The following is a 46,886-nucleotide window of genomic DNA, read 5'->3' on the forward strand; positions in this document are numbered from 1 at the left end:
ATGGCGGTGGGTCAGGCGATGAGGATGCCGGGTGTGCCGGCCTCATCGCTAGCAAGCTAGCTCCCACAGGATTGGCGGTGGTCTGCCAGTTCTGCGATGGCTCCCACAGGTTTTGCGGTGGTCTGCCAGTTCCGCGAACACCGCCGAACTGTGCAGGAGCTTGCCTGCAAGCGATGGCGGCGCGTCAGGCGATGAAGATGGTGGCTGTACCGGCCTCATCGCCAGCAGGCTGGCTCCCACAGGTTTGCGGTGGTCTGCCAATTCTGCGAACACCATCGAACCCTGTGGGAGCTGGCTTGCCAGCGATGGCGGTGGGTCAGGCGATGAGGATGCCGGGTGTGCCGGCCTCATCGCTAGCAAGCTAGCTCCCACAGGATTGGCGGTGGTCTGCCAGTTCTGCGATGACTCCCACAGGTTTTGCGGTGGTCGGCCAGTTCCGCGAACACCGCCGAACTGTGTAGGAGCTTGCCTGCAAGCGATGGCGGTGGGTCAGGCGATGAGGATGCCGGGTGTGCCGGCCTCATCGCCGGCAAGCCGGCTCCCACAGTGAATGGCGCAAGGCCGACTGTCGGTGAATGCCCCATGGGTCCCGGTTTGCGGTGGGCACCCGCTTTCGGGCAATCCCCCAACCGTGGGCTATAAACCTATAGGGACGTATCGGGAAGTCGCCGCCATGAACATGCAGTCACCATCGCTTCCGACCGAGGAGGGCAGCCTTCGCCTGAGCTCGCGCAAGCAGCCGTTCAACCTGTTGCGCTGGTTTTCGCTGATCAGCATGGCCGTGATCGGCACGGTGGCCGTGGCGCTGGGGGCGGTGTCGACGCGTTTCGTGATCGATGAAAGCGTACAGCGCGATGCGCTGCTGACCGCGCAGTTCATCCAGGCCATCGCCTCGGCGGAAGTGCGGCATGTCTCGATCCCCAACATCCGCACCATGGGCGATCTGCTCGACTCGCGCCATGACAACGATTTTCCCGATGTCGATCCCGCCGCCCGGGCCAATGCCCGCGACGAATTCCTCGACCACGTCGCGCACTTGCCGGACGTGATCCTGGCCAACATCTACGCCCCCGACCGGCAGGTGATCTGGTCGACCAACCCGGCCCTGATCGGCACGCGCATCCATGCCGACGAAGACCTGGACCGGGCGTTCGACGAGAAGATCCCGGTGTCCGCCAGCTACCACGACGTGGACAAGGGCCGCGAAGAGCAGAAGTTCGTCGTGCCGCCGGAGTACATCTTCATCGAGAACTACATCCCGCTGTTCGATGCCGAGGGCGAGCATGTGACGGCGATGGTGGAAATCTACAAGGAACCCAAGGACCTGATCAGCCGCATGGAGCGCGGGCTGGTGCTGATCTGGCTGGCCACCGCGCTCGGCGGCGGTCTGATCTACCTGGGGCTGTTCTGGATCGTGCGGCGGGCGGCGATCCTGCTGGCGGCGCAGCAAAAGCAACTGATCGCCAACGAAACCTTCGTCGCGCTGGGGGAGATGTCCTCGGCAGTGGCCCACAGCCTGCGCAACCCGTTGGCGACCATCCGTTCCAGCGCCGAGCTGGCGCTGGAATTCGATGCGGGGCCTGCGCACAAGAACATCAAGGACATCATCGGCCAGGTCGACCGCATGTCCAAATGGGTGCGCGAGCTGCTGCAATCGCTGCGCCCGCTCAACGATGACCCGGAGCCGGTGAACCTGGTGGCGGCGCTGCACGATAGCCTCATGGCGTTCGAGCAGCAGATCGCCAAGGCCGGTGTCCATGTGGTGTTCCACCCGCAGGAGACGCCGATGGTGCTCAGCCAACCGGTGCAGCTGACGCAGATCCTCAACAGCCTGTTGGCCAATGCTCTGGAGGCGATGGACAAGGGCGGCACGCTGACCGTCAGCCTGGAGACCGGCGACGGCCGCAGGGTGACGGTGATGCTCAGCGACACCGGCAAGGGCATGAACGAGGAGCAGCGCAGCATGGCGTTCCGGCCGTTCTTCACCACCAAGCAGGGCGGTCTCGGCGTGGGCCTGGTGCTGGTGAAACGGATCATGGAGCGTTTCGGCGGCGGCGTGACCCTGGACAGCCGCGAGGGCGAGGGTACCACTGTCTGTCTGGCGTTCCAGCTCATCCAATGACCGCAAAAAACAATCTGAACTTTCCCCATCACTGGGTGTCAGGCCCCGGTCACCGGGGAGTGGGGAATTCAACGGCGTCTCTAACTCGTTGTTTAAAAAGGCATTAATACTTTGGCGAGGTAATTGCAAAACACCATCACCCCTTCCTTTTGACGAGGCGGCTGGTGATGGACAGAACAACGCGTTACCCCTGCAAGCCATTTCTGCTGACGCCGCTGAGCGTCTTTCTGGCATTGACCCTCGGCACCATGGCCGTCCGGGCCAGCCCCATCGACGACGAAAGCCAGCCGGAGACCTCCGACCCTTCCGCCTACTACGACGAGCCGGCGGACGAGCCGACGGCGCTGAACGCCATCCTGACCATGCCCGAGGCCAACGTCGATTCCTTCGACCTGCCCAACGGCGTCAAAGGCACGCGCGACTCGACCCGCACCGAGAACATCTTGCCGCCGCGGGTGCAGACCAGTTTCAACTACCCCACCAACGGCAAGCCGAGCCCGCTGTACGGCGCCCAGCCGTTCACCCAGCAGTTGACCCTGTTCGAAGAGTTCGGCCCGGAAAAACTCGACCCGACCACCCCTGCCGGGCCGTTGGGCTTTCCGCCGGCGGCCATTGGACCTGCGCCGGCGCAGGATCCGAACAGCGTCGCCCGCAGCGCACCGCCCGGCACCGCGCTGGATGCGTTCTTGCGTCAGCCCGGGCTGACGCCGTTCCCCAGCCAGTTCGCCAACGTGGTGGACCGCAATCCGTGGCAGGCGCAGATCGAACTGTTCCTCAACCGCCACATCGGCTCCTCCGCCGAGGGCCGTCCGCCGGGAAAAGGCTGGGCCCATCAGCGCTGGAACGAGTTCTACCCGCAGGTGGCCTACAAGACCGTGCAGACCGGCGCGCGCCTGAACGGCGGGCTGCGTGACGGCCGGCAGATGCACGGCTACGCGGTCGGCGAATTCGGGCCGGGCGGGCTGTACCACAACGTGGCCGGCGTGCCGGCGACCGACGGCACCGCCAAGGGCGTCGACGCGCGGTTCCACCCGGCCATGCCGGCGCAGAACCACAACTCGGTGTGGACCTTCGACGGCACCTTGCCGCCCAAACTGCTGATGGTGCGCTACGGCCAGCCGGTGCTGATGCGTCACTACAACGGCCTGCCGATCGACCCGTCGGCCAACCGCGGCTTCGGCCTGCACACCATCACCACCCACGAACACAACGGCCACGCCCCGGCGGAGAGCGACGGCTACGCCAACGCGTTCTTCTTCCCCGGCCAGTTCTACGACTACCGCTGGCCGATCCAGCTCGCCGGCTACGACAGCATCAACACCAAGGCCCAGGATCCGCGCGCCGCGTTCCCCTGCGCCCCGGGCGAAACCCTGTGGGTCAACGACATGACGCCAGGCCTCAAGACCTGCGACCACGGCACCATCAAGATCCGCGGCGACTACCGGGAAACCATGAGCACCCACTGGTTCCACGACCACATGCTCGATTTCACCGCGCAGAACGTCTACAAGGGCAACGCGGCGATGATGAACTACTACAGCGCCATCGACCGGGGCAACGAGTCGGTGAACGACGGCGTCAACCTGCGCCTGCCCAGCGGCAGCGCCTTGCCGTGGGGCAACCGCGACTACGACATCAACCTGGTGTTCGCCGACAAGGCCTGGGACCAGGAAGGCCAGCTGTGGTTCAACCCGTTCAACACCGACGGCTTCATCGGCGATCAGGTGCTGGTCAACTGGCAATGGCGGCCGTTCCTCGACGTGCGGGCGCGCAGCTACCGGTTCCGGATCCTCAACGGTTCGGTGTCGCGCTACTTCAAGCTGGCCATCGTGCGTGAGGTCAAAGGCTCCGGCGGCGAGTTCCAGGGGCCGAAGAACTCGGGCGTGTCCTACAGCCGCGTGCCGTTCCACATGATCGCCAACGACGGCAACATCATGGAGCACAGCGTGCCGTTCGACGGCTCCATGGACCTGGACGCCGACGGCGACAAGCAGAACCACAACGCGATCCTGCCGACCCAGGGCATCGCCGAACGGTTCGACATCATCGTCAACTTCGCGAAGAACGGCATCAAGCCCGGCGACAAGCTGTTCGTGGTCAACCTGCAGGCCCAGGACGACGGCAAGGGGCCCAAAGAGGTCATCTCGCTGGCCGACGTGCTGTCGGAGAAATACCTGGCGGTGATCAAGCAGACCAGCAAGGGCCCGCAGTGGGACCGGGGCGACCCGGCGGTGGGCAAGGTTCTGCAGCTCAACGTCAAGTCCTACAGCGGCCAGGACCTGGCCATGGATCCGGCGGCCTATGAACCGGCCAAGCCTGGCAAGGCCGAAGGGCTGACGATGATCCCGCTGAAGATCCACCGCGACAACGCCGCCGACAAGGCCCTGCTGGCCAAGGCCCTGCACCGCACCTTCACCTTCGGCCGCTCCGACGGCACCGACGAGGCGCCGTGGACGATCAAGACCGACGGCGGCTTCGGCTTCCACATGGATCCGCGTCGTCTCAATGCGTCGACCAAACTGGCCAGCGGCCCGACCGATGCCGGCGTCAGCGGCATCGGCACCCTGGAAGTGTGGAACATCAAGGCCGGCGGCAAGGGCTGGAGCCATCCGGTGCACGTGCACTTCGAGGAGGGGATCATCCTCAGCCGTGGCGGCAAGGCTCCGCCTGAGTGGGAAAAATGGGCGCGCAAGGACGTCTACCGCATCGGCTCCGAAGCCGACGGGCTGGACAGTGTGGAGATGGCGATCAACTTCCGCGAGTTCGCCGGCACCTACATGGAGCACTGCCACAACACCCAGCACGAAGACAACTCGATGCTGCTGCGCTGGGACCTCGAGAAACCGGGGCAACTGCAGCTGATGCCGACGCCGCTGCCGAGCTGGGACGGGGTGCGCTACGTCAACTCCGCCGCGCTGCCGACCTTCCGCAGCGGTGACGGCTTCGGCCCGCAAGTGGTGGTCAAGCCATGAACCGGGAGGGAGCGACGATGAAACGGTCGACACTGCGCTCCCAGGCCTGGGGCATGCATCGGGTGCTGGCCCTGGTGGCCTGCCTGCTCGGCGCGCAGGCGCTGGTGGCGCACCAGGCGCACACCGGAGCCGGCACCGCGCCGCCGGCCCCGGCCAGCGAAGCCGCCACCCCGTGGGGCGGCGACTATTTCCCCAACACCCTGCTGACCGACCAGGACGGTCGGCAGGTGCGTTTTTTCGACGACCTGATCAAAGGCAAGGTGGTGGTGATCAACTTCATCTTTACCTCGTGCAGCGATTCCTGCCCGCTGGAGACCGCACGCCTGCGCCAGGTGCAGAAACTGCTGGGGGACCGGGTCGGGCAGGACATCTTCTTCTACTCGATCAGCATCGACCCGCTGAGCGACACGCCGGCAGTGCTCAAGGCGTACGCCCAGCGGTTCAAGGTGGGGCCGGGCTGGCAATTCCTCACCGGCGAATTCGAAGACGTGACCGACCTGCGCAAAAAATTGGGGTTGTTCATCGAAGGCGTCGACAATGGCCGCAACAAGGACCACAACCTGAGCCTGATCGTCGGCAACCAGAGCACCGGACGCTGGATGAAGGCCTCGCCGTTCGAGAACCCGTGGATCCTCGCCGATCAACTGGCCAACACCTTGCACAACTGGAAAGAGCCCAGCACCGAGCAAAGCTACGCCGAAGCCCCGCAAATCCGTCCGCCGAGCAACGGCGAGGAGCTGTTCCGCACCCGCTGCGCCTCGTGCCACAGCCTCGGCCCGCTGGACGGCCAGGGCATCGGCATGCGCAGCATCGGCCCGGATCTGATCGGCGTGACCCGCCAGCGCGACGCCGCGTGGCTCAACCGCTGGATCCGCGAACCGGACCGCATGCTGGCGGAAAAGGATCCGATCGCGGTGCAACTGTTCGAACAGTACGAACGCATACCGATGCCCAACCTGCGCCTGGACGAGGCGTCGGCGCAATCGGTCATCGAGTTCCTGCGCGACGAGACCGAGCGTCAGCATCCTTCTGCGCAACCGCTGGCCGACGGCGCCGCGGCGCCGATTGGCACGGGCCCCGCCAGCGAAACGGTGAGCCGGATGCAATAGCGGCCAAATAGCATCAACGGATCGTGTACCGCAGCCATTGCCACCTACACTCAGTCGTGACGGCGGCTGTAACCGGCCTGATACAACACCACCAGGGCATCCCCATGCAGCGACTGGAAGAACAGACAACATCGGCGCCGAAGGAAACGGCCGCCGCCGGCAGGTTCTGGGGCGGACAGTTCAATCTGCTGCGCTGGTTCTCGCTGGCCAGTTTTTTCATCATCGCGGCGGTGGCGCTGGGCCTGGGCTATGTCTCCACGCGGTTCGTGGTCACCGAAAGCGTGGAGCGCGATGCGCTGCTCACCGCGCAGTTCGTCCAGGCCATCGGCGACGCCGAAATGCGCCACGCCGGCATCAGCGCGCAACGCACCATGGGCGAGATGCTCGACCCGCGCCAGGACGAGAACTATCCGGATGTCGACCCGGTGGCCCACGTCGCCGCCCGGGCGGAGTTCCTCGACCACGTCGAACACCTGCCGGACGGCCTGCTGGCCACGGTCTACGCCTTGGACCGCACGGTGATCTGGTCGACCAACCCGGACCTGATCGGGGTGAAGTTCGAGGATGACGACGAACTGGACGAGTCCTTCGAGATGCAGGTGCCGGTGTCGTCCAGCTACCACAAGATCGACGACGAGAAGCCCGAGCAGAAGCTGTCCCGGGAACCCAAGTACCTGTTCATCGAGAATTACATCCCGATGTTCAACGCCGACAAAAGCAAGGTCGTGGCCATGGTCGAGATCTACAAGGAGCCGGCGGACCTGGTGGAGCGCATCGACCGCGGCTTCGCCTCGATCTGGGTCGCGACCCTGTTGGGCGGGACGGCGATCTACCTGGGGCTGTTCTGGATCGTGCGCCGGGCCGCAGCCCTGCTGCAGACCCAGCAACAGCAGTTGATCAGCAACGAGACCTTTGTCGCCCTGGGCGAGATGTCCTCGGCGGTGGCCCACAGCCTGCGCAATCCGCTGGCGACCATCCGCTCCAGCGCCGAACTCGCTCAGGAGGTCGCCAGCCAAGGGGCGCAGCGCAACATCGGCGACATCATCAGCCAGGTCGACCGCATGTCGCGCTGGGTGCGCGAATTGCTGGTGTCGCTGCGGCCGATGCACGACGACGGCGAGGCGGTGGACCTGCTGCCGGCGGTCGAGGACACCCTCGGCGCGTTCGAGGCGCTGATCCGGCGCAACGGGGTCGAGGTGCGGTTCACGCCCGACGGCTGCCCGCCGGTCGTCAGCCAAAGGGTGCTGCTGACGCAAATTCTCAATAGCCTGTTCGCCAATGCCCTGGAGGCGATGCCCAAGGGCGGCGTGCTGAGCATCGACATCGACGCGCCCCAGGCCGACTGCGTGCGCATGACCCTGGCCGACACCGGCAAAGGCATGAGCACCCAGCAGCAGTTGCTGGTGTTCAAGCCGTTTTTCACCACCAAGCAGGGCGGCCTCGGGGTCGGCCTGGCGCTAGTCAAGCGAATCATGGAGCGTTTTCAGGGCTCGGTCGTCCTGACCAGCAAAGAGCAGGAGGGAACCCGCGTCAGTCTCAACTTCAAAGTGGCATCGGGAGGGGAATATGGAACACAGCATTCTGCTGGTCGAGGATGACGAACTGTTGGCCGAGAATATTCAGACCTACCTGGAGCGCAAGGACTTCGAGGTGACGGTCTGCCATTCGGCCGAAGACGCGTTGGAGCACTTGGGCAGCTTCATGCCGGACGTCGTGCTGACCGACAATTCGCTGCCGGGCATGAGCGGTCACGATCTGATCCAGAAGCTGCGCATCAGCGCGCCGGATCTGAAAGTGATCATGATGACCGGCTACGGCAACGTCGAAGATGCGGTGGTGGCGATGAAGGAGGGCGCCTTTCATTACGTCACCAAACCGGTCGCGTTGCCGGAGCTCAAACTGTTGCTGGACAAGGCCCTGGCCACCGAACGGATGGAGCGCACGCTGTCGTTCTACCAGGAGCGCGAGGCGCAGAAGTCCGGGGTGCAGGCGCTGATCGGCGAATCGGCGCCGATGCACCACCTCAAGCACACCCTCGGCCAGTTGCTCGAAGCCGAGCGGCGCATGACCGGCGGCGACCTGCCGCCGGTGCTGGTGGAAGGCGAGACCGGCACCGGCAAGGAACTGGTGGCCCGCGCGCTGCATTTCGACGGCTCGCGCAGCAAGGGCCCGTTCATTGAGTTCAACTGTGCGTCGATTCCCTCCAACCTGGTGGAATCGGAGCTGTTCGGCCACGAGAAGGGCGCGTTCACCGACGCCAAGGACCGCCGGGTCGGGCTGGTGGAAGCGGCGGACGGCGGCACGCTGTTTCTCGACGAGATCGGCGAAATGGATCTGGTGCTCCAGGCCAAGCTGCTCAAGTTGTTGGAGGATCGCACGATCCGTCGGGTCGGCTCGGTCAAGGAGCGCAAGGTCAACCTGCGGGTGATCAGCGCCACCAACTGCAACCTTGAGCAGATGGTGCAGCAGGGCAAGTTCCGCCGGGACCTGTTCTTCCGCCTGCGGATCATTTCGATCAAGGTGCCGCGCCTGTATGCCCGGGGCGACGATGTCCTGCTGCTGGCCCGGCACTTCCTTGCCAGCCACGGCAAGCGCTACGGCAAGCCGAACCTGCATTTCAGCCAGCAGGCCGAAGAACTGCTGCTCGGCTACACCTGGCCCGGCAACGTGCGCGAGCTGCGCAACATGCTGGAGCAGACCGTGCTGCTGGCGCCGGCCGACACCATCGCCGCCCACCAGTTGAACGTGTGCATGAGCCTGGTGGACGAGCCGGCGCTGCACCAGCACGAGATGCCGCACTTCGAGCCGCGCCCGGCGAGCAACACCGAATCGATGAACCTGCCGGAGGTCGAACGCGACATGGTGCGCAAGATGCTCGACAAGACCGACTGGAACGTCACCAAATCCGCCCGCCTGCTGGGCCTGAGCCGCGACATGCTGCGCTACCGCATCGAAAAGCTGGGCCTGGCCCGGCCTGACAAGCGTCAGTGGTGAACGCAGGATCCGCGTCGCCGCCATCGCCAGCAGGCTGGCTCCCACAGGTATCCCGGGTGTTTGCAGGATCTAGGCACACCGCTAAAACCTGTGGGAGCTGGCTTGCCAGCGATGAGGCCGGCACATCCGGCATCTCTGCTGCCTGCCCCACCGCCATCGCCAGCAGGCTGGCTCCCACAGGGGATCCCCGGTGCCCGCAAGATTCCTGTACACCACCAAAACCTGTGGGAGCTGGCTTGCCAGCGATGAGGCCGGCACATCCGGCATCTCTGCTGCCTGACCCACCGCCATCGCCAGCAGGCTGGCTCCCACAGGTATCCCGGGTGTTCGCAAGATTCATGTACACCACCAAAACCTGTAGGAGCTTGCCTGCAAGCGATGAGGCCGGCACATCCGGCAGCTCTGCTGCCTGACCCTCCGCCCTCCAAGGAGGCCATCACTGTGTCTGAGGGCTGAGGCACTCCAGCAGGCAAGTGGGATCCAGCACCTCGTCGTTGACGTAGATGCCGCGCTCGGCATCGTAGGTGCGCACGAACACCCGCACCGTGGCGTCGGCCACCGTCGGCAATTGCGAGTCGTGGAACACGTGGCGGTCCGGGATGACGATGAAGTCCTGCGGCGACGTGTCGTCGAAGGTCCGCGGCGGCGCAGCCGACAGCGACGGCGGCGCGGGGTGGGCGAAGGGCTGGTCCGCCCCGTAGTAATTGAAGTTGCTGTCCAGCGCCTGGGCCTGAGCGGCGGCGAGCAGACAGCCCGGCAACAGCGACCAAGTGAGCGTTCGCATGGCGGCACCTGTGGAAACGGTTTTCCCCAAGGCTGTTAACTATAGCCGCGCCGCCGGTTACATGTTCCCAACAACTGGCGCCGTCAGGCTGACCTAGACTCGGGCCGCTCAATCACGAGCACCACCCGGAGAGCGCCATGGAAGTGCCGAACCCTCAAGACGCCGTCGCCAGCAACCGTCAGGCCTGGAACGATTCTGCCCGCCACCACCGCGACACGCCCGATTGGCAAGCCCTGCTGGCCGACGTCGCCCAAGCGGACTTCTCCTGCCTGGACGACACCCTGCGCGGCCTGCTGGAACAGGTCGGCGTCGACGGCAAGGACGTGGTGCAGCTGGGCTGCAACAACGGCCGGGAGAGCCTGTCGCTGTTCGCGCTGGGCACGCGGCGGGTCACGGGGATCGACCAGTCGACGGCGTTCCTCGAACAGGCCCGTGAGCTGAACGCGCGTTCACCGCACGACGCGCAATTCATCGAGGCCGACATCCACCGTCTGCCGGCCGAGCTGGACGGCCGCTTCGACGTGGCGCTGATCACCATCGGCGTCCTCAACTGGATGCCCGACATCGGCGCGTTCTTGCGTCATGTCGCCCGGGTGCTCAAGCCCGGCGCACGCCTGGTGATCTACGAAACCCATCCGTTCCTGGAAATGCTCGACCCCGAGGCCGAAGATCCGTACCGCCTCGCCGCGTCCTACTTCCGTGAAGAGCCGTTCGTGCAGGAAGAACCGATCGTCTACGCCGGCAAGGTCGAACAGAAGGCCGCGCCGTCCTACTGGTTCGTGCACACCCTGGGCGCGATCTTCAGCGGCGCCATCGGCGCAGGGCTGAACATCGCGCACTTCAAGGAATACCCGCACTCCAACCGCGAAGAACTGTACGACCGCTACGAAGGGCAGACGGCGCAGGTGCCGATGTGCTTCACCTTGGTGGCGGAAAAGCGCTGAATGTCCCGGCTCCTTCTTCGGATCGCCGCCCGGGGCAAGCCCGCTTCCACAAGATCTTGTGGGAGTCAGCCTGCTGGCGATGGCGTCAGTCAAGGCGCTGCGGGGCAAGATCAAGACAGTAGCCCCTTCGTGAGTCGAGGTGCCCGCAAAATGTGCGGTCACCCTAACCCCAGCCGATATTCAGTGAGTGGTGTGATCGATCACATGCCCCGGCTGGGCGCACAGATCAATGCCAAGGGCATGAATGACCCTGAGCACCGTATCGAATCGAGGTTTTGCGCCAGGCGCGAAAGCTCTGTGCAGGCTTTCACGGCCCATTCCCGAATCCCTGGCGACTTGGGTCATGCCCCGCGCCTTGACCACATGACCGATGGCGCGAAGAAACTCTTCGTTGTCACCGTCAGCCAGCACCTGTGAAAGGTATTCGCTGATGGCCTCGTCACTGTTCAACAGTGATGCCATATCAAAAACCGTCAAAGCCTGACTCACGGTCAAACCTCCTTTGCCATTCTCTTGGCACGCTTGATGTCCGCGCCTTGCGATGATTTGTCTCCTCCTGCCAGCAGAATGATGCAGATGCGATCTCGAAGGGTGAAATACACCCGATAGCCGGAGCCGACATCTACACGCATTTCGGACACGCCGTCTCCTACTGACTTGATGTCGCCTAGATTACCTGCTGAGGCGCGATCAATGCGACGGGCAACAGCAATCTTGGCCCGGAGATCCCGGATTGAGGCGTGCCATGTCGCAAAAGTCGGTGTTTGCTTGATGAGATAGGTCATGGCCTGACTGTATCCAGATGGATACGGTCAGGCAGTCAGCCCATTCGCCACAATGCGTTGAGCATTCATCAATTCATGTAGGCAGTGCTTCTTTGAGTCGTAGGAGGCCTCGGTCAAGCCCGCGCCGCCGTCACCACCGGCCGGCCCGGCTTGCGCAGGGGCTCCAGCCTCGACCCTTGGTAGCGGGTCTCGCGGAACAGGCGCCAGCGGCCGAACAGGCCGTAGACGTGGGTCACGCGGCCCTGTTCGTGGTAACCCATGCGGATGTGCAGCTTGAGCGCCGGGATGTTGTGGGTCTCGCAGACGTCCACCACCTTGTGGCAGCCCTGGGCGGCCATGGCTTCCCAGAGGGCGACCTGGACGTCCACCGACAGGCTGCTGCCGAAGTACGCCCGGGTCATTTCGCCGCCGAACTCGAAGAACTCGCCGGGTTTGACCGGAAATTCGCAGCCGTAGTAGTGGCGGTCGTGGTAGTCGCGCACGCTGCCCCAGATGAACGCCACCGCGTGGCCGTCGGCGTCGAGGTACATGTGCCCGGTATGGCCCTCGGCGGCCAGTTCGGCCATGGTCTGCACGCGGTCGCCGAAATGCTTGGCGAACGCCGTGGCGTTCTCCGGCGTGATGTCCACCCGGCGCAGGCCTTCGTAGGGGCGCAGCTTGTGCGGCGGCACCGGGCTGACCAGGTCGCGCTCCATCCACAGCAGTTCCCAGTGGAAGAACACATAGCGTTTCCACAGGGTGGTGAATGTGCGGCCCAGGCCCTTTTGTCTGATGCGCTCACGCAGCTTTTCGATGACGCTCATGTTGCCCTCCGTGGCCTAGGCCCGGTGCGGTGGATGACGCTTTTTGTGGGTATAGATCACGCCTGCAAAGTCATTGCGAAGTGCCATCTTCGAATGTATTGCAAGGTATGTAAGTCATTCAGGCACAGCGGTGCCGCGCAGCAGTTCCTTGTTCAGGTCGGCGTAGGAAATCCGTGGAACCCCCGTCAGACGACGCTCTAGAACGTGGCTCAGGGACTCGCCCGGTTGCAGGTAGGCGTCGCCGAAGTCGCCGGTCAGCTGCGTCGGGTGGGCGACGATCTCCAGCACGCCGTCGGTCGGCGCGGGCGCCTCGCGCAGATCCACTGGCGTGCAGACGTAGTCCGCCGTGGCGCCGGCCAGGTTTTGCAGGCGACGGTTGAGCAGGCCCTTGAACAGGCGTTTGGGCAGGTTGAGGTTCTGCCCCAGGTTGCGCGCCAGGCGCACCGGCACGCCTTGGCGGGCAGCGAAGCGGGCGACGATCTCGCCGATCGGCCAGATGTTGTGCACGTGCTGGTGGGAGTCCAGATGGCTGGGACGCAGGCCGTGATCGACGCAGCGCTGCCATTGCGCCTGCAATTCCTGCTGCACCGCCTCGCGGTCCTCACGGCCCAGCCACAGGCTGTGGCGCGGCAGGTTGAGGTCGAACACGCCGTGGCTGTCGCAGAAGGTGCGGCGGGCCAGGATGGCCTGGCTCAGGGGCCGTCCGTAGGTCAGGTTGAAGTGCAGGCCGACCCTGCCTTCGAGCAACGGATGGCGGGCCAGGGCGCAGGCCGCCTCGAAGGCCGGCATGTTGGCCATGGCGGTGGCGGAGCTGATGACCCCGGCCTTGAAGGCGCCGAAGATCACCGAGTTTTCGTTCGGGCTGAGGCCGAAATCGTCAGCGTTGACTATGACTTGGCGTGGCATGTTCGCCCTCCGTGGTCGTTGGGGTGGTGTGCGGCGCAGGCTTGGCGTCAGGCGTCGCCCGCTGCGCCCGCCATCGCTGCAGCGCCGGCTTGAGCCGCTGCCAGAGCCGCAGCGCCAGGCCCAGCAGCAGGCCACTGGGGCGCCAGGAGTAGAAGCTCCAGCGCCAGTGCTCCAGTTGCCCGGTCATGCGTTCGTGCAGTTGGTGGCTGGAGTTCTCCAGGCTCACCCGTGAAGCGTCGATCCAGTGCCAGTGCTCGTCCAGTCCCCAGCGGATCCATTCCTCCAGCAGCACCCGGCCGCTGCCGAGGTCCGCGTGCTGCGGCAGGAAGGCGAGGTTGTAGTCATAGAGCCGGCCCTGTTCGAGCAGGCCCAGGCGGTAGCTGAGGCAGCGCCCGTCCAGTTCCAGCGTCACCACCCGCACCCGGCCTTGGGCGGCGAGGGCGGTGAAGGCGCTGTGCATCCAGCGGCGGCTGCGCTCGGTGGCGAAGATGCCGACGCCTTCGTCGCCTTTCCAGCTCACCGCTTCGACTTCGCCGATGGCCTGCAGCAGCGGGCCCATGCTGTCGGCGTCGGGCACGATGCGCCGCACCACCGCGCCGCAGGCGGCGATCCGTTTGCGCGCCCGGCGCAGCTTGTAGCGCGGATCACCGGAGACTTCCTGGCGGTCGGCGTCGCTGATCAGGTGCACCGGCACCCGGCAGCTCAGCCGCCGCTCGCCGGTAGAGCTGACAGCCATCCAGTGGGTGAGGGCGCTCGGCTCGCCCACCGGCTCCGTGAGTTCGTTGAGTTGCAGCAGCGCGTGGGGCATCCGCCGGCGGATCAGCGCCAGCGCCCGGCGCATGCCGGCGGCGTCCAGTTGCGAAAGCAGCGCGAGGCGGTCGGCCAGCGGATGCCCCAGGTGATGCACGACCCGGAAGGGCCAGCCGCCGAACCGTTCGCGCCCGGCCACCAGGGGCAGGCACAGGCGCAATTCGTCCGCTTCCCAGCCCAGCAGAATGTGCAGGCGTTCGTCCTCGCCCAGCGCCTGTTCGGCCGCGCACAGCCAAGCCAGGCTGTTGAACGGCGTGTGGTCCGTCACCCGCAGGCGCAGCGCTTCGTATTGCGCGGCCGGGAAGTCGGGTGCGCACAGCGAGGTGCGCCATTCGAATTGCGCCATAGGGTCAGGTCGCCGGTGCGGTGACAGGTGGACGGGAAGGCTTGCGCAGCGCATCCAGGCGCGAGCCGCTGTAGCGGGTTTCGCGGTAGAAGCGCCAGCGGCCGAACAGGCCGTAGACGTTCATGATCCGGCCCTGCTCGGTGTAGCCCATGCGCAGGTGCAGCTTGAGCGCCGGGATGTTGTGGAACTCGCAGACGTCCACCACTTTGTCGCAGCCCTGGGCGGCCATGGCTTTCCACAGCTCCAGCTGCAGATCCACCGACAGTTCGGTGCCCCAGTAGGCGCGGGTCAGTTCGCCGCCGAACTCGAAGAACTCGCCGGGTTTGACCGGGAATTCGCAGCCGTAGTAATGGCGGTCGTAGTAGTTGTGCGCGCAGCCCCAGATGAACGCCACGGCATCGCCCTGGTCGTCCAGGTGCATGTGCCCGGTGTGGCCTTCGGCGGCCAGTTCCGCCATGGTGCCGACACGGTCGCCGAAGTAGCGGGCGAAGGCACCGGTGTTGGTCGGGGTGATCTTCACCACCCTCAGCGCCGGGTAGGGCTTGAGGCTGTGGGGCGGCACCGGGCTGACCAGGTCGCGCTCCATCCACAGCAGTTCCCAGTGGAAGAACACGTAGCGCTTCCACAGGGTCTTGAAGGTGGCCTTGAGGCCTTTCTGGTGGATCCGCTCGCTGAGTTTTTTCAGGGCATTCATGGTGTTCACTCCTGATGACGGTGCAGGGCGCGGCCGAAGGCCTGCGCGGCAGAACATCACAAGGGCGGTCATGAGGCGCTCCAGCGCAGGGCGAACAGGGTCTGTCCCGGCAGGTCGAAGCGCACGCGGCCGTCCTGGCAGCGAAAGGGTGCGTCGCGGCTGCGGTTGTCGGCGCCGAAGTAGCGCAGGGCGCCGTTGTTCAGCGGGCACTTGGCGCCGCCCAGGTCCACCCGTTGCAGGCGCGTGCCTTTGTTCACGCCCAGCAGCGAGCGTTGGTCGTCGCCGGCCATCGCCAGCGCATCGACCTCGAAGGCGTCGTTGTCCAGCCACAGCACCTGGTGCAGCCAGTGCTGGCGGATGAACTGCTGGGCCAGGCCCACCGGCTTGAGTTCGAAACGGTCATCGCCCAGCACCCGGATCATGCCTTTGGGGTACTGCGGCTCGTCGGCGGCCTGGAACCAGTTGAGCATCGTCAGCAGGCCGTCCTGGGAGGCGTTGATCACCACCGACGCCCACCACAGCGAAGCGTAGTGGGTGTCCTGGTCGTAGGGGCTCAGGCTGGAGCCGCTGGACAGGTTGGTCTGGTCCAGCAGCAGCGCCTTGCGCGGCGCGCCGTGGGCGTCCAGCCCCACCAGTTGCGCGGCCCGCTGCACGCTGTCGCGGTAGGTGCGGGTGGCGAGCAGGTCGCGGACCATCCATTCGTGCCAGGCCAGGGCATCGACCTGGGCGGCGGATTCGTCCAGCAGCCGGCGCGCCCAGTCGAGGCCGCGCTTGTCCGCCGCGTGGTCGGCGAACGGCCCGTTGACCAGCCTCGCGCTGGCCGGCATCGCGATGCGCACGCCGGCTGCGGCGTTGGCCGGGTCGCTGCGCACCTGGCGGGCCATGCTGGCGAAGATCGCCCGGTACTGCTCGTAGCTGGCGTAGTTGAGGTTCGGCTCGTCGGCAAAACCGATGTAGTGGGTGCCCTTGCCCCCCAGCGCACGGGTGCCGGCGAGCCAGGCGTCGAGGCCGCCGTTGCTTTGCGTGTCGGCGCGCAGGTCGGCCTGGCGTTGGCTGCCGGCGAGCAGGGTGATGTCCTGGCGGATGCCGAAGCGTTCCTGATAGGCCTGGCGGAACGCGTCTTCGAAATGCGGGTTCTTCGTCGTCACGTCGACGAAGCTGTAATAACTGGCCGCCGCCGGCTTCAGCGCATCGAGCACGGCATGGCTGGCGGGCGGCGGCAGCACGTAGGGCAGGGCGACGCCCAGGTCCGGCGTGCGGCCCAGGACTTTGTCGTGCAGGGTGAGGCGGGTCTGGCCGTCGTCTTCGCGCAGCGGCTTGAGCTGCTCGGGCGCCTGCGCGAACAGGTTGGCCGTGCCGTCGAGCCAGAACGCCGCCTTGCCGCCGCCGTGCAGGCGCAGGCGCCAGACCTGTTCGCGCTCGCTGACCGGCAGGCTCACCTGGTCGAACTGCCAATAGGCCGGGTAGGGCACCAGTTTCAGTGTGAGGGCCTGCCCGTCGCCGACCCGCTGCGCCTGCAGGGCGTCGACGCCGCCGTGGAACTTGCCCGCCAGCACCGCGCGTTCGCCCGGCGCGACCTTGAAGTACAGGGTGTCGCCGTCCCGGGTCTCGGCGCAGAAATGCACCTTGGCCGGGGCGAACAGCGCAACGGTGCGCTCGTCGTGCTCAACCCGGTAATTGCGGAAACTGTAGCCGGGGATCTCCAACCGGTAACTGGCCGCGCCCGGCGCCAGGGGCCAGCTCTGGCTGCCGCGGGTTTCGCTGGCGGCGATCAGCCGCTCGCCTTGCAGCTTGCCCTGGCCGTCGAGCAGGTACAGGTGCTCTTCGTTGGCGTCGGCCTGCCAGGCCGGCGCCCAGCGCACGGTCAGCGTGTCCGGGCGGTCCGCCTGCAGGTACAGGCTGCCGTCGCGGATGTCGCCCCAGCGCATCGCCGCCGCGAAGGCGTCCAGCGACAGGCCGAGGCCGAGCAGCAGGGCCAGGCTTCTCATGCGGTTTTCCTGTGCAGCATCAGCCACATCGGCGCGAGGTCGCTGGGCAGGATGATCAGGGTCTTCCAGAACGGCACGCCGCTCAGCCGGCAGTACAGCACCAGCATCGCCACCGTCACCGCCAGGTAGGCGATGGACGAGGCCGCCGCCGCGCCGACGATGCCGTAGGCGGGGATCAGCAGCAGGTTCAGCGCCAGGTTGAGCAACGCGCCCAGGCCCATCAGCAGCGACACCGTGCCGGGGCGGTTCTTGCCCAGCAGGTCCAGGCGCAGGATGCTCGCGTAGCACAACCCCAGCAGGCCCGGCAGCAACGCCAACAGGGCCGGGTAGGCCGGCTGGTAGGCGGCGCCGAACAGGGTGACGATCAGCCACTGGCCGATCAGCGCCATCGTCAGGCAGGCGCCGAGCATCACCGTGGCGGTCAGGCGCAGGGCCAGCGGGGTGAGCCGATCCATGCCTTCGTCCTGCTGCAGCAGGCGTTTCATCAGCGGCGTGGTCACCGCTTCCGGGACGATCAGCAGCAGTTCGGCGGCGGCGCTGGCCATGGCGTAATGGCCCAGCGCGGCGCTGCCGAGCAGGGCGCCGATGAACAGGTAGTCCGAGCGCAGGATCACCTGCTGGAACAACAGGTCCGGATGGCTGCGGGCGCTGTAGCGCAGCAGTTCGTTCTGGCTGGCGCGGTCCCATTGCAGGCGCACGGGCTGCGCGCGACCAAGCCACACCCAGCCGGCCAGCACCACCAGGCTTATGCCGGTCAGCCAGCTGATCAGCGCCGCTTCCAGCGCCGATTCCTTCCACATCCAGAACAGCGCCAGGAACAGCAGCAGCGGCGCCAGCGATTCCACCAGGCGCAAGGCGTTGAACGCCACCACGCCGCCGGAGGCGTTGTGCAGGGTCAGCAGGCCGCTCTTGAGCACCGTCAGCGGCACCGCCAGCAGCAACAGCCAAGCCAGCAGGCCCAACTGCACCGTCACGTCCAGATCAGCGCCGAATTCGCGCACCAGCGCCACCACCAGCAAGGTCAGCAGCCCCGCCAGCAGGCAACCGAACACCAGCACCTGACTGAGCAAAAGGCCCATCGGCCGCTGTTTGGCCGCTTGATAGCCCACCGCCGAATTGAGCCCGCCGCTGGTGGCCGCGCTGATCAGGTCCGGCAGGGTACTGAGCAGTGCGAACAGCCCGCGCTCGCTGGGGCCCAGGATCCGCGCCAGCAGCACGTTGCGCAAAAGGCGCAGGCCGATCATCGCCAGTTTGGTGCCCATGCTCAGGGCCAGGTGGCGCAGGTAGTTGCCTCGGCTCATGGCCGCGCCCCACGGAAGATCCGCCACGACAGCAGCTCAGGATTGCGCGCGGTGCGCTGGCTGACGCCGAAGCGCGGCAGGTTCAGCGGATCGCCCGTGCCGCGGTAGATGCCGGTGCCGGTGCCCAGGGCAAACGGGAAGTCGTGGTTGGCGATGTGTTCGCGCACCCGCGCATCGTTGTCGCCGTTGGGGTAGCAGTACACCGGCAACGGCCGGTTGCAGCCGTTGTGCAGGGCGGTGCGGCTGCGGCTGATCTCTTCGTTCAGGCGCACGTCGTCCAGGCCGGTGAGGATGGCGTGGCTGGCGCCGTGGGGGCCGAAGCGCACCAGCCCGGACGCCTCCATCGCGCGCACCTGGTGCCAGTCCAGCGCCTGGGGCAGCGCCTCTTGCGGGCACTCGTCGGTCAGGCGTTCGAGGATGGCCGGGTCGAGGGTCTTGAGGTCTTGCAGGTAATGCAGCAACGACAGGCTGCGCCGGTTCACGTCAATGTCGTCCACCAGCACCGGCAGCGGATGGCCGATGGCATGCAGGCATTCGATCAGGTGCTGGCGCGGCTTCTCGCCGTGACTGCCCCACAGGGTTTCGCCGACGCTTTCCCACCAGAAGCGCTGGCGGCTGCCGATGAAGTCGGTGGACAGGAACACGCTGGCCGGCACCTGGTGCTTCTGCAAAAGCGCGAAGGCGTTGACCGCGTTGTCGCGCCAGCCGTCGTCGAAGGTCAGCGCCACTTGCGGGCGCTCGGTGCGCAGCGCGTTGGGCTGCAGGATCTCCATCAGCGGCACGCAATCGAAATGGCGCCGAAGCCACACCAACAGGTGCTCGAACGCCTTGGGCCCCACGCACAGTTCGTTGCGGTGCGGCAGGTCGGCGGCACGGTCGTTGGCCAGCACCCGGTGGAGCATCAGGATCACCCCGGCGCCGTGCAGTTGGTTTCGCCCCACGGACGAATTGAGGTACAGCCAGCCACTGGTGCGTTTTATCAGTTGTTTGATCGCCATGGCTGTGCCCTCTCTCTTATCGGTTTTGTTCAGGGTTCCACTGGGCGTAGCGTTGGCCGCGCAAGAACTGCCACAGGCCGATGCTCATGCCTGCCAGGGTCACCAGCAGGAACGCCGCGAGGCGGAACGGTTTGGGGAGGCGGTGTTGCGAATCCAGCAGGCCGGCGACAGCGGCGGCATAGCCGAGCAGCTGCGCCAGCAGGCTCAGGCGATAGAAACCGTGGTCGTCCCACAGCCAGAAATTGCTCAGCAGCAACGGCAGCAGCAGGACCGGCGCCAGGCGGCGGATCAGCTTGTGGCTGATCAGGGCCAGCGCGTACAGGCCGTGCTTGAGCGGGTTGAGCAGCTCGCGGCGCTGGGCCAGGCTCTGCAGGCCGCCGACGGTGACGCGCTGGCGGCGGCGGAACTGTTTGTCCGCATCGTCCACGCCGTGGTCGATCACCTGGGCCTCGGGCACGTAGACGATGCGCTTGAACTTCGCCGGTGCGCAGGTGCTGAGGAAGAAGTCGTCGTTGACCTCCGCCGGCACGTTCTCAAACAGCTCGCGGCGCAGGGCCAGCAGCGCGCCGTCGGCCGAGACCATGCAGCCGGTGCGGTTCTCGACCCGGCGCAGCCAGCCTTCGTAATGCCGGTAGAGGCTGTCGCCGACGCTCAGGCCGCCGCCGGTGACCGGAATCACCATGTGCCCCGCGCAGGCGCCGACCTGCGGGTCGTTCAGCGGCGCGAGCAGGTGGCCGAGGGTGTCGAGCGACCATTGGTTGTCGGCGTCGGTGAACACCAGGATGTCGCCGCTGCTCTGCGCCACGCCGGCGTTGAGGGTGGCGGCCTTGCCCTGGCGCGGCAGGTCGAGCACGGTGATGCGCGGGTCGTCGACCGTACGGGCGCGGGCCACGGTGTCGTCGGTGGAGCCGTCGCTGGCCAGGATGATCTGCAGCGTGGCCGGTCGGTAGTCCTGGGCCAGCAGGGTGCGCAGCTTGTGCTCGATGTGCCGCGCCTCGTTGTGGGCGGCGATCACCACGCTGACGTTCAGCGGCGGCGCCGGGGTGTGGCGCCAGGCCGGGAACAGCGGCGCGAGCAGGGTCAGCAGCAGCGGATAGCCGAGGTAGGCGTACACCGGCAGCAGCAGGCAAGTCCAGAAAATGAATTCAGCCACGGGCAGGCCTCCTGGCGGTCCAATGACACAGACTGAGAATGAACGCGGCCCCGGCCAGGTGCAGGCGCACCCAGTGCAGCCCCCACAGTTGCAGGGTCAGGCCGATGTGGCGGTGGCGGCTGCTCTGGCGCACGCTGAGCGCCAGCGCCGGCAGGGTGGTCAGCATCACCATGATCGCCGCGTGATGGGGAAAGCCGTTGAGCAGGGCGGACACCGCCAACAGATCCAGCAGCCACGCGACCAGCGACAGCAACGGGAAGCGCAGCAGGCGCAGGCTCATGCCGTGGGTGCGCAGCAATTGCAGGTGGCTGCCCTGGCGCCACATTTCCTTGCCCATCCACTCGCGCCAGTTCATTTCGTAGCCCCAGTGCAGGGCCACGCTTTCGTTGACCGACAGCAGCCGCGCACCTTGTTCGTTCAGGCGCAGGGTGAATTCCTTGTCTTCGCCGGTGCGCAGGTTCTCGTCGAACCCGCCGACCTTGTCGAACCAGCGCCGGCGCATCAGCAGGTTGGCGCTGGGCAGCCAGTCCACGGCATGGGCGATGTGGGTCTGCGGGCGCAGGGTGCGGCGCTGCCAGGCCACGGCGTACCACGGCGCGGCGGCGGGCGTGTGCAGGTCCAGCCCGAACACGTCGGCGGTGCCCACGGCTTCGGTGGCGAACAGCGGGCCGAGCCAGTCTTCGGGCATTTCGATGTCGGCGTCGATGAACGCCAGCCATTCGCCGGTGGCGCGGGCGGTGCCGCGGTTGCGCAGGGCGCCGATCATCAGCCCCGGCAGCACCAGCACCTGGGCGCCGAACCGCCGGGCGATCTGCGGGCCGTCATCGGTGGAGCCATTGTCGACCACGATCAGCTCGCACTCGACGCCGGCCGCCTGCGCGGCCTTCTGTGCCGCCAGCAGCGTGCGGCCGATGTGCCGCGCCTCGTTGAACATGGGAATGACGATGCTGATCCGGGTCATGGGCGGGCCTCCCTCGGCGGCGCCTGTTCGGCTTTCAGGCGCAGGACGCTGGCGAGCGCCAGCATGATCCACACGTACTTCTGGTTCGGTGCGCTGAGGAACATCAGGAACAGGGTCAGCGACAGGAAGCTCATCCCCAGGTGGGTCATCAGGTCAGCCTGCTCCCAGTCGCGCCGCTGCATCCACGCCCGCCGCGCGCGGATCAGGTTGTACAGGCCCTGGGCAAGCATGCCGACGAACAGCAGGCCCGCCGGGATCCCCAGTTCACTGAAGATCTCAAGGTAAGTGTTGTGCGCACGGCGGTAGAGGTCGCCGATCTTGCGGTTGGCGGAAAACGCCTTGGCGTAGCCGGTGGTGGCGTAGTGCAGCGGGAACGTGCCGGGGCCGGAGCCGAGCAAAGGGTTCTCGCGGATCATCTGGCCGCCGACCACTATGTACGAGGCGCGCCGGCCCAGGGATTCGTCGTCGTGGCCGCGGGCCCCGGCGCTGAGCACGCTCAAGGACTGGATGCGCGCCAGGTAGCCGGCGGGCATCGCGTAGATCGCCAGCGGAATCACGATGGCCGCGCCGAGCATGGCGAAGCCCAGGTGACGCGGGCGGATGCGCGACAGCTGCGCACGGTAATGCCAGCAGCCGATCACCAGACTCAGGGCCAGCACCACCAGCCCGGAACGGGATTCGGTCTTGGTCATGCCGCCCAGCAACAGCAGGCAGCAACCGCCCCAGAACAGCCGGTGCAGCAGGTTCGGGCTGCGGATCACCAGCAGCAGGCCCAAGGGCACGGCGAACGCGATCAGCAGGGCGAAAGCGTTGGGGTCTTCGAGCAGGCCGGCGGCGCGGCCCTGGTCCTGGAACTTGGTGGAGAACATCGCCATGGCGCACGTGGCGCTGACGCTCAGGGTCACCAGTCGGGCGAACAGGTCCAGGTTCAGCTCGCGGCCGATCAGCAGGGTGATGACGAACAGGATCAGGCCGACGCTCAGCTCGCGCAGGTGCCCCAGGGACATGCCCATGTCGTCGGTGTCGAGCAGGCTCAGCAGGTACAGGGCCATGAAGCCGATCAGGAACCGCCAGACATTGCTGCGCAGACGCTCGGACGGCAGCTGGTGCAGCGCCAGTTGCAGCATCAGGATCAGCGCCAGCGAAGCGCCGAGCAGCTTGCTGCCCGACAGCGAACTGTCCTTGAAGAAACCCTCGAACGGCACCAGCGCGGCGATGCCGAGCAGGCCCCAGGCCGGCTTGCGGTACAGCACCGCCACGCCCACCAGGCCGAGCACCGCGCCCGGCGCCAGGTACGGATAAGGGCTGGCCAGCAGGGCGACGCAGACCAGGCCGAGCAGACTGACGATCGAGAGCGGGACAATCATGCGCGTGCCTCCCGTGCCGTGCGGATGTACAGCTGCGACCAGCGTTCGGCCAGGGCCTTGAGGTCGTAGCGGTCCTGTTGCGTGCGCCGTGCGTTGTCGCGCAGCTGCCGGGCCAGCACCGGGTCGGTCAGCAGGCTGTCGAGCTGGCGGGCGAGGGCGGCGGTGTCGGTGGGGGCCGCCATCAGGCCGTTGTGCCGGTGCTCCAGCACATCGGGGATCCCGCCGACGCCGAACGCCACCACCGGCACGCCGCTCTGCATCGCCTCCAGCAGGATCATCGGCGTGCCTTCGGTGCGTGAGCTGATCACCAGCGCGTCGAGCAGCCGCCACCAGCGGCGCATGTCGGTCTGATAGCCCGGCAGACGGATGCGCTGGTGCAGGCCGGCGGCGTCGATCCGCGCTTGCAGCGCCTCACGTTCCGGGCCTTCGCCGAGCATCACCGCGTCGAGCTGCGGGTGCTGCAGGCACAGCGGGATCAGCGCGTCGAGGAACAGGTCCGGGCCTTTCTCGCTGCTCAACCGACCCACGTAGCCGGCGAGCTGGCGCTGGCGGCCGGCCCGTGCCTTGCCGGCGGCCTCTGCCGCCGGCAGGCCGTTGGGGATCACCTGCAGCTTCTCGGCGCGCACGCTGGCCTGACGGTGCAGGGCCGCGATGCTTTCGGCCACGCACACCACCCGGTTCACCGAGGCGGTGCGGCACAGCTGCAGGCTCAGCCAGGTGTAGAACTTCTGCTTGCGGCTGCGCGGGGTGAAGCCGTGCTGGGTGATCACCAGCGGCAGGCGCAGCAGGGTCGCGGCGAGCCAGCCGAACAGCAGCCCCTTGAAGTTGTGGGTGTTGATCAGCGGGTATTCGCCGCGCCGCTGGCGCAGGTGCCGCAGCAGGGCGGTGAAACCCGCGCAGCCCTGCGCATCGACCCCGGCCTGGCGAAAGCGCGTGATCAGCTCCGGCGGCGCGTCGAGGAACATCACCTGATGCCGACCCGGCGTGGCCACGCAGTGGTCGAGCAGCATCCGCTCGGCGCCGTAGAACCCGCCGCTGCTGAGCAAGTGAATGATCGGCAGGGCGGTGTTGGCTGAGGACGGCGCGTTCAATTGCGCACCCAATGCAGGAAGCTCGGCACGGTCCAGTTCTTGTGCGGGTTGCCCGGCAGCGCGTTCTGGTCGTTGATCACCAGCAGCACCGGCACGCCCAGTTCGTGGCTGATCTGTGCAGGGTGCTTGAAGCGGTGGTCGAAGAACTCACGCACATAGACCAGGGCGATCGCCAGCAGCAGGCCGGTGAACAGGCCGAACGGAATGATCAGCAGCGGCTTGGGGAAGGCCGGCTCGGTCGGCTCGAACGGCGGGCTGAGCACCCGGGCGTTGGACAGGTCGTCGTTGAGCGAGCGGGTGGTGCTGCTTTCGGCGAAGCGCTGGGCGTAGGTCGAGAACGCAGCGTGCAGCGCGTCGATCTCGGTGTCCATCTGGCGCAGCTTGCTCTGGGTCTGCTGCAACTGGCGGATGCGTTCCTTGAACTGGGCGATGCGCTCGGTCTTCTGATTGATGACCTGAGTGACCACCGCCAGGTCGTTGGTGCGCTCCTGGATGCGGTTGCTGACGATCTTGAGGAACTGCGCACGGGTGCGGGCGATCTGCTCGCGGGTCAGCAGCATCGGTTCGCTGCCGGGGCGGAACACCGCCAGGTCGTTCATGTAGCGGCTGACCTGGGTGGTCAGTTGCTCGCCCAGCTGTTTGATCTCGCGGTCCTCGAACGCCACGTTGTCCACGGTGGTGGTGAAGGTGTAGGGGAACGAGTAGTCATCCAGCTTGTTGCTGCTGGCGGCGGCCAGGGCGGTCTTGAGGTATTCGAGCCAGCGCTGGCTTTGCAGCAGGCGATCCTGGTACAGGTTCAGCGCTTGCTCTTCGGTGTTGATCGCGTTGAGGCGGAAGGTGATTTCCTCCTTCGGATCCGACGAGCCGACGCTTTCCAGCAACGCCTGGCGGGTGCCTTCGAGGCCGTCCAGGCGCACCTGGTACAGGTGCTTCTTGGACTCGTAGAACGATTGCGGCAGGTCGATCGACTGCAAGGCCTGACGGCTGACCAGATAGTTCTGCAGCAGGGCGGCGACGAAGGTCGTGCCTTGGTGCGGATCCGGGAAGCTGTAGATGACCGAGATCACGTTGGAGCCGGGCAGGGTCTCGATCTTCAGGCTGTCGATGGCTTGCTGGGTGAGCGCGTCGAGCGCGGTGTCGCGCACCGGATCGGTCTCAAGCCCGAGCAGGCCGCGCAGCGGGTTGATCACATGTTCGCGCAGCGGCGAGCTGACGTAGCGCTTGAACGGCTCGCTCACCAGGCGGTTGAACATCCCCGGCGACGGGGTGTACTCGCCCTTGTCCCGCAGTTCGCCGATGGTCTGACGGATCAGCGCCGGGGAGCGCAGGATGTTGCTCTCGGTCTCCATGTCCGCCAGCGACGGCGGAATGAACGTGGCGTTGTCCACGGTCAGCGATGTGGAGGCGTCGCCCTGGGAGAGCTTCTTGGACTGCACGATCACTTGGGCCGTGATGTCGAAACTCTGTTTGAGCACCAGGGGCAGCGCCAGGGCGATCACCGCGAAGATCAGGAAGACACGCTTCACCAGCCGCTTGTTGGCGAAGAAGATCCTGAAGAACTCATGCAGGTAGTTTTCCTTTGGATTCATGGCCGGTCACCCGAGGGTCAGTTGTTGCTGTTTTTGTTGTCGACGCGGTAGCCGAAGCTGAACCCCACGCCCTGGAACAGCACCACGTCGGCCAGTTGCCGGGCGAGTTCGCCGGCGCTGGCCAGTTTGGTCTTGGGCACGTAGAGCATGTCGTCGGGCTGCAGGTAGGCGATCTGCGACGCGTCGCCGGCCAGCGCCTTCTCGACGTCGTAGCGCACGGCCTGCACCTGGTTGCCGTTGCGGCGCATGATCATCACCGAGTCCAGGCGCGCCTTGACGTTGGTGCCGCGGGCCAGGGTCAGGGCCTCAAGCACCGAGACCGGCCGGCGGATCGGGTAGGAACCCGGCTGGCCGACTTCGCCCAGCACGTAGATCTCGTTGCCGGCGGTGGACTTGAGCAGCACGTCCACGGTCATCCGGCCCGGCAGTTGCGCGTACTTCTGGTTGAGGAAGGTCTCCAGTTGGTTGACGGTCATGCCTTGCAGCGGCACGGCGCCGATCTCCGGGAAGCTGGCGTAGCCGTCGGTGCCCACGGTGATCTCGCGGCTCATGCCGGTGGCCGGGTGGTTGAGGGCGCTCTTGAGGTTCTGCTCGTTGGTCAGCGGGCTGATGACCTGCACCGTCAACTGGTTGCGGTTGGGCTGGAACAGCGCCTTGCGGTTGTAGGCGCGCTGGATTTCCTGGCGGGCCTCGTCGCTGGTCAGGCCGGCGATTTTCACCTGGGTGTTGGCGCCCGGCAGTTCGATGGTGCCGTCGGGCAGCACCAGTTGGTTGCCGTTGAGCTGGCTGGCGGCGGTGAAGTTCAGGCCGATCTGGTCACCGGACTGGATGCGGTAGGCGTCCGAGCCGCTGGTGCTGATGTGGAAGATCACGTCCAGCACATCTTGCGGGCGCAGGGTCTGCTCGACCTTGGGCATGTCGGTGGCCTGGGCGTTGGCCGGCGGCGCGGTGAGGATGTTCACCGGCATGGTCAGGGTGTCGGAGGTGCTGGAGCAGCCGGCGAGCGGGAGCAACAGCAGCACAAGCATTTTTGCGTTCATGGCGTCATCCCTCGCAGTGGCTCACAGGTTTTTGTACAGCCATTTGGGCATGTAGTACTTGCGGCGGTTGAACACGCTGCCGACCACTTTCGCCCCGGCCTGGGTCAGCCGCTGCACGGCGGCCTGGGCCACTTCCCAGCGGGTGTCTTCGGCCCGCACCACAAACACCACGCCGTCGGCCTGGGTGCCCAGCACCAGGGTGTCGGCGGCCGAGTACACCGCGTCGCCGTCGATCACCACGAAGCGGTACTGGCTGCCCAGCTGATCGAGCAGCGGGCCGAGGCGCTCGGGGGTCAGGCGCTCCATGGTGCGGATCGGCCGGCCGTTGGGCAGGACGTGGAACGGCAGGCTCGACACCTGCACCACGCAGTCCTGCAGCAGCGGCGGGTTCTCTTCGTTGAACAGCAGTTCGCGCAGGCCGCGCTCCTTGCCCAGGTTCAGTTGCTGGGTGAGATTGGTCGCCGACTGGCTGGCGTCCACCAGCAGCACCAGGCCGCTGCTCATCTGCGCCAGTTGGCTGGCCAGCGCCAGGGCGCTGGTGGTGGTGCCCGCACCGGGGTTGGCGGCGGTCAGGAACAGGATCCGCAGATCCAGGTCCAGCACGGTCGAGGTCAGGTTCGACTCGCTGGGGCTGGCAATGCTCAGGCTTTTGTTGGTTGAACCGTCCATTAGCTTGCTCCGTGGCCGCTGAATACTTTGAAGGGGGTTTTCACCAGGATCTTCAGGTCAAGCAAAAGGCTCTGCTCGGCGATGTAGCTCAGATCCATCTCCACACGTTGGTCGAAGTCGACGTCGCTGCGCCCGGATATCTGCCACAGGCCGGTCATGCCGGGGTAGATGCTCAGGCGCGCCAGGTGGCTGTCCTTGTAGCGGTAGGCGTTGAAGGAGGTCGGACGGGGGCCGACCAGGCGCATGTCGCCGGTCACCACGTTGAACAGGTTGGGCAGCTCGTCGAGGCTGCTGCGGCGCAGGAAGCCGCCGATGCCGGTGATGCGCGGATCCTTGTCGATCTTGAAGTCGATGGCGTCGGCGCCGTGCTTGTTCAGGTGGCGCAGCGACTCCTTGAGCTCTTCGGCGTTGGCCACCATGGTGCGGAACTTGTACATGCCGAACTTGCGGCCGCGGTAGCCGGTGCGCTTCTGCACGAACATCACAGGCCCTGGGCTGGTGAGTTTGATGGTCAGGGCCAGGCCCAGCAGCAGCGGGGAAATCAGCAGCAGGATGACCAGGGCGCCGAGGCAGGCGACCACGCGGTTGGTGCGCGACAGCGTCCAGGGCCGTCCGCCCTCGCGGCCGGTGACCCAGCCGCGCCCCTGGCGGTGGATCGCGCTGTCAAGGCGCATTCGCTGTTCCGGATCCATGCGCTTGTCGCGGTAGAGCTGTTGGATCGGCACACCTTTCTCATGTCCAGTCATGGATTCCTCCGCGGATGATCAGCCGCGCGCGGCGCGTGGGCGATAGGCTGTGGGGTAGTACTCGCGGAACCAGGCGATGAAGCGCCCCAGTCCCTCATCCAGCTCTATCCGGGGCTGGAACCCGGTGGCCCGGGCCAGGTCGCTGGCCTCGGCGCAGGTGTTGAGCACGTCGCCCGGTTGCAGGGGCAGGAGCTCGACCACGGCCTTCTGGCCGAGATGCTTCTCCAGCAGCGCCAGGTAGGTCTTGAGCTCCACCGGGTGCTGGCCGCCGATGTTGAACAGGCGCCAGGGCGCCATGCTGCTGGCGGGGTCGGGTTGCTCGCGGTCCCAGGCGCCGTTGGCGTGGGGCGCGCGGTCGATCAGGCGGGCGATGCTCTCGACGATGTCGTCGATGTAGGTGAAGTCGCGCTGGTGCCGGCCGTAGTTGAACAGCTTCAGCGGCAGCCCTTCGCTGATCGCCCGGGCGAACTGGATCGGCGACATGTCCGGCCGGCCCCAGGGACCGTAAACGGTGAAAAAGCGCAGACCGGTGCAGGCGATGCCGAACAGGTGGCTGTAGCTGTGGGCCATCAGTTCGTTGGCCTTCTTGGTGGCGGCGTACAGCGACAGCGGGTGGTTGACGCCGTCCTGCACCGAGTAGGGCGTGTGCTGGTTGGCGCCGTACACCGAGCTGGAGGAGGCGTAGATCAGGTGCTCGACCGGGTGGCGCCGGCAGCTTTCCAGAATGTTCAGGAAACCTTCCAGGTTGCTGTCCAGGTACGCCCGCGGGTTCTCCAGCGAGTAGCGCACCCCGGCCTGCGCAGCGAGGTGCACCACCACCTGCGGCCGTTCGCGGGCGAACAGCGCTTCGATGGCCGGAGCGTCGGCCAGGTCAGTCGTCACCAGGGGAAAATCCCCGGCCTCGTGGCGCACCCAGCGCACGCGGTCGTGCTTGAGCTGCGGGTCGTAGTAGCCGTTGAAGTTGTCCAGGCCGAGCACGTCGTGCCCGTCGCGGATCAGCCGCAGCACGCAGTGGGCTCCGATGAAACCGGCCGCGCCGGTGACCAGGACCTTCATGGCTGCAACCCTTCGGGGGCGATGTGGCGCAGGCCGATGCCGCTGTAGTGCAGGCCGGCCGCCGCCACGTGTTCGGGGTTGTAGAGGTTGCGGCCGTCGACGATGACTTTCGCCCGCAGCTTTTCGGCCAGCAGGTCGAAGTCCACCACGCGAAAGTTTTTCCACTCGGTGCAGATCACCAGGGCATCGGCGTCTTCCAGGGTGTCGTCGCGGGTGGCGCACAGGTGCAGGTCGTCGCGGAAACCGTAAATGCGCCGGCACTCGGCCATGGCTTCCGGGTCGTAGGCCTGCACGCTGGCGCCTTCGGCCCACAGCGCTTCCATCAGGTAGCGGCTGGGCGCTTCGCGCATGTCGTCGGTGTTGGGCTTGAACGCCAGGCCCCAGATGGCGACGGACTTGCCGGCCAGGCCTTCGGGGAACTGCGCCTTGAGCTTGCTGAACAGGATGTGCCGCTGGCGGTCGTTGACGTCGGTGACGCTGCGCAGCAGTTTGAGCGGCATGCCGTTGTGCTCGGCGGTGTGCAGCAGGGCGCGCAGGTCCTTGGGAAAGCACGAGCCGCCGAAGCCGCAGCCGGGGTAGATGAAGTGGTAGCCGATGCGCGGGTCGGAGCCGATGCCCTTGCGCACCGCTTCGATGTCGGCGCCCAGCCGTTCGGTGAGGTTGGCGAGTTCGTTCATGAAGCTGATGCGGGTGGCGAGCATCGCGTTGGCCGCGTACTTGGTCAGCTCGGCGCTGCGGTTGTCCATGAACATCAGTTTTTCGTGGTTGCGGCAGAACGGTGCGTACAGCTCGCTCATCTGCTCGCGGGCCTGGGCGTCGCGGGTGCCGATGATGATCCGGTCCGGGCGCATGCAGTCGGCCAGGGCGCTGCCTTCCTTGAGGAACTCGGGGTTGGACACCATCCGCACCTTGAGGCTGCCCTTGCCGCGCCGCTGCAGCTCTTCGGCGGCGGTGGCCGCCACCTGATCCGCCGTGCCGACCGGCACCGTGGACTTGATGATCAGCGTGCGGTCGGCCTCCATCACACCGGCGATCTGCCGTGCCACATTGAGCACATGGCTGAGGTCGGCGGAGCCGTCTTCGTCGGCCGGGGTGCCGACGGCGATGAAGATCAGTTCGGCATGTTCCACCGCATCGCTGGCCTGGGTGCTGAACAACAGGCGACCGCCCTTGATGTTCTCTTCCAGGGTCGCCGACAGGCCCGGTTCGCTGATGGGCGGCACCGCCTGTTGAAGTTGTTTAATTTTGTTCGGGTCAATATCGATGCACAAAACTCGATGTCCGACATCGGCCAATGCCGCTGCTTGAATCAGGCCGACATAGCCCGTACCGAATACGCTCACGTCCATATTGGCGTGCCTCGCAAGACGCTGGGGAAGATCGAATTGGAACTGTCAAAAGGGGTATAGCGCAGCGTTGGAAAAGCATGTCAGCAAAATGACATGTTGCACGTGTATAACACCCCCAGTTTTGGGGGCTAAAGGCCATCAAGTACTTGCTGTATCTGGGTTTGTCCCGTCCTTGACATGTTTTTCACATTTCAAAGAAAACGATAAACGGTCGTAGGCCACAAAATTCAAGGCCTGTAACGACTTGGGTGTGTCAGTTTTGAGTCAATGTTTTTTTGACGCTTTGAGCAAAAGTCCGGCACTTCTTGCGCTTTGATGGCCTGCTGCTAGTGTCAGAAATTGACCGACAAACTATTGACCGGTGCCCGCCGATATCCCCCGGAAATGCCATGTTCAGATATTTGAAAGAACTGCTTTTAATTATCTATCTGCTGCTTTATTCCGATTATTACCTGGATCGGTTAAATGCTATCGGGGTCGGTTTTGCGGTAGTTCTTTTTGGCGTTATGTTTTTGGCGCTTACTTTCGCATTACTACTTACGGCCTATATACGTCAGTCTTTCATTCGCCATTTGTTCGCATTGGCGATGTTCATCTCGGCGGTGTTCTTCGATGTGTACATGCGGGTGACCGCCGACTACCTGACCTACAGCGGTTTCGTGTCGCTGGTGTACTCCGGCGGCTTCATCCAGGAAGCGGCGTACCAGTACCGGGATGCGATCGTGCACGGCCTGCTGAACGGCGTGCCGCTGTTGCTCGGCATCGGCCTCAAGCCACGGCGTCCGTTCCCGCTGCCGAATGCGTTGCGGGTGGCGGCGCCGCTGTGCGGGGTGATGCTGCTCAGCGCCGTGCTGTTCGTGCGTGCCGGGGAGGGCGCCCGGGGGCTGCCGGTGATGTACACGCCGTTGGCCTACCTCAACCTGTTCGCCTACGAGGCGCTGCACAACACGGTCGGTCCGCGGGAGCCGGTGTCTTTGGCGCGCAATGGGGCGGCGGTCGGCCACGACATCGTGCTGATCATCGACGAGAGCATTTCCGGCAACTACCTGGACATCAACGCGCCGTTCGGCGTGCACAGCAATCTCAAGGAGGCGCATCCCGGCGTCGCGGTCTTCAACTACGGCTACGCCGCGTCCATCGCCAACTGCAGCGCCGACACCAACGTCACCCTGCGCTACGGCGGCACCCGCGCCGACTACCGGCGGATCAACAGCACCCTGCCGTCGATCTGGCAGTACGCCAAAGGCGCGGGGTTGCGCACGGTGTACATCGACGCCCAGCGCACCGGCGGCAACCTGCAGAACCTGATGGACGGCGCCGAGAAAAAGGACATCGACGAATTCGTCCAGTTCGACCAGACCAGCGTGCGCGACCGCGACATGGCGGCGGCCGCCAAACTGGTCGAACTGCTCAACGACGGCACGCCGCAATTGGTGGTGATCAACAAGGTCGGCGCGCACTTCCCAGTGCACGACAAATACCCCGATGCGTTCATGGCCTACCGTCCGGCGTTGCCGCGGGGCCAGTTCACCGACATCGCCGACACCGGCAAACGCGACGGCTTCAACGGCCAGCCGGACGACTGGGCGCTGTACCGCAACGCCTACAAGAACACCGTGCTGTGGAATGTCGGCGAGTTCTTTTCGCGGGTGTTCGCCCAGGCCGACCTGAACAACGCGGTGCTGATCTACACCTCCGACCACGGCCAGGACCTGCACGAGCGCGGCAACCCCGGCCTCAACACCCATTGCGGCGGCGACCCGGTGGAGGAAGAAGGGTTGGTGCCGCTGGTGGTGATCCAGGGCGAGCGCCTGCAGACCCTGGACTGGCCGGCCCAACTGGCGGCGAACAAGGACCGTTCCAGCCACTACAACATTTTCCCGACGCTGCTGCAGTTGATGGGCTACGACCTGGCGGGCATCGAAGCGGTTTACGGCAAGCCGCTGAGCGTGCCGACAGCGGATGACTTCACCTTCAATTACCGCTTCAACGCGCGGCTGGGGGCCAAGCCCGAGTGGAAGCACATCGACCTGGGCAGCATCGTGACGCCGGGGGAGGCGGGCACCAGCGTGGCGGCGGGGCAGTAGGGGCCTTTGGGGCTGTGTCAGCCCTATCGCCAGCAGGCTGGCGATGAGGCCGGCCCGGTCGCCGCCGGATGCAGATCCGCTATCCTTGCCCCACACGGACCGCCCGGATGCCGGCATGCTCGAAGTTCAAGACGTCTTCAAAAGTTATCCCACGCCCCAGGGCCTGTTGCCCGTGCTGCAAGGCGTCGACCTGTCGCTCAGGCCCGGCACCAGCCTGGCGCTGATGGGCGAGTCCGGCAGCGGCAAAAGCACGTTGCTGCACCTGATCGCTGGGCTCGACAAGGTCGATCGCGGCCGCATCCGCAGCGGCGGCCACCGGCTCGACGAGATGAACGAGGCACAGCTGGCCCGCTGGCGGCGCACGGAAATCGGCCTGGTGTTTCAGCAGTACAACCTGATCGGCAGCCTGCGGATCGAAGACAACCTGGCGTTCCAGGCGCGGCTGGCCGGGCGGCATGACCCGCGCTGGCAGAATCACTTGGTACAACGCCTGGGCCTGGGCGGGCTGCTGCAGCGCTATCCGGAGCAACTGTCCGGCGGCCAGCAGCAGCGGGTGGCGTTGGGCCGGGCGCTGGCGGCGCAGCCGACCCTGCTGCTGGCCGACGAGCCCACCGGCAGCCTCGACGAAACCACCAGCGACGAGGTGCTGCGCCTGCTGCTGGAACTGCTCGACGACACCCCCACCACCTTGCTGATGGTCACCCACAGCTCACGCGTGGCGGCCCGGCTGGCCGAACGGGCGGTGCTGTCCAACGGTCGCTTGACGTGACGGTGCTGCGGTACACGCTGGCCGCGCTGCTCAGCCATTGGCGGCGCCACCCGGTGCAGTTCTTCAGTGTGTTGACCGGCCTGTGGCTGGCCACCGGGCTGCTGACCGGCGTCGAAGCGCTCAACAGCCAGGCCCGCGACAGCTACGCCCGCGCCAGCCGACTGATCGGCGGCGAACCCCAGGCCAGCCTTGTCTCGCCGAACGGCGCGCCGTTCCCGCAGCAATGGTTCGTCGACCTGCGCCGCCAGGGCTGGCCGGTGTCGCCGGTGCTGCAAGGCAGGCTGATCCTCAAGGGCCACGACAGCCAGCGCCTGCAATTGATGGGCATCGAGCCGGTGTCGTTGCCGGCGGACAGCGCCGTGGCGGGGCAGGCGATGCCGATCGAGCGCATCGTCGGATTCTTCAGCCCGCCGGGAAGCACCTGGATCGCGCCTGAAACCCTGCACGCGCTGAACCTGCAAGAAGGCGACACGCCCCAGGCCGAGAACGGTCGGGCCTTGCCGCCGCTGCAAGCCCAGTCGGACATGGCCCCCGGCATGCTGCTGGTGGACATCGGCGTCGCGCAAACCGTCCTCGACCAGCCCGAGCAACTGACGCGCCTGTGGTTGCCCGCCGGTTTCCAGGGCGATCTGCCGGCCGGCTTCAAGGGCCTGCTGCAGCTCAAGGGCAGCGGCGAAGAAAACAACTTGGCGCGGCTCACCGACAGCTTTCACCTGAACCTCGACGCGTTGGGGTTCCTGTCGTTCGTCGTCGGCCTGTTCATCGTGCATGCCGCCATCGGCCTGGCGTTGGAGCAGCGCCGTGGGCTGCTGCGCACCCTGCGTGCCTGCGGGGTCAGCGCGCGGCTGCTGATCGCCGGCCTGGTCATCGAACTGGGCGCGTTGGCGCTGGCGGGCGGGGTGTTGGGCGTGGTCAGCGGCTATTGGCTGGCGAGTGTGTTGCTGCCGGATGTGGCGGCCAGCCTGCGCGGATTGTACGGGGCGGAAGTGGCCGGGCAGTTGCGGCTCAGCCCCTGGTGGTGGCTCAGCGGGATCGGCCTGAGCCTGCTCGGCGCGCTGTTGGCCGGGGCCAGCAGCCTGCTGCGGGCGGCGCGCCTGCCGTTGCTGGCGGTGGCCGATCCCCAGGCCTGGCATCAGCAGCATGCGCGCTGGCTGCGGCGTCAGGGCCGGGTGGCGTTCGTGCTGGGGGCGGTGGCGCTCGGCGCATTGCTGTGGGGCGACAGCCTGGCCAGCGGCTTCGCGGTGCTGGCCGGTCTGCTGCTCGGTGCCGCGTTGGCGCTGCCGGTGTTGCTCAGTGCGCTGCTCAACGGTTTGTCCGCGCGCAGCCGTTCGGTGCTGGGCCAATGGTTCGTCGCCGATTGCCGGCAGCAGTTGCCGGCGCTGAGCCTGGCCCTGATGGCCTTGCTGTTGGCCATGGCCGCGAACATCGGCGCCGGCAGCATGACCGCCGGGTTCCGCCAAACGTTCAACGACTGGCTCGAACAGCGCCTGACAGCCGAGCTGTACTTGAGCCCGACCAATCCGGCCCAGTCCCGGGAGCTCTACAGTTGGCTGCGCCAGCGAGAGGAGGTGACGGCAGTGCTGCCCAACTGGCAGGTGGCGGTGACGCTGCAAGGCTGGCCGACGGAGGTGTTCGGCGTGATCGACCATCCGCACTACCGCCAGCATTGGCCGTTGCTGGAGGCCAGGGGCGACGATCCCTGGGCATCGCTGGCGGCGGACGACGCGGTGATGCTCAGCGAGCAGCTGGCCCGCCGCCTCAAGGTGCGCCCGGGGGATCGCCTGACGATCCCGACGTCGGGCGGGCCGTGGTCGCCGAGGGTGGTGGGCATCTATGCCGACTACGGCAACCCCAAGGGCCATGTGCTGGTCAACAGCGCTCACTTGCTGCGCAACTGGCCGCAACTGACGCCGAACCGCTTCAACCTGCGGATCGATCCGGCGAAGATTCCGGCGTTGCTCGACGCCTTGCAGGCGCGGTTCCGGCTCGACGATTCCCGCATCGTCGATCAGGCGCGGCTGAAAGGTTGGTCGGTGCAGGTCTTTGAGCGCACCTTCGCCGCGACGGCGGCGCTCAACAGCTTGACGCTGGCGGTGGCCGGGGTGGCGCTGTTCATCAGCCTGCTGACCCAGAGCCAGAGCCGCCTCGGCCAGCTCGCACCGCTGTGGGCGCTGGGCGTGACGCGGCGCGGGCTGATGCTGCTCAACCTCGGCCAGACCTGGCTGCTGGCGGTGTTGACGCTGCTGGTGGCGTTGCCGCTGGGCATCGGGCTGGCGTGGTGCCTGGACGCGGTGATCAACGTGCAGGCGTTCGGCTGGCGCCTGCCGCTGCGGGTGTTTCCGCTGCAGTTGCTGCAACTGACGGGGCTGGCGCTACTGGCGACGCTCTTGGCATCGGCGTGGCCGTTGTACGCGTTGTACCGCACGCAGCCGGCGGACCTGCTGAGGACCTTTGCCCATGAGGATTGAGGTGGCGGTTCTGCTGTTCGTGGTGTCGCTGCTCGCCGGCTGCGGCGAGCCCGCGCCGAAGCAAAAGGGCTTCGCTGGCCTTGGCAACCAGGCGCAGGGGTTCACGCCGGTGGTGCCGGGGCGAGTGTTCAGCTTCCCGGTGGATCATGGCCCCCACGAAGGGTTTCGCATCGAATGGTGGTACGTCACCGCCAACCTCAAGGACGGCCAGGGCAACGAATTCGGCGTGCAATGGACCTTGTTCCGCAGCGCCCTGAACGCCGCTGCGCCGCAGCCGGGTTGGGCCAACCAGACCATCTGGCTCGGCCATGCGGCGGTGACGTCCGCCAACGTCCACCATGCCGCCGAGCGCTACGCCCGCGGCGGCACCGGGCAGGCCGGGGTGCGCCTGGCGCCGTTCGAAGCGTGGATCGACGAGTGGCGTTTCGCCGAGCAAGCGGGGGAGGCGTTGAACGACCTGCAGCTCAGCGCCCAGGACCAATCCTTCAGCTACCGGTTGCACCTCACCACGGATCGTCCGTTGGTGTTGCAGGGCGATCACGGTTATAGCCGCAAGTCTGAGCAAGGCCAGGCGTCGTACTACTACAGCCAGCCGTTCTTCCGGGCCGAAGGCACGCTGCAGATCGACGGCCAGCGCTACACCGTCAGCGGCCCGGCCTGGCTCGACCGCGAATGGAGCAGCCAGCCCCTGACTGCCGACCAGACCGGCTGGGACTGGTTCTCCCTGCACCTGGACAGCGGCGAGCAGGTGATGCTGTACCGCATGCGCCAGAAGGGCGGCGCGCCGTACCTCACCGGAACGTGGATCGGCGCCGACGGCCAGCCGCAGACGCTGTCCGCCGCGCAGATCGTCCTGACCCCCAAAGACACAGCGAAGGTCGCCGGCCGGGCGATGCCGGTGCGTTGGACGGTGGCCATTCCCGACAAGCGCCTCGACCTCACCCTCGACGCCCTCAACCCCGACGCCTGGATGAACCTGCGCATTCCGTACTGGGAAGGCCCGGTACGCCTGAGCGGCAGCCACGGCGGGCAAGGCTATCTCGAAATGACCGGGTACTGATGCGATGTGAGAGCGGGCAAGTCGACGCCCACAGTGTCCGAGTTAAACACAACCTCTGTGAGCGCCCCGCAACCTGTGGGAGCCCGCCTGCTGGCGATGGCGTCGGCAGGGACAGCGTCTATGCTCAACCCCACGCCCGACGCCGGGCGCTGCCATCCATCACAGGGAACGTACCGCCTATGAAGCTCCACGCACTCACCCAAGCCATGGCCCTCGCTGCCGTCCTGTCCACCGCTGGTCTGACGGTACACGCCGCCGACATTCCGCTGTCCGCCACGGTCGAAGACGATCAGGTCACCACCAAAGTGCTGGCGGTCGATGCGGCCAAGCATCAGGTGGTTCTGGAAGGCGCCGAAGGCCGCGAGGTCCACATCCAGCTCAGCGACAACGCGAAAAACCTCGGCAACCTCAAGGTCGGCGATCAGGTGAACCTCGAAGTCACCCATTCCGTCGCCGCTTATCTGGACACCGACGTGGATAAAGGTCTGCCTGGCGCCACCGAGCGCACCGGCGAACTGCGCAACGCCCCGGGCACCCCCAACCCCGGCGGCGAGGCGTTCCGGCAGGTGCAGGTGGAACTGAAAATCACCAAAATTGATTTGGCGAAAAATCAGGTCACCCTGGAAAACCCGTCCGGCCAGTCGAAAACCCTCAGTGTCGAAAAGCCTGAGATCCGGGCCAAACTTAAAAACCTCAAAGTCGGGCAAAGCGTCGTGGTCACTTACACCGATGTATTAAAAGTGACCACCGAACATGAAAGTTGAGTATTGACTCTACAAGATGACTGTTCTTGTACAAGTAATGGTATGAGAACAGTCATATGAAAATGTTCCAACCGGTGAGTTAGGCAAGTTTGCCGGTAAATATCGACGATTGAACTCCGTTAACTTTTTCGTACATAAAATTCATGTTCAATCAGCACGACATATCCGCCAAATTCCATTAAAATCCTTCCCGTTCGCCCAGTGTCAGGGCTCTTTACCGGTGCAAGGATTGCCAGGCCATTACACTGGGCGAACACCTCGACCGGCATTGACCGTCAGGAATTTTGTATACAAAAAAGGGCGACTGAACAGTCGCCCTTTTTATTGGCCTCAACTTTTGGCTGTCTCCAAACCTTGTCGCAACTCAAACCGACTGAGCGCGCTATGATACATCCTGGTGCGCCGGTGGCCGTTGCCGTAACGGCCCGAAGCCGCCACCGTACCGGCCTGGATATGATCCAGATAGCGGAAGACCGTGCGCGGCGACAGAAACTTCACTCCGTACCCCAAGCCGACCATGCGGTCTTGCAGGGTATATCCGGGCACCCGGTCATCCATCGAGAAGTGCAAAGCGTTGGCTTTGATCAAACGCGCATTCCACAAGGTGCAGAAACTCTTCAAGTGCGTTTCCCGGTAGGGCTTGGGTTCTCTGGAAGGCAAACCGATGCGTTGTTTGGCCCGGCGGAAGTAATGCTTGAAGTAACGCGACGATAAACGCCACGCATCCCTGAGCGCACCGCGGTCGATCTGCTCTACGCAACCGACTGCCGCCATCTCCGGCAACTTGCTGCACTCGCGCATCATCAACGGGAAGATGGCGGGGTCGTAGACAAAAGTGTCGGTGTGCAACAGGAACAGATAGTCGGTCTGCACTTGCGCCAAGGCAAGATCAAGTGCCTTGCCATGGGCGATATGGCCTGGTTCAGACGGCACGGCAGGGCGTTCGATCAAGTTGATCCAGTCGAGTGAACGCAAGTAATCGAGGCTTTCGTCCGCGGAGTCGTTATCGACCACCCACACCGGAATCCGATGTTCAACGACGTGCTGGCGCAGAAGCTCCAGGCACATCCGGGTGATGTCCGGGGTCTTGTAGTTCACCAGTACAAGGCTGAAATCCGAATGCTGTCCGGCGGGCAAATCCAACGCGCTCATCATGACGACCCATTTGAAAGGCAATGGCAGGGCGGGCGACGGCCGATTCGTTCATGGGCGCCGCTTTCTGGAGCGCAAGGTAGCGGGGCAACCTTAGTTCAAACTTAATTTTGCGACGCCGGCGGGCGCCGCAGATGTTACGGCGTTTGGCGGCCGGGCAGGGCGGTGCGCTAAGATGCGCCGCCCCATTTCAACTCAAGGAAGAAAACGGCCCACGCCGTTGCGTCACGGATGAAACCACTGTCCCTCTACCACCCCGTCCTCTACTGGCTGCGGGTGTGGCAAAAACGGCTGTTCCGCCACATCGCCTGGCACTGCTCCAGCTGCCGCTATGCGCAGCGGCGCACCGCTGAACGCCTGCCGTTTCGCTACCTCAAGCACACCTCGAAACTGATCCGCAAACTCGGCGACTCGGACCTGGCCCTGCAACACAACAAAGTCATCAACCTGAGATTGGCGGTCGCGTCCATCGACGGCATCGTCATCGCCCCCGGCGAACACTTCTCCTTCTGCCGCCTGGTCGGCCGCCCGACCCGCCGGCGGGGCTACGTCGAAGGCATGGAACTGTCCTTCGGCGAAGCTCGCCAAGGCGTCGGCGGCGGCATCTGCCAACTCAGCAACCTGATCCACTGGATGGCCATCCATTCACCCCTGGTGGTCACTGAACGTGCCAACCATAGCTTCGACCCCTTCCCGGACGACGGCCGCATCCTGCCCTTCGGCTCCGGCGCCGCCATCTTCTACAACTACATCGACCTGGTGCTGCACAACCCCACGGACCGGCACTTTCAGCTGAAGCTGAACGTGGGGGAACAGCAATTGGAAGGGGAGTTGCTGTGCGACCGGGAGCGGGCATACCGGTATCACGTGTTCGAGCGTGGGCACCGGTTTGTGCGCGAGGGGGGCGGGTGTTTCGTGAGAACGAGATCTGGCGGGAAGTGCGGGAGAAAGGGCAGGTGGGGGTGTTGGTGGAGAGGGAAAGGCTTTATCGGAATCGGGTGGTGGTGAAGTATTCGGTGGAGGGGGAGGTGTTTGAGGTGAGTTAGCTGCATTTGTTGTTTTGTTTGATGGAATTTGACCGATGTACAGGGAGTATCAATGAACCGTAGTTTCAAAGCTTTCAGTGTGGCTGGCTCCGCGCTTTTCACATTGTTCGTCTCTTCCAGCCTGTGGGCGCAGGAACCGCGTGAACTTTATGACGCAATGAAAAAGGGTGAATGCCTGCCTCACTCGGAGCGTTTGCATGAACAAGCCGTCACGGGCGATCTGAATGCGCAACTGGAGTTCGGCAAAGCCATTCAGGAAGATCTTTGCGAAGTCGTCGAACGGTGGTCGCCGGGAATGCCCGAACAGTGGTTCCGTAAACCCGCCGAACAAGGCATTGCGGAAGCACAAGTTGAACTGGGCCGCGAATTGAGCTCGGACTGGAGTGTGGAAGGTGAGGACGCAGCAGTTGTCTGGTATCTCAAGGCTGCGGAGCAAGGCAATGCGAAAGCCCAATTCAATCTGGCGCAGATTTACCATCGGGGCGGCCGATCGATAAAGAACCTCAAGGATATGGACAAGGCTCTGGCGTATTACCACCAGGCAGCGGAGAGCGGATACCCCTCGGCATACATGTTGTTGGGGGCGATTTACCAAAGCGGAACGGAGGTTCCTCAGGATGATGTCGTCGCTGCCAAGTGGCTTCGCAAGTACGCCGAGACAGGGAATGACTCTGGACAGTTCGACTTTGCCGAAGTGATGGCCGCGGGACGGGGTATTGAAAAGGATGAAGCCGGTGCCTTTGAGTGGTACGGCAAGTCTGCCGCACAAGGAAACGAGTACGCCCAATACGAAATGGCGCGAATGCTTGAGCAAGGAACCGGAACGAAGCGCAACGAGCGTGAAGCAGCCAAGCTCTATCGCAAGTTGGCCGATGCCAACTTCGGCAAAGCGCAATTGGCATTGGGGAGCATGTACGCGCAAGGGCGGGGTGGGTTGCCTAAGAGCAAGTCCAAGGCCAAGTTCTGGATGCTGAAGGCGTATGAGCGCTCGGCACCGGGGGCTGAAGAGGCGTTGGATAACCTTTGAGGCCAAGCCGACATGCAAGGGTGAGGTAGTTCTCGCCCCTGCATGCGGTACTCAAATCAGACTTCTTGTTGCCAGGCAGACAAGGTAATGACAGTTCCTTCCTCTTTTCGATTGCGGATCTCGACTTTGTAAGTGCCGCCGCCGATGTAGCCTTCAACCAAGGCTTTCCTCTCGTTGCCGCTGATCTGCGCGTCTTTGGCCTGTTGCTTATAGAAGTCCAGGACATCGGCATAGTCGGAATAGGTGCGCAGAATCACCTCAAACTCATGCCGAGGCCGGCCAGCCATCTTATCCCAGTCACCGTCCATCGGCGTGCCTTCCATGCCCGGTGTGGTGAACTCACCGTGTGCGCCGGCGCCGATCAAGTGAGCGCGCTTCGGAAGCATCGGAAGCATTGCCTTGGGAAAATCGGAGGGCAGTTGCGCGGCGCTCCAGGCGCCTTTTTCCGGGTCGGTGGAAACATACTCAACCGTTGCGATCTTCTGCGCAGCGGCGCGCGTCTCGGGATCGTCGCTTTCGGCCCGGATTGCCAGCAGGCGCGGCAACTGCTTGCTCCAGGCGATCAGTGGTTCAGCGTCCGACTTGTTGGCGCCTTTGGGCTGGAAAACCGTCAGCACGGTGTCAGGCAAATCGTTGCAGGTCACCGGTTCCTCACTGGATTTGACGGTGTAATGGCCGTTCACCAGGGCCGAGGGCCGGCGCCGCGGCGTTCGCGGATCAGGTTGCCGTGGGCGTCGTAGTCGTAGTGGCGGTCGCCCTGCATCAGCAGGCGGTTGCCCTTGACGTTGGCCAGGTTGGCGACGGGCAGGTCGTTCTGGCCGAGGAGGTTGCCGGCGGGGTCGTGGGCGAAGCTTTCCGGGGTGGCGCCGCGCACGCTGATGAGGCGGTCGAGCGGGTCGTAGTGGAAGCTGCGGTTGCCCTTGCGGCTGTCGTCGATGCCGGCGAGGTTGCCGTTGGCGTCGTAGGCGTAGCGGCGCTGGAACAGGTTCTTGTCGCGCTGGCTGACGCTATGGGCCTGCAGCCGCCCTTGTTCGTCGTACTGGTATTGGCTGAGCAGCAGGCCTTGCTGGCGCTGCTGTTCGCGGCCGGCGCTGAACTGGTGGCGGGTCAGGCGCGAGCCGTTGAGGTCGATGCCGCTGAGCTGGCCGCCGGGCAGGTGGCGGTAGTCGAGCGTGGTGGGTTTTACTATGGCTGGTAAAAATTTTTAGTGTTGGTGTTTATTTGAAAGGAAAGGTTTCGCCTGTTATTTTTAATCTGGTATCACTTACTTGGATGCTCGTTATATTGCTTATCACAAGCTTTAGGTTTTCAGTTTGCGGGAATAGTGCAAAAAGCAGGTCGAAGTAAAGGTAGTCCTTTATTAAGGATGCGGATAGGGTTGGAGATTTTTTCGTTAGCTCGTAAAACTCGGGATACTGCAAAGTTTGTAGTTCCTGGATGTCAGAGAAGCCTTGTTCAGTATCGTCAAGCCTGCATTGTTGGATGAATGTGTTGGCGTGTTCTATGAAGCTGCTTGGCAGTTTGTTAAGCTCGATAATTAGTTCGTATTGTTTTGTTTTTAGGTCTGTTGGTTCGCCGAAGCCAAGGCTTCGGTATCCAATGTGATGTTGATTAACTGTTTCGTTTTCTGAGGTGAATCTCATGGAGTCGTTCCTGGTGGTAGTAAAGTTATTGTTTCGCTCAGGCATATCTCGCCTGAGCAGAGCACCCAAAGCACACCATCGAGCATCAAGCGATCATTGCTGCGAGGTCTGTCTCTGACTATGCATTTCATGCCGCGATATTGGCTTGTCGTCAAGCTTAGGGGGTATTCATGGCGTCTTCTTTTTTGGGTCTCCGGTTATTAGTAGCAAGCAAATTACCCATACATATATAGAAGGTTGTCGAACAGTTGAAGCTCTTCTAGCGTGTACTCAATTTTGTTGTGGCGGCGAATATCTTCCAACACCCCTTTGATCGGTACTTGTCGCGAAGGATTCTGAACAATTTCGATTAGGCGGTCGAAGTCGAGAGATTTGTCCTTGAGATATTTCTCAATTAATTCTTTGAGCGCTGTACGGGCCTGCAGCTCGGTTAGCACAGCCATTTCTCCGGATAAAAGTGACATTCTGCACGTAGATGAAGTCGGATTGACTGGTTTCGGAGGCTCAGCAAATGCGCACCACGTGCACCTTGTTCACGGGAGGTGACGCGCCCATCAATGCGGAATAAGCTGATGGGCTCCGTCGTCAAAGATAAATTAAAGATTATCGATGTTGGCTGGGCCACCGTCGTCAATGAGTTTGCTCATACGACGATTATAAAGCTCTATGTCTTGTGGGTTGTTGTCGGTTACGACAGTCTTTCTTAGGAATGCCATGACGAGCGAGATTTTCTGTTTTTCACTATCAGCGGCATTTCGCACAAGGTCGAATCCATGCTTCGACAAAAAAGGATGCTTATTTCGCAGGTAATAGTAGCATCCAATGTTCTCAAACAGATCATTAGCGTCATTTTTAGTAAGCTCAACCGAGTTTAAGTAGACGCTAAACGCCCCCTTCAATATCTCTGTCGAGTTATCCAATGTTTTAAAATAACCACATAGCTCCTGCCAATTTATTATATGCAACTGGGTTCCCCAGTCAGGGTCTCGTGTGAAGTATTCGCCATTTCCTCTAAAATAATCGGGAAACTCATTTTTATTTAAGGCTGTTTCAAAATTGGTTGTCATTGGAGTTGTTCCCAATCATCAAATTGGCTTAAAAGTTTCTTCATGTCGGCACCGTGATCGATTTTCTCGGAGCCGATGAGCGCTGCCTCTTTGGTGCCGCTCTTGGTCTCGCCACCAGGAACCCATTCTTTAGGGTAAGCACCGGCTTCGTTCCCGTTAGGTATTTCGTATTTGAATCGTGGGTCATCAGGTTTAATTTTTACTAGATAAATTTTAGCTGACGAAAGGTCGTTCGAACCCAGATTTAGCTCTCGGTTTAGAACCTCCCAGTCTCCACCACTTGCTTTGTATTTTGCAACTACACTGTCCATTTCGGACGGTAGGCCTACAAATTTTCTAGGGGTAACGTCGGATAGGAGGATCGCTCAATCCACTGATCAATACCAACAAATGAGCCACCTTGTTGTCTAAAAGCCTCTTCGTGAAGGTCCACATACTGCTCCGGCAAGTACTCACGCGCACTCCCAGGCCGATTGCCTCGTTCTAAATTAATAATCTCATCATATTTAGATTGCGTCATCGGGATGCGATCAGGCTTGGTCGCATTTGCGGTATTGTTCGGGGGTTTACAATCTGCTCCAGGGCAGTTGTCCAATCCTAGTGGATCCACCCATCCCGTAGGGTTAGGCACGTACTGGGAGTTATTCAACCCACCCGCCAGCTTGATCGGGTCCGGCGTCAGGAACCGTCCAGTCCCCGGATTGTAGTAGCGATGGCGGTTGTAGTGTAGGCCTGTCTCCGCGTCGAAGTACTGGCCCTGGAAGCGCAGGGGGTTGTCGATTTCGGCCACGTCGAGGGCGGCGAGGTTGCCGTAGGCGCGGTACTTGGCCGACCACATGATCTCGCCGCTGTAGTCGGTGAGTTCCTGCTGGGTGCCGAGGTGGTCGAGCTGGTAGTAGAACGGCGTGGCCCGGCGCGGGCCTTCGCCGTCGAGCATCGCGAGCGGGCGGAAGGTGCCCGATTCGTAGATGTAGCTGCGGTAACGAAATGGAGGCAGATTGTTTCTTCAAGTATTCAGAATCAATTCACCTCCATTGCTTATTTTAAATTTACAGTTTGAGTATCTAACATAAAGGACTCAATTTTGCTGATGAATTCAGCTTTGTTTTTTGTTCTAAATTCCCCTAGAGATTCTTCAGAGTTTTTTAGAGGCTTTCCTTTGTTGTCGTACTTGATTGTCAGGAAGTCGATTACAAATTCCCCATTTGGATCACCTTCAGGTTCAACTCGGGAGTCGAAGCAATGTCCAGTTGAACGTCGGACTCCACCTAGTAAGACAGAGCTGCTAAACCATTCGGCAGTGCTAGGGGTAAGCTCAACTTCAAATAGATTATTGATTGTGATTGTCCAGCCGCTTGGGACTCGAAGTGGATGGAGTTCGTATTCTAATTTATTGCTCATGCTATTTTGTTTTCCCCATGTATTTTTGAACCTGTTCAGGAGACGCAGGGAAGCTATGTATAACGGGTTCGCCAGCCTTGGTCAATTCAATTCTGACCCAGTTTGTTAATTCGCCGTTATTGTAGCCAGCCGGGGTTTCTGAGCGATAAAACATATATCTCGAGCCGCCATGGTCAAAAACGTTTCCATCACGTACTGCAGCATATGCAGCTTGCTTTTCAAAACCACTCACATTGTTTGCAATGTCTGGCAAGTAAGATGCTTCAGGCTTTCCGTCCTTAGTTCCTTTGCCGAGGCTCATTGACCGCGCTTGCTCTGCTGATTGAGCATTGGTGTGTTTTGTTGCATGGCGGCCTTCCGGACGTTTCGCGTCGTAGATATCAGACCTTAATTCCTTTCGGGTCTGATAATCACGTGTGTCAATCTTCTTTCCAGGGCAGTTGTTGCTACTCAACCCCAACGGATCCACCCACCCCGTAGGGTTAGGCACGTACTGGTAGTTGTTCAACCCACCCGCCAGCTTGATCGGATCCGGCGTCAGGAACCGTCCAGTCCCCGGATTGTAGTAGCGATGCCGGTTGTAGTGTAGGCCTGTCTCCGCGTCGAAGTACTGGCCCTGGAAGCGCAGCGGGTTGTCGATTTCGGCCACGTCGAGGGCGGCGAGGTTGCCGTAGGCGCGGTATTTGGCCGACCACATGATCTCGCCGCTGTAGTCGGTGAGCTCCTGCGGGGTGCCGAGGTGGTCGAGTTGGTAGTAGAACGGCGTGGCTCGGCGCGGGCCTTCGCCGTCGAGCATCGCGAGCGGGCGGAAGCTGCCCGGTTAGGTACTAAGCCAAAAAATATTTGAGCTCTCCTCTGAGGAAGCGGGCTTTGTAACTCATGTCGTGGGCTATAGCGGGTAATCACATTTCCATGGTGGTGTGAAAAGGGTGGGATTTATGTTCAGGTGCTCTAGGTGTTTATATAATTCGATTTCTGAATCTGCTTTTTCTATATTGACTATCGTAATGTCTCTGTCATCGATTCCGTCGCTAGTTTCAATGGTTTTTTGGGGGATTGTAAAAACTACGATCGCAAAGCGTGAGTCCTTTGTGTTGTGTATAAAGTCGTAGTATTGGTGCGGTGTTGTTATTTCGTACTTGTAGATTGCATATATGGAAGCCCACACTCTAAGTAGTGGGTCTTCAGATTTAAGCTCTTGCGCGATATTGTCATAGCCTTTCCCCTCTAGTCCGAACCAGACGGCGCGTGGGATCGTAAGATCGGCACTCATTTTTGACCCTCAAATTGGTTTGGCCAGTAGATTCGAATGACTTTTCCATCTTTTGGATGTAGTTGAAGGTGTGGCATAGCTGCGTGTGGGTCTGTCGGGCTATGGTTTGCCATGTAAACTTTCCTAGTCTCGATGTCGGAGACTGGTGTGTCGTCCCAATGGTAATATGATTCTTTTCCTTGAGGCGTTTGGAAGTAGTCTTTTGCAGTTACAGAGTTGAAGGCTTCGGCATTTCTATACCCTTGACCTGCATACTTTCCTCTGAACAATTCCTCTGCCTCCGCACGGCTGTTAACGGTTACATCTTTGGCCCCGCTATCAAGTTGCGCAGAAGCTCTCTTGACGCTTGGGCTTGACCATTCAATATCTGGAGGTGTCGACTCTCCCGTGTTGGCTCTTGTACTCTCGGAAGGATTCTTGGAGGGTTTCTTGTCTTCAGAACCTGGACACCCATTCAACCCCAACGGATCCACCCACCCCGTAGGGTTAGGCACGTACTGGTAGTTGTTCAACCCACCCGCCAGCTTGATCGGATCCGGCGTCAGGAACCGT

Annotated in this window: 40 protein-coding genes and 4 pseudogenes; 13 read left to right on the forward strand and 31 right to left on the reverse strand. The window is 63.6% G+C overall.

Going from position 1 to position 46,886, the window contains the following annotated elements; translation table 11 throughout:
• Positions 1-673: 673 nt before the first annotated feature.
• The 5 genes from CAG29_RS26960 (at position 674) to CAG29_RS26980 (ending at position 9,197) form a co-directional block, all read left to right on the forward strand.
• The gene (locus CAG29_RS26960) at positions 674-2,122 is read left to right on the forward strand and encodes a sensor histidine kinase (RefSeq protein ID WP_085586727.1); all 1,449 of its coding nucleotides are present in this window, start codon (positions 674-676) and stop codon (positions 2,120-2,122) included.
• A 167-nt stretch (positions 2,123-2,289) separates the two neighbouring features.
• A complete protein-coding gene (locus tag CAG29_RS26965) occupies positions 2,290-5,094 on the forward strand; it encodes a multicopper oxidase domain-containing protein (protein WP_085695409.1) in 2,805 nt (934 codons plus the stop codon).
• 17 nt (positions 5,095-5,111) lie between these two features.
• Positions 5,112-6,203, forward strand: coding sequence for an SCO family protein (locus CAG29_RS26970; protein ID WP_256576808.1), 1,092 nt, complete (start codon positions 5,112-5,114; stop codon positions 6,201-6,203).
• A gap of 104 nt (positions 6,204-6,307) precedes the next feature.
• A complete protein-coding gene (locus CAG29_RS26975) occupies positions 6,308-7,801 on the forward strand; it encodes a HAMP domain-containing sensor histidine kinase (RefSeq protein ID WP_085633992.1) in 1,494 nt (497 codons plus the stop codon).
• Positions 7,770-9,197 (forward strand): sigma-54 dependent transcriptional regulator, encoded by a 1,428-nt coding sequence (locus tag CAG29_RS26980; RefSeq protein WP_085586731.1) that lies wholly within the window; start codon positions 7,770-7,772, stop codon positions 9,195-9,197. The genes CAG29_RS26975 and CAG29_RS26980 overlap by 32 nt, the downstream gene beginning before the upstream one ends.
• Before the next feature lie 436 nt (positions 9,198-9,633).
• On the opposite strand, the gene CAG29_RS26985 is transcribed toward CAG29_RS26980, so the two are convergent.
• On the reverse strand, positions 9,634-9,981 hold the full coding sequence (locus tag CAG29_RS26985) for a hypothetical protein (RefSeq protein WP_085633994.1): 348 nt from the start codon (positions 9,979-9,981) through the stop codon (positions 9,634-9,636).
• A gap of 137 nt (positions 9,982-10,118) precedes the next feature.
• On the opposite strand from CAG29_RS26985, the gene CAG29_RS26990 reads away from it, so the two are divergent.
• Positions 10,119-10,925 (forward strand): class I SAM-dependent methyltransferase, encoded by an 807-nt coding sequence (locus CAG29_RS26990; protein ID WP_085695411.1) that lies wholly within the window; start codon positions 10,119-10,121, stop codon positions 10,923-10,925.
• Between the two features lie 180 nt (positions 10,926-11,105).
• Here the strand turns inward: CAG29_RS26990 and CAG29_RS26995 are convergent, their stop codons facing one another.
• From CAG29_RS26995 to CAG29_RS27085, 19 genes are all read right to left on the reverse strand, one after another.
• Positions 11,106-11,414, reverse strand: a complete 309-nt coding sequence (locus tag CAG29_RS26995; protein ID WP_085586734.1) for an addiction module antidote protein — start codon at positions 11,412-11,414, stop codon at positions 11,106-11,108.
• Between the two features lie 2 nt (positions 11,415-11,416).
• Entirely contained in the window at positions 11,417-11,710 is a 294-nt protein-coding gene (locus CAG29_RS27000) for a type II toxin-antitoxin system RelE/ParE family toxin (protein WP_085586735.1), read from the reverse strand.
• A 113-nt stretch (positions 11,711-11,823) separates the two neighbouring features.
• The gene (locus CAG29_RS27005; RefSeq protein ID WP_085695412.1) at positions 11,824-12,513 is read right to left on the reverse strand and encodes a GNAT family N-acetyltransferase; all 690 of its coding nucleotides are present in this window, start codon (positions 12,511-12,513) and stop codon (positions 11,824-11,826) included.
• Between the two features lie 114 nt (positions 12,514-12,627).
• Positions 12,628-13,419: a ChbG/HpnK family deacetylase gene (locus CAG29_RS27010; RefSeq protein WP_085586737.1), complete on the reverse strand. Its 792-nt coding sequence runs from the start codon at positions 13,417-13,419 to the stop codon at positions 12,628-12,630.
• Positions 13,391-14,575 (reverse strand): GNAT family N-acetyltransferase, encoded by a 1,185-nt coding sequence (locus CAG29_RS27015; protein WP_085633998.1) that lies wholly within the window; start codon positions 14,573-14,575, stop codon positions 13,391-13,393. The genes CAG29_RS27010 and CAG29_RS27015 overlap by 29 nt, the downstream gene beginning before the upstream one ends.
• Positions 14,576-14,579: 4 nt before the next feature.
• Entirely contained in the window at positions 14,580-15,269 is a 690-nt protein-coding gene (locus tag CAG29_RS27020) for a GNAT family N-acetyltransferase (protein ID WP_085586739.1), read from the reverse strand.
• Between the two features lie 68 nt (positions 15,270-15,337).
• Positions 15,338-17,257, reverse strand: a complete 1,920-nt coding sequence (locus CAG29_RS27025; RefSeq protein ID WP_085586740.1) for a hypothetical protein — start codon at positions 17,255-17,257, stop codon at positions 15,338-15,340.
• The gene (locus CAG29_RS27030) at positions 17,254-18,558 is read right to left on the reverse strand and encodes a lipopolysaccharide biosynthesis protein (protein WP_085695416.1); all 1,305 of its coding nucleotides are present in this window, start codon (positions 18,556-18,558) and stop codon (positions 17,254-17,256) included. Before CAG29_RS27030 ends, CAG29_RS27025 begins: the two co-directional genes overlap by 4 nt.
• On the reverse strand, positions 18,555-19,556 hold the full coding sequence (locus CAG29_RS27035; RefSeq protein ID WP_085586741.1) for a polysaccharide deacetylase family protein: 1,002 nt from the start codon (positions 19,554-19,556) through the stop codon (positions 18,555-18,557). Before CAG29_RS27035 ends, CAG29_RS27030 begins: the two co-directional genes overlap by 4 nt.
• Positions 19,557-19,572: 16 nt before the next feature.
• The gene (locus CAG29_RS27040; RefSeq protein ID WP_085586742.1) at positions 19,573-20,709 is read right to left on the reverse strand and encodes a glycosyltransferase; all 1,137 of its coding nucleotides are present in this window, start codon (positions 20,707-20,709) and stop codon (positions 19,573-19,575) included.
• On the reverse strand, positions 20,702-21,670 hold the full coding sequence (locus tag CAG29_RS27045; protein WP_085641151.1) for a glycosyltransferase family 2 protein: 969 nt from the start codon (positions 21,668-21,670) through the stop codon (positions 20,702-20,704). Before CAG29_RS27045 ends, CAG29_RS27040 begins: the two co-directional genes overlap by 8 nt.
• Positions 21,667-23,037, reverse strand: coding sequence for an O-antigen ligase (locus CAG29_RS27050; protein WP_085586744.1), 1,371 nt, complete (start codon positions 23,035-23,037; stop codon positions 21,667-21,669). The genes CAG29_RS27045 and CAG29_RS27050 overlap by 4 nt, the downstream gene beginning before the upstream one ends.
• Positions 23,034-24,128 carry a glycosyltransferase family 4 protein gene (locus tag CAG29_RS27055; protein WP_085634001.1) on the reverse strand — a complete coding sequence of 365 codons (1,095 nt, stop codon included), beginning with the start codon at positions 24,126-24,128 and terminating at the stop codon, positions 23,034-23,036. The genes CAG29_RS27050 and CAG29_RS27055 overlap by 4 nt, the downstream gene beginning before the upstream one ends.
• The gene (locus CAG29_RS27060; protein WP_085586746.1) at positions 24,125-25,717 is read right to left on the reverse strand and encodes a Wzz/FepE/Etk N-terminal domain-containing protein; all 1,593 of its coding nucleotides are present in this window, start codon (positions 25,715-25,717) and stop codon (positions 24,125-24,127) included. The genes CAG29_RS27055 and CAG29_RS27060 overlap by 4 nt, the downstream gene beginning before the upstream one ends.
• A 17-nt stretch (positions 25,718-25,734) precedes the next feature.
• Entirely contained in the window at positions 25,735-26,757 is a 1,023-nt protein-coding gene (locus CAG29_RS27065; RefSeq protein ID WP_085586747.1) for a polysaccharide biosynthesis/export family protein, read from the reverse strand.
• 21 nt (positions 26,758-26,778) lie between these two features.
• On the reverse strand, positions 26,779-27,426 hold the full coding sequence (locus CAG29_RS27070) for a CpsD/CapB family tyrosine-protein kinase (RefSeq protein ID WP_085586748.1): 648 nt from the start codon (positions 27,424-27,426) through the stop codon (positions 26,779-26,781).
• Entirely contained in the window at positions 27,426-28,172 is a 747-nt protein-coding gene (locus tag CAG29_RS27075) for a sugar transferase (RefSeq protein ID WP_085586749.1), read from the reverse strand. Before CAG29_RS27075 ends, CAG29_RS27070 begins: the two co-directional genes overlap by 1 nt.
• A gap of 18 nt (positions 28,173-28,190) precedes the next feature.
• Positions 28,191-29,228, reverse strand: coding sequence for an NAD-dependent epimerase (locus CAG29_RS27080; protein WP_085586750.1), 1,038 nt, complete (start codon positions 29,226-29,228; stop codon positions 28,191-28,193).
• Positions 29,225-30,577, reverse strand: coding sequence for a UDP-glucose/GDP-mannose dehydrogenase family protein (locus tag CAG29_RS27085; RefSeq protein ID WP_085634003.1), 1,353 nt, complete (start codon positions 30,575-30,577; stop codon positions 29,225-29,227). The genes CAG29_RS27080 and CAG29_RS27085 overlap by 4 nt, the downstream gene beginning before the upstream one ends.
• A 389-nt stretch (positions 30,578-30,966) precedes the next feature.
• Between CAG29_RS27085 and CAG29_RS27090 the strand changes: the two genes are divergently transcribed.
• From CAG29_RS27090 to CAG29_RS27110, 5 genes are all read left to right on the forward strand, one after another.
• Entirely contained in the window at positions 30,967-32,664 is a 1,698-nt protein-coding gene (locus tag CAG29_RS27090; RefSeq protein ID WP_085634004.1) for a sulfatase-like hydrolase/transferase, read from the forward strand.
• A 115-nt stretch (positions 32,665-32,779) separates the two neighbouring features.
• On the forward strand, positions 32,780-33,433 hold the full coding sequence (locus tag CAG29_RS27095; RefSeq protein ID WP_085586753.1) for an ABC transporter ATP-binding protein: 654 nt from the start codon (positions 32,780-32,782) through the stop codon (positions 33,431-33,433).
• Complete coding sequence (locus tag CAG29_RS27100; RefSeq protein WP_085695413.1) at positions 33,430-35,901, forward strand: FtsX-like permease family protein; 2,472 nt, start codon at positions 33,430-33,432, stop codon at positions 35,899-35,901. Before CAG29_RS27095 ends, CAG29_RS27100 begins: the two co-directional genes overlap by 4 nt.
• Complete coding sequence (locus CAG29_RS27105; RefSeq protein WP_085695414.1) at positions 35,891-36,961, forward strand: lipocalin-like domain-containing protein; 1,071 nt, start codon at positions 35,891-35,893, stop codon at positions 36,959-36,961. Before CAG29_RS27100 ends, CAG29_RS27105 begins: the two co-directional genes overlap by 11 nt.
• A 179-nt stretch (positions 36,962-37,140) precedes the next feature.
• Positions 37,141-37,725 carry a hypothetical protein gene (locus tag CAG29_RS27110; RefSeq protein WP_085695415.1) on the forward strand — a complete coding sequence of 195 codons (585 nt, stop codon included), beginning with the start codon at positions 37,141-37,143 and terminating at the stop codon, positions 37,723-37,725.
• Between the two features lie 330 nt (positions 37,726-38,055).
• Here CAG29_RS27110 and CAG29_RS27115 read toward each other — a convergent pair whose 3' ends face one another.
• A complete protein-coding gene (locus CAG29_RS27115; protein WP_085695417.1) occupies positions 38,056-38,877 on the reverse strand; it encodes a glycosyltransferase in 822 nt (273 codons plus the stop codon).
• A gap of 231 nt (positions 38,878-39,108) precedes the next feature.
• Between CAG29_RS27115 and CAG29_RS27120 the strand changes: the two are divergent.
• Positions 39,109-39,923 (forward strand): annotated as a pseudogene (locus tag CAG29_RS27120) (VanW family protein).
• 52 nt (positions 39,924-39,975) lie between these two features.
• Positions 39,976-40,950 (forward strand): tetratricopeptide repeat protein, encoded by a 975-nt coding sequence (locus tag CAG29_RS27125; RefSeq protein WP_085586758.1) that lies wholly within the window; start codon positions 39,976-39,978, stop codon positions 40,948-40,950.
• 56 nt (positions 40,951-41,006) lie between these two features.
• Here the strand turns inward: CAG29_RS27125 and CAG29_RS27130 are convergent, their stop codons facing one another.
• The 10 genes and pseudogenes from CAG29_RS27130 to CAG29_RS27170 form a co-directional block, all read right to left on the reverse strand.
• Positions 41,007-41,594, reverse strand: coding sequence for a hypothetical protein (locus tag CAG29_RS27130; protein ID WP_256576809.1), 588 nt, complete (start codon positions 41,592-41,594; stop codon positions 41,007-41,009).
• Positions 41,595-41,638: 44 nt separating this feature from the next.
• Positions 41,639-42,121, reverse strand: a pseudogene (locus CAG29_RS27135) (RHS repeat domain-containing protein); the annotation flags it as partial.
• A 46-nt stretch (positions 42,122-42,167) separates the two neighbouring features.
• Positions 42,168-42,593: a hypothetical protein gene (locus CAG29_RS28615; protein ID WP_085586759.1), complete on the reverse strand. Its 426-nt coding sequence runs from the start codon at positions 42,591-42,593 to the stop codon at positions 42,168-42,170.
• A gap of 215 nt (positions 42,594-42,808) precedes the next feature.
• A complete protein-coding gene (locus CAG29_RS27145) occupies positions 42,809-43,030 on the reverse strand; it encodes a hypothetical protein (RefSeq protein WP_085586765.1) in 222 nt (73 codons plus the stop codon).
• Positions 43,031-43,189: 159 nt separating this feature from the next.
• Positions 43,190-43,660, reverse strand: a complete 471-nt coding sequence (locus CAG29_RS27150) for a hypothetical protein (protein ID WP_085586760.1) — start codon at positions 43,658-43,660, stop codon at positions 43,190-43,192.
• On the reverse strand, positions 43,657-43,971 hold the full coding sequence (locus tag CAG29_RS28680; protein ID WP_218189835.1) for a hypothetical protein: 315 nt from the start codon (positions 43,969-43,971) through the stop codon (positions 43,657-43,659). The genes CAG29_RS27150 and CAG29_RS28680 overlap by 4 nt, the downstream gene beginning before the upstream one ends.
• 248 nt (positions 43,972-44,219) lie before the next feature.
• Positions 44,220-44,645 (reverse strand): annotated as a pseudogene (locus tag CAG29_RS28685) (RHS repeat-associated core domain-containing protein); the annotation flags it as partial.
• 53 nt (positions 44,646-44,698) lie between these two features.
• Positions 44,699-45,061, reverse strand: coding sequence for a hypothetical protein (locus tag CAG29_RS28405; RefSeq protein ID WP_139831439.1), 363 nt, complete (start codon positions 45,059-45,061; stop codon positions 44,699-44,701).
• A gap of 1 nt (position 45,062) precedes the next feature.
• Positions 45,063-45,881, reverse strand: a pseudogene (locus tag CAG29_RS28865) (RHS repeat-associated core domain-containing protein); the annotation flags it as partial.
• Between the two features lie 449 nt (positions 45,882-46,330).
• On the reverse strand, positions 46,331-46,886 hold a 556-nt coding region (locus CAG29_RS27170), incomplete at its 5' end, for an RHS repeat-associated core domain-containing protein (protein ID WP_305879835.1).

Origin of the sequence: Pseudomonas sp. B7(2017) (genome assembly GCF_002112745.1) — a bacterium.
GTDB lineage: Bacteria > Pseudomonadota > Gammaproteobacteria > Pseudomonadales > Pseudomonadaceae > Aquipseudomonas > Aquipseudomonas ekonensis.

Bases quoted from the DNA above. Each gene is read 5' to 3' on its own strand.
- CAG29_RS26960 (WP_085586727.1), top strand. From the start codon at position 674: ATGAACATGCAGTCACCATCGCTTCCGACCGAGGAGGGCAGCCTTCGC.
- CAG29_RS26965 (WP_085695409.1), top strand. From the start codon at position 2,290: ATGGACAGAACAACGCGTTACCCCTGCAAGCCATTTCTGCTGACGCCG.
- CAG29_RS26970 (WP_256576808.1), top strand. From the start codon at position 5,112: ATGAAACGGTCGACACTGCGCTCCCAGGCCTGGGGCATGCATCGGGTG.
- CAG29_RS26975 (WP_085633992.1), top strand. From the start codon at position 6,308: ATGCAGCGACTGGAAGAACAGACAACATCGGCGCCGAAGGAAACGGCC.
- CAG29_RS26980 (WP_085586731.1), top strand. From the start codon at position 7,770: ATGGAACACAGCATTCTGCTGGTCGAGGATGACGAACTGTTGGCCGAG.
- CAG29_RS26985 (WP_085633994.1), bottom strand. From the start codon at position 9,981: ATGCGAACGCTCACTTGGTCGCTGTTGCCGGGCTGTCTGCTCGCCGCC.
- CAG29_RS26990 (WP_085695411.1), top strand. From the start codon at position 10,119: ATGGAAGTGCCGAACCCTCAAGACGCCGTCGCCAGCAACCGTCAGGCC.
- CAG29_RS27000 (WP_085586735.1), bottom strand. From the start codon at position 11,710: ATGACCTATCTCATCAAGCAAACACCGACTTTTGCGACATGGCACGCC.
- CAG29_RS27005 (WP_085695412.1), bottom strand. From the start codon at position 12,513: ATGAGCGTCATCGAAAAGCTGCGTGAGCGCATCAGACAAAAGGGCCTG.
- CAG29_RS27010 (WP_085586737.1), bottom strand. From the start codon at position 13,419: ATGCCACGCCAAGTCATAGTCAACGCTGACGATTTCGGCCTCAGCCCG.
- CAG29_RS27015 (WP_085633998.1), bottom strand. From the start codon at position 14,575: ATGGCGCAATTCGAATGGCGCACCTCGCTGTGCGCACCCGACTTCCCG.
- CAG29_RS27020 (WP_085586739.1), bottom strand. From the start codon at position 15,269: ATGAATGCCCTGAAAAAACTCAGCGAGCGGATCCACCAGAAAGGCCTC.
- CAG29_RS27025 (WP_085586740.1), bottom strand. From the start codon at position 17,257: ATGAGAAGCCTGGCCCTGCTGCTCGGCCTCGGCCTGTCGCTGGACGCC.
- CAG29_RS27030 (WP_085695416.1), bottom strand. From the start codon at position 18,558: ATGAGCCGAGGCAACTACCTGCGCCACCTGGCCCTGAGCATGGGCACC.
- CAG29_RS27035 (WP_085586741.1), bottom strand. From the start codon at position 19,556: ATGGCGATCAAACAACTGATAAAACGCACCAGTGGCTGGCTGTACCTC.
- CAG29_RS27045 (WP_085641151.1), bottom strand. From the start codon at position 21,670: ATGACCCGGATCAGCATCGTCATTCCCATGTTCAACGAGGCGCGGCAC.
- CAG29_RS27050 (WP_085586744.1), bottom strand. From the start codon at position 23,037: ATGATTGTCCCGCTCTCGATCGTCAGTCTGCTCGGCCTGGTCTGCGTC.
- CAG29_RS27060 (WP_085586746.1), bottom strand. From the start codon at position 25,717: ATGAATCCAAAGGAAAACTACCTGCATGAGTTCTTCAGGATCTTCTTC.
- CAG29_RS27065 (WP_085586747.1), bottom strand. From the start codon at position 26,757: ATGAACGCAAAAATGCTTGTGCTGCTGTTGCTCCCGCTCGCCGGCTGC.
- CAG29_RS27070 (WP_085586748.1), bottom strand. From the start codon at position 27,426: ATGGACGGTTCAACCAACAAAAGCCTGAGCATTGCCAGCCCCAGCGAG.
- CAG29_RS27075 (WP_085586749.1), bottom strand. From the start codon at position 28,172: ATGACTGGACATGAGAAAGGTGTGCCGATCCAACAGCTCTACCGCGAC.
- CAG29_RS27080 (WP_085586750.1), bottom strand. From the start codon at position 29,228: ATGAAGGTCCTGGTCACCGGCGCGGCCGGTTTCATCGGAGCCCACTGC.
- CAG29_RS27085 (WP_085634003.1), bottom strand. From the start codon at position 30,577: ATGGACGTGAGCGTATTCGGTACGGGCTATGTCGGCCTGATTCAAGCA.
- CAG29_RS27090 (WP_085634004.1), top strand. From the start codon at position 30,967: ATGTTCAGATATTTGAAAGAACTGCTTTTAATTATCTATCTGCTGCTT.
- CAG29_RS27095 (WP_085586753.1), top strand. From the start codon at position 32,780: ATGCTCGAAGTTCAAGACGTCTTCAAAAGTTATCCCACGCCCCAGGGC.
- CAG29_RS27105 (WP_085695414.1), top strand. From the start codon at position 35,891: ATGAGGATTGAGGTGGCGGTTCTGCTGTTCGTGGTGTCGCTGCTCGCC.
- CAG29_RS27110 (WP_085695415.1), top strand. From the start codon at position 37,141: ATGAAGCTCCACGCACTCACCCAAGCCATGGCCCTCGCTGCCGTCCTG.
- CAG29_RS27115 (WP_085695417.1), bottom strand. From the start codon at position 38,877: ATGAGCGCGTTGGATTTGCCCGCCGGACAGCATTCGGATTTCAGCCTT.
- CAG29_RS27125 (WP_085586758.1), top strand. From the start codon at position 39,976: ATGAACCGTAGTTTCAAAGCTTTCAGTGTGGCTGGCTCCGCGCTTTTC.
- CAG29_RS28615 (WP_085586759.1), bottom strand. From the start codon at position 42,593: ATGAGATTCACCTCAGAAAACGAAACAGTTAATCAACATCACATTGGA.
- CAG29_RS27150 (WP_085586760.1), bottom strand. From the start codon at position 43,660: ATGACAACCAATTTTGAAACAGCCTTAAATAAAAATGAGTTTCCCGAT.
- CAG29_RS28680 (WP_218189835.1), bottom strand. From the start codon at position 43,971: ATGGACAGTGTAGTTGCAAAATACAAAGCAAGTGGTGGAGACTGGGAG.
- CAG29_RS28405 (WP_139831439.1), bottom strand. From the start codon at position 45,061: ATGAGCAATAAATTAGAATACGAACTCCATCCACTTCGAGTCCCAAGC.